The sequence below is a fragment of the Streptomyces sp. NPDC001700 genome, assembly GCF_053596435.1.
Map to the genome: position 1 here is coordinate 1 of NZ_JBSFGE010000033.1, position 57,671 is coordinate 57,671.

Genomic DNA, 57,671 nt, shown 5'->3' on the forward strand with positions numbered 1-57,671 from the left:
GTCACGACGACGGGGCCCGTCTTCCTGTCCAGCACGGCTCTCGGTGGGGTGTGGGCCTTGGTCAACGCCTGCTGGTATCTGCTGTTCACCTGGCTTGTCAACCGGGGGCGCGCCCTGGTCTCCCGGCCGGTCGTGCACCGGAGGCTGGGCGTGGCCACCGGCGTCGTACTCCTCCTGCTGGGCGTGGCGGTGGCGACGGGCGCCTGACCACACCGTGGGCCCAGCAGGTGTCACCGTCCGATGGCGTCGCTTCCCGTCTCGGCCGGCACTCGCATCCGGACGTCGTAGCCCCCGTCGGCGGCCGGGCCGGCGGTGAAGCTGCCGCGCAGGTTCTCGGCCCGTTCGCGCAGGCCGATCAGTCCGTGGTGTGCGCTGGGGAGGCGCAGGGTGGGACGGGTCGGCGGGGTGTTGGTGATGGTCACGCCCAGTGCGCCGTCGTCGTGCCACAGCCGTACGGTGGCGGTTGCGCCGGGAGCGTGTTTGCGGACGTTGGTGAGCGCTTCCTGGACGGTGCGGTAGATGGCGCGCTGCACCGGTGCGGCGATCGTGGCGGGGAGTTCGCCCTCCAGCCGCGCTTCGATCCCGCTCGTGCCGATCAGCCGCTGGAGGTCGGCGAGGGTCGGCTGCGGGGTGAGTTCGCCGGCCCGGATGCCGGAGGCGCGGAGCAGGGTGACCATGTGGCGCAGCTCGTCCAGGGTGGTCACGCTGAGTTCGCGGATGGTGCGGGCGGCGTCCTTGGTGTCGGGGTCGGTGGTGCCCACCTGAAGCGCCCCGGCCCGCACGGCGATCAGGGTGACCTGGTGGGATACGACGTCGTGCATCTCCCGTGCGAGCTGGGCGCGTTCGCGCGCGAGCACGTTCTGGGCGTGCATCCGGCGCTCGTGCTCACGGGCCTCCTCGACCTCCGTGAGCCGCAGCGACAGATCGTGCCGGGCTTGCACCAGTTGTCCCAGGAGGACGGGGGCGGCGGCTGTGGCGAGGAGGTAGACGAAGTGGACCAGCGTCCATGTCCGGCCGTCCGAGGCGTAGTCGGACAGCGGCCATGGCATGGCCGAGGCGGCGGCGGACAGCGTGGCGTACACCACCAGCAGGCGACGGTCGCGGACCCGTACGGCGAGCGTGTAGAGGGCGGCCAGCGGGGCGACCATGACCGCCAGGAACACCGCGGACGGCAACGTCGCCACGAACACCGGCAGGGGGAATCGGCGCCGGAAGGCGAGCGCGAGACAGGCCACGGCCGACCACACCGTCACCGGCCAGGACTCATCGTCGCAGGTGAGCCACACGTCGACCGCCGCCACCACGACGAGCAGCGCGTCCAGCAGCGGAGCGGGTAGCCGGCGCCGCCTCATCGGACACTCCCGGTCCCGGACGATCCGCCGCGCAGCAGCCCGGCCCGCTGGGCGAGCAGCGCCGCCTGCACCCGGCTGCTCACCCGCAACTTGGCGAGGATCGCGCTGACGTAGTCCTTCACCGTGCCCTGGCTGAGGTGAACGCGCGCGCCGATGCCGGAGTTCGACAGCCCCTCCGCGATCAGCACGAGAACCTCCCGCTCGCGGCCGGTCAGCAACTCCACGCGCCGCACCTCGGCGTCATCGGTGTCCGTCTCGGTGTCCGCGTCCTGGTGGGGGTGGAGCAGGGCGCTGGACGCCTTGGGGGAGAGCACCACCCCGCCCGCGGCGAGTGTCCGTACGAGCTGGGCCAGTTGCTCGGGTTCGGTGTCCTTGAGGATGAACCCGGCCGCTCCGCCACGGAGCGCGGTCAGGATGTACTCGTCGGAGTCGAAGGTGGTCAGCATGGCCACTACCGGGGGCTCCGGCATCGCCCGGATCCCGCGCAGCACGGTGAGGCCGTCGACGTCCGGCATCCGGATGTCCAGCAGGACGACATCGGGGCGCACCCGGAGCACGGTGTCCAGGGCCTGCGCGCCGCCTGACGTGGCGACCACGTCGATGTCCCCCGCCGCGTTGAGGATGAACTGGAAACCGGACCGGATCAGGGCCTCGTCGTCCACCACCTGTACCCGGATCACACCCGCTCCGTCCCACTGCCCGCCACCGTAGCCACTGCCGGGCCAAGACTACGGACACACGGCGCCACACCGGGCCGAACAGCGAGGAACCCGATGGCCGGCGGGGTGGCTCCAGCCACTCGGCGGGGGGTGGTCACGACGGGTGGCGGAGGCGCTCCCGACCTTCGCCGGATATGGCCGGAAGCGCCCGCTGACCAGCCTCGGCTTCATGACCCAGAACGCTTCCCCAGAACAGTCGACTGCCGCCTCCGTAGACCTCTTACCGCCCCCCGCCTCGGCCCCCGCGCCCGTACACCGTCTGATCGGCGTGGACCTCGCCCGCGGACTGGCGGTGTTCGGGATGTACGCGGCTCATGTCGGCCCCGACCCGTCCGTCGGCGGTGCCACCGGCTTCGCCATGGAGCTGGCGCACGGCCGCGCCTCCGCCCTGTTCGCCTTCCTGGCGGGCTTCTCGATCATCCTCATCATGGGCCGCCGTACCCCAAAGACCGGACGTGCGGGGCGTCAGGCCGTCGCCAAGGTCCTCATCCGCGCCGTGATCCTGCTGGCTCTGGGGACCGCACTCACCATGAGCGAGACCCCCGTCGAGGTGATCCTCGCCTTCTACGGCCTCTACTTCGTCCTCGTGCTGCCGCTCTACCGGCTGCGCGCCGCCACGCTGGCCGTCATCGCCACCGGCACGGCACTGGTCCTGCCGCAGGTGCTGTATCTGATACAGCAATCCATCGACGGCGGCACGTGGGCCGAAACCGTCACCCGCCACGACCCGCTCGCCCGGGTCAGCGATACCGGCGGTTTCATCGAGCTGTTCTTCACGGGCAGCTACCCGGCGCTGGCCTGGGTCCCGTTCGTCATCGCGGGCATGGCGGTGGCCCGCCTCGACCTCGCCTCCACGGTGGTACGCATCCGGCTGGCCATCGCGGGCGGCGCGCTCGCCGCCCTCGGCTACGGCGGCTCCTGGCTGGCCCTGCACCTGGTGCCGGGGGTCCGAACCGCGCTCGCACACTCCGCGTGGGAGCCCGGGTCGGTCATGTCGGCCTGGTGGTCCGACGCCGCCGGCTATCCGACGGGGGACACGTCGGCGTGGCTGTGGGCGGCCTCGCCGCACAGCGAGACCACCTTGTCCATCCTGGCCAACGCCGGTGTCGCCCTGACCGTTCTCGCCGGTTGCCTCACCGCCGCCGACCGGTTCCCGCGCTTCCGCAAGTGTGTCGCCCCGGTGATCGCGGTCGGCACGATGTCGTTGACCGCGTACGTCTTCCACGTCGTGGGCATCCGGATGCTGGGCATCGAGGAACTCCCCGGCTCCCCGCTGCGAGTGCTGCTCGGCTTCATCGCCTCCGTGACGGTGCTGGCCGTCGTCTGGTCCCGATTCTTCCGGCGGGGGCCGCTGGAGTATCTCCTCAACGGCGCCACCAAAGTGGCTCGTTACCTCACCTAGCAACGCCCACGTGGCCTCCGAGGACCGTTCGCCCGAGTCAGCTGACGATCACTGCGATGCCTGCGCTGCTCTGAGGAGTTCATCCGCGCCGGAACCCGTCATCAGTACGTTCACCTCGTCGATCGGGGCGATCTGGGTGAACCAGCCGTGCGGGCCGCCGGGCTTCAAGGAGGACGTGGTTCCAGGCGCCCGTCCACCCGCGCTGCCGGAAGGTGGCCCGCAGCATCAAGCGCTCCGGCGGCAGCGTCAGCGTCATCGCTGGCGAACTCGGCCGGTCCATCGACCGTACGGAGACAGAAGACGCCACCCGGGCGCGGCAAGCCGACCTCGCTGATCACCGCTCAGTTGCGGCTTCGTTGGCACGTACAGCAATTGCCGTGAACAGGCCAGATCTTGGCCGATATATGCCGTAACCTCGGGTAAACGTCACAAGAGTCATATTTGATCTATGACTTACACGTGGATCGCCCCAATTCGCGGACCTTGCCTATCGGTAGTCACCGTACAAAAGTTCCCGATGCAATAGTTCGAACATTCGATCTATCGGCCTGCTCCGTGACCTGGAGTAGGTAGAGGGGGCCATTTCACGTTGTCTGGGTTATCCAGAACAAAACGCAGACTGTCCATGGCTTTAGGCACGGTGCTGCTGACCACCAGCGGCGCGGCCGTGGCGATCGTCCCGGCGGCAGATGCCACCCCGTCGGTGACCGGCAAGGCACCTGGCCATGCTCCGGAGCCGAGCGAGGCCGATGTCCGAGAAGCCGACTTCGCATGGGCGGCCAAGCACAGCAAGGGCGGCATCCCCTGGGCGCTGACCCAGGCGAAGAGGACGGGGAAGAAGACACTCGTCCCTGACGAGACCACGGCGACGTCCGTCACCTACGCGCACGCCGACGGCACGCTCACCTCCGAGCTCACCGCCGGCCCGGCCCGCATGCAGCAAGACGGCCGGTGGGTGGACGTGGATGCCCGGTTGACGACGGCTGCGGACGGCAGCGTGAAGGCGAAAGCGCACCCGAACGGGCTGGAGCTCAGCGGCGGGGGCGGCATACCCGCGAAGTCGTTGAAGGCCGCCGAGGAGGCCACGGCCCGCGATCTGGTCACCCTCGGCGAGGGCAACGAGCAGGTCACCTTGCAGTGGAAGGGCGGCCTGCCCAAGCCCGACCTGGACGGCACCCGCGCCACCTACAGGGATGCGCTGCCCGGCGCCGATGTCATCGTCGAGGCCACCCGCACCGGCTTCGAGCAGTACGTGAAGCTGGACCAGCGCCCCGCCGGTACCTACAGCTACACGATGCCGCTGAAAGCCAAGGGTCTGAAAGCCGCTGCGCGGAAGGACGGCTCCGTTCTCTTCACCGACGCGAAGACGGGCGCCGAGCGGGCCGTGATGCCCGCTCCGGTGATGTGGGACGCGGCCGTGGACAAGACGTCGGGCAAGCACGAGAACCGGCACCCGGTGGACATGAAGGTGGTCGACAAGGGCAACGGCGACGTCGATCTCGTCGTCACCCCCGACAGGGCGTGGCTGGCCGACCCGGCCACCCGGTATCCGGTCACCGTCGACCCCTCGACGGCGAACCTGACGAACGTCTTCGATACCTACGTCCAGCAGGGCGAGGCCGGGGATCTGTCCACCGACGTCGAGCTGGACTTCGGCAACCCCGGCACGACCAACAGCGATGGCACGCCACGCACCGCCAGGTCGTTCATCACCTGGAACACCGCGGCGTTCAAGGACGCGCTCGTCACGAAAGCGGACGTCAGCCTGTGGAACTTCCACTCCGGCAACGACGATTGCAAGGCGTATGAGTGGACCATCTGGGACACCACCGCCTCCTCCACCGCCTCGCGGTGGACGAAGCAGCCGACATGGCAGCAGCAGTACCATTCGTCCACCCAGACCAAGGGCAACGCTGCCTGCACCGCCGCCCCGGACGGCTGGATCAGCGCGGACGTCACCACGCTCGTGCAGAGCTGGGCCTCTGCCCAGGACGGCAAGGGCCACATGGGTCTGCGTGCCACCACGGACGACATCAAGGCGTGGAAGCGCGTCAACTCCGCGAACGCCACGTCGAACCCGCCGAAGCTGACCGTCACCTGGAACTACCGCCCCGGAGATGGCACCGCGCAGCAGGCCGGCACGCCGTTCAAGTCCTACGCCGGTGTATGGGCCGTGAACACCACCACTCCCACGCTGCGGGACAAGTTCTCGGATGCCGACGGCGACACCGTCAACGGCACCTTCCAGGTCTATGACGCGGTGACGAACAAGCCCATCACCACCCCGGCCGGAGAGGGCCTGATCGTCTCCGAGTTCATCAAGCCCGGCGAGTGGGCAAGCGTGAAGGTGCCAGCCGGGCAACTGGTCGACGGCAAGACCTACAAGTTCCGCACGAACGCCTACGACGGCACCCACTACAACCTGAACTTCTCGCCGTGGCGGGAGTTCGTTGTGGACACCACCGCCCCCGGTGTGCCGAAGAGCGTCGCGTCGGAAACGTACCCCGAGAACCTGCCGGGCGGTGCCGTGGGCGAGCAGGGCCGGTTCGATGTGGATACCGGCGTCGATGACGCCCGCGACGTGGAGTACCGGATCGGGGCGGCCGACACCGACGACAACGGGAACAGCGGTAACACCAGTGCTGATGGGTGGCAGCGCGCCCCGACGACCAACAACGGCTTCGCCGCCAAGGCATCGTTCTACGCCGCCCCTGCCCAGGACGGCAACCTTCAGGCGGAGGTCCGGTCAGTGGACCGGGCCGACAACACGGGCGCGACGCGCGTCTACGGGTTCGCCTCGCCGAGGCGCACCGACACGGGTCGCGCCAAGAAGATCGACATCAACCTTCCCACGCCGAACATCGGCGCGACCGCGCCGGGGTATCACGATGAGCCGCAGCCCGCGTGGGATTGGGCGACCATACAGCGTGACGGCACGGTCAGGGACGGCAAGCCGAAGGTGTACCGCAGCACCGGTCCGAAGAGCAGTTCAACGGTGACATTGACGCCGCTGGCGGAGATGAAGCGCAGCCCGGAGGAAGCAGCGAGGGCGCGGCAGCAGCTGCGATTGCCCGAATACCCGGACCCGATCATCACGGGGGCGTGGTGCGACCCGACGCTGGTGAACATCAAGGCGCAGATGACGCGGACCGAGGCGTGTCTGCCGATGCAGGTGTCCTATACGCATACGGACCGGGTGTCCCAGCCGCCGAAGGTGTACGAGCAGATGTTCGACGTGCTGTACATGGTGAAGACCGATCCGGAAGGTAACAAGATCAAGACGTGGATGCAGATCGACCCGAAGGATTGGTCGATTCCCGCTCCCAAGCTGCCGTTCCCCGGCGGGGCGAACGGGATGATCCTGCTGGACGTCCAGTCGTGGTGCCAGTCCGACGGCTGCGACAAGCAGGCCCAGGACTGGGACTTCTACGGCGGTCGGTCCAGGTGGAGCGGTAACCAGGACCAGCACATCATCACCGGAGTCGCCGACTTCGAGTGGAACGGCAACGTCAACAACGCCTCCGGGAGCAAGGACAAGGACCTGTCCAAGGAGCTTCCGCTGCGGTGGTGGATGGACTGGGGTACCACCGTTCCAGGGATCCCTGATCCGGCCGATCAGGACAAGATAGTCTCGCTGCCGACGGCGGCCCGCTGCGACAAGATTATCTCCGGCAAGGCCCCAGGGTGTGTGCTCTCGTCGTACAAGCCGGGGTACACCATCAATTCCGAGGCGTTCCCGGGCGCGGCGGCTCACATCTGGCTGATCCAGAACAAGCACGCGGAGAAGCTGGGCAAGTCCCCGTTGACGCCGCTGCACTATCTGCCGTCCAAGGCGCGCAACGCTCCTGGCCAGGAGCCGGAGAACAAGCTGGACAACGGCAAGCCGGGGAACCGTAAGGCGGTGTGTGGGCGCGCGTTCCGCAAGCACAATGACACCGCCACGATTGCGACCCCCAATGGTAGGCCCGACCCGATCTCGTGTGACGAGTTTCCGTTCGCGGCGACGTATGAGTCTCCCGGATTCCCCGCCGCCAACGGTGGCCTGAACCCGGCCAAGAACATTGACTACGCCGGTCTGGAGTGCGTGCAGACGGTGGTAGCGAAGGGTGACGGAACCCGCGAGCACCTGTACAACGACACCACCTACGACGACCCCAAGTGGCCCGCGCTGTGCGGCCGTTCGTCGATGTCGAACTACATCAACACCCAGTCGATGCAGCCATTCGGCGTAAGCTTCGCCAAGCAGTTCCGGCTTCTGGACTACGACGAGTACTGGGTCGACCCGGCCAACGCCCGGTTCGCGGACTGCGACCCGTCCAAGGCCGAGATCAAGTGCAAGATGAACTGACCGGCCGCTGCGCCGTGAAGGTGCTGATGGCCCGGCCTGTGTAGTACGGCAAGCGGGGCACGCCTACCCGGTGGACATCGGGTAGGCGTGCCCCGCTTCCCTCTCGTCTACGCCAATGGAGGACACGATGACTGACATTCTGCCCGCTTGGACCGCCATCGCTGACTGGCTGGCGGTGCACGCGCCTGCCTCGCACGCCACCTTACGGCCGGGCGCTGCCGTGGCAGACGTTCGATCCGCAGAGAACGAGTTGGTCATGGGTCTGCCCGCCGACTTGGTGACGCTGCTGTTGGTGTGCGACGGAACGGTCGATGCCTCAGCCCTTGACCGCGACCCTGACGAGTACGATCCGGGCTTGTTTCTCGCCCAGCATCATCTGCTGCCGCTTGAGGAGATCGCGCAAGTCCGGGGTGGCGAAGGAAACACCGATCAGTTCTGGGGTTTCTGGGTTCCTTTCGCCGTCACCGACTACTCCCTCTCTCCGTGGGGCGGCCTGGCAATCGACGCCGAAGGCCGCCTCGCCACCTTCAGCCAGGACGCCGGTGAGCCGCCGTCGGAACCGCTCACCACCCCCGGGTACGGATGCCTCAGCGATTTCCTGGACTCCGTGGCTGAAGCCCTCACCCAGGGCACCGGCCCGTTGATGGCCGAGGCCACACCCGGCATCCACCGGGGCGCGCTCGTATGGGGGCCGTTGCCAGGTGACGGCGTTCCGTGGACGCCGGCGCACCCGGAGTAGCGCCCCGAGGCCACCCCTGGACTGGGCCGACCGCGCAATCTGGCTGGAATATTCGTCGCTGCACCTCAGGCGGCGCACAGCTACTCGTCGCCACGGCCATGTGGCAGACCGGGGTGCGCCGCGCCCGCACATTCCTCTCTCGGGTGGGCTTTTGTCGAATGTTGCCAAGCGGTGCATGATGGAAGTGCAAGCGAAGCTGGCTTTTGGAGGCACTGTGGTGGGGACCATTTGGGGACCACACGGTGTGCGCGACCCCGCACAACTCAGGCGTTACTACATGTATTTCGCCTATGGAAAGCGCCGTAATTCCGAGGAATTCGGCGTTCGCACTTGACTGGGGGTCAAGGGGTCGCAGGTTCAAATCCTGTCGTCCCGACGGTGTTTACGCAGGCCAGGGGCCCATCTCCACCACGGAGGCGGGCCCCTGAGTCATGCTGGCTGCCTTCTGGGAGCCACATGGGAGACGATCTTCGAACGTCCCTCCAACGCCGCTTCGTGCTCGCGCAGCAGCCGCTCCAGCACCGGCACCGCCGTGCGGGGTTCCACAACACGGCCACCTGTGATGACCTGCGTTTCTACGCCGCTCGCTGGTATTCGTTGATGAGGCCGCCGAGACGCTGTCGGCGCTTGATCCGCTCGTGGGAAGGATCGGCGACGGGGTGGTCGGGCTGTGGCGGGTGGAGTTGTTGTCCGCGGTGGGGTCTTCGTCCGTTGTAGCGCTGGATGTAGTCGTTGAGTACGGCGCGTAGGTGGCGTTGGCCGAAGATGAGGATCATCCCCCGGTCGGTGGCCTCTGAGCGCACGGTGCCTACGAATCTCTCTGCGTACGCATTCGCTTGGGGGCGCCGCGGAGGGATCTTTACGACTCTGATGCCCTCGCTGGCGAGGACCATGTCGAACGACCTACTGAACTGGCTGGCACGGTCGCGTATGAGGAAGTCGAACTCGGATGCGCGGTGGCCGAGCTTGAGCAGCTCGCCCTGGATGCGCTGGTATCCCCACGAGGTGTTCTCCCGGGCGAGTTGTTCGATGAGCGTGGCGATCGCCTGGTCGATTGGCGGGCGGCCGGTTCGGTTCGGGTGCGTCCACTTCTTCGTCACCAGTCGGCGGTGCCACCGCATAATCGTGTCGGGTGTGACCAGACGGTGCCGTCGCAGTCGACGCGGCAGCTGTCGGACCAGCGCGGCGAGGTACGCGCGGTCGGCCCAGGTAAAGCGCGGCTTGGGGTTCGTGCGGCGCAGCACCGCTACCTCGTGCCGCAGAACGAGCAGCTCGATGTCCTTGGAGGTGGAGGAACGGCAGAGGAGCATGCACCAGCCGAGCAGCCGGGTGAAGATCAAATAGAGTAGACGTAGCGGCACAATCCGAGTCCTTCCCAGCAAGTGTTACTCCACTCATTACCGCAGGTCATCGCGCCGGGCCGAGTTCTGGAACCCCGCACGGTTAAGCCCGTCGCACAGGACGGGGCGAGCGGGTGTGAGCAGAGGCTCCGAGTGGAGGTGAGCAGAGGCTCCGGCGTACGGGCTCGGGCAGCTGGGAAGCAGTACTCAGCTGGGGAAGCTGCGCAGGAGCAGGCGCCACGCCGCGGTCGACGAGACCGGCGTCAAGGTGGCCGTCCGGGCGTCGGCCCCGGTCACGGCCCACAGCCCGTCGGCGGTGTCGAGGACCCGCAGGGTGCCCGTGCAGGTGTTGCCCGACACATCGGGCCACCGCGTCGCCACCTCCCACCACCGCGCGCCGTCCGCGGTGGACGCGCCGACCGCCGCCAGCACCCGGAGCCCGGCCGGCGGACCGTCGTGTGGCGCGGCACCGGACAGCTCCTCGGGTGCGGCACCGAACAGGCCGTCGACCTCGGCGGCGGGCAGCGGCACCGGCACCGCGCCGGGCACCGGCCGCGGCCCGAGCCCGACGACCCGGGCCACCGCGGCCGGCACCGAAACGGGCACCAGGCAGGCCAATTCCACCAGGCCGCCCGGGGCGTCTTGCGCCTTCGAGGTGTCCGGAGGCTCCGGGCTGTCCGGGACCTCGGGGGCGTCCAGGAGCAGTGCCGCGGACTCGGCGCCCAGCCAGCCGGCGCCGTGCACACCGCTGCCGTCCACCGCGGCACCACGGACGGACACCATGCACACGGGGTCGGCGATGGCTTCCGCCAGCGGCGCGACGGCCGGGTGCGGCTGCCCGTCGGACAGCACCCCGGCGTCCACCAGCGCCCGCAGCCCCGCGCCGTCGGCCCGCTCGCCCTCCGCCCAGTCGTAAAAGGCCTCGAACAGCTCCGGGGACAGCCGCAGCCGCCCGCTGTCACGGTCGAAGTACGCAGTGGCCGTGCCGGCCGTACCGGCCCTACCGGTCACGCGGCCCCCTCCCGGAGCCGGAAGCGGCCCGCGACCGAGGCGAACAGCTCCGCCTTCGCGTCGTAGTCGAAGGTCGCGGCCGAGGCGGTCACGGTGAAGCCGCGCCGCCCGCTCGTCCACGCCCACTGTTCCGCGGTGATGGCCCCGGCCTCGGGGAGAACATGGTGGAAGAGCCGCCGCGTACCGGAGCCCGCGGGCTGCTCGTCCAGCAGCAAGTAGTCCTGGAGGTGGTCCGTCAGCGTCTGGCCCACGATCCGCTGCCACTGGCGCGCGTCCGCGACGTCCTCGGCCGTGACGACGACGTTCGCACGGAACGCCGCGCCATCGCCCGGCTCCACCGCGATCAGGGCGACCGGCGGCCCCGGTGACTCGACCTGCTCCCAGTGCGCCGGCAGCGCGATACGGAACTCCCGCTCCTCGTAGGGGCGCAGTTCGGTACTGGTCATGTGAGCTGCCCCGCCTGCTCCTTGATGAACGCGGCCACCCGCGGTGCCCTGCCCCTGGCCACGTCGAATACGTGCGCGTCGCTCGCGGTCCGCACGACCAGCCGGCGGAAGGGCGACCGCATCCAGAACCCCCGGCGCGGGCGGCCGTCCGCGCCCGCCCGCGCGGGCACCACCTCGACCCCGGTGATCTCCCCCGCGGGAACCGTCATCACGGTCGTCTTCCCGCGCAGCGAGTCCTCGCGCTTGGTGGCGGCAAAGCCGAGGCCCTGCGGGTACCAGGCCAGCGTGCCCTCGACGGTTCCCTTGCGGGCCAACGCGTGATCCTGCTCGTCGGTGTCCGGATCACGCACCCACCCGCCCTTCCACTGCACCACGGGCTCGGCCACATGCCCGAACTCCCGCCGGACCTCTTCCTGGCTGAGCACATCAGGACTCACCGCGGTGCAGGACTGCGCCAAGGTCCCCAGAGCGTCCTGCGGCTGCCTTCCCTTGCGGTCTTTCTTGTGCTCGCCCTTGCGGAACCATCGGGGGCCCCACCATTTCGGGGGGTCCTTCACGCCGATGAAAATCAGCACGAGGCAGAAAACGCTGACCAGGCCGAAAGGGAGGGCGATCACCATGGGGAGTCCGAAGACCGCAGCCGCCCCCACTCCGAAAAACGGGAATGCGAAGGCAGGGATACCGACGAGCGCGAGGGCGGGACCGCGATTGATGGCTGCCCAGGCCCGAGCCGACGGTGTCCGGCCTGCCCAGCACCAGGCGAAATATGTGATCCCCACGCCACCGGTGATGGTGAAGAGCAGTCCGCTGATGCCCCAGGATTTGCCGTACTCGGCTTCCAGATAACCACCGAGGAACATCAAAGCCATCACGACGACGGGTGACCGGGGCGAGAAGACCGAGGGGGTTCGCTGTCGTGCCATCGCGCTATCACTTTCCAATCAAGCTGTTGAACCCGTCCGCGATCTTGCTGCCGACCCCGGAACCGGCCGCGGCACCGACGAGGCCGCCGACCACCGCGCCCACCGGCGCGCCGACTCCGCCGAACGCGGCACCCACCGCGGCACCGCCCGCAGCTCCGGCTTCCGCGCCACCCCACGCGCCGAGGGTCGCCCCGGTGGCTTTGGCCCCGGTGCGGGCGACACGCTTCCCGGTCGACATGTTGGGGTCCTGGGAGTCCTGGCCCCACTGACTCAGCCCTGAAGTGACGGCAGTGAGCCCCAGGCTCGCCCGGCCGCCCCACTTGCCGACGGTCAGCCACTTGCTCCGGCTTGCGGCGGCATAGGACTTGGCCTCCCAGTTACTGCTCCACATACGCCGGAAGGTGTTCTTCCACAGTGGTTCGTTCTTCCACGGCAGAAAGCGTCCACTACCGTTCTGCCACGGCAGATAGCCGGCTCTGGGGGCAAATTTGCCGTGCCTGTAGTAGCTCGCCCACGACACACTGGCACCGAGCCCAGTCGTCCCGAAACCACCCCACCCCAGGTACTGGCGCCCCTGCTCGGCCCAATTCGTGCCGGCGCCGTCGTTCGTCGCGTTGATCTTGTCCACCGCGGTCTGGCGCGCCTCGTCATGGGCGGCGGTCTTGACGCGTACGGCCGAGGCGATGCGGTCGTTCTCCTCGACCAGGTGCGGCTTGTGCCGCCAGCCTTCTCCCAGCGGCTTGGCCTGGGCGACGAGGCTCTCGGCGTCTCGCTTCAGCTGCTGGAGCGACTTCTTGACCGGCGCGCCGGCGCGGGCGTACTCCTGCAGAGCATCGGCGGCGGTCCGGGCGGCCTCGGCGAGCTTGCTCGCCTGCTGCTTCACGGGCACTGCCTTCTCGGCGAGGAACGCACCGTGCGGCGCACCGTAGTTCAGCGCAATGCCCTCGGCCCACGAAACATCGATTTCCCCGCCGCGGCGCTCCAGCCCGGAGGCGTTATAGCGAATTTTACTGACCGCCGCCCCCAGATCATCGAAGTGGACGTCGTCCAGCGTCGGAATTTCCTCCGGGGCGACCAGCGCATCCGTCATTCACCGACCACCCGGCCCGAGCCAGCCGTTTCCCGTGGAGTTCGCCCGGTCGATCCCCAGATGTGCGTTCCCCCGCATTTCGTGATCCCCGTCGTCGAATATGCCGGTCGCCTCGGCGGCGCCGTCCACCGTGCGCGTCACCCGGGACGACATGATGCCGGTCTTCTGCTGGACGTCTCCCGAGAGCCTGGTCAGGGCGCCGGCGACGGGAGCGTCGCTCGCCAGCCCCGCTTCGTCGAGGGCGTCGAGCAGCATCCGGACGTCCGTGTCGATGTCGTCGCCCTGCCTGGTGGCCTTCCGGCCCGTCTCTTGCATCCCGGTCGGCGAAATGTCGAATTTCATGACTCGGCCCTCAGCGAATTCCGTTCGACGCACTCTCGAATAGCCGTGCGCCAACGATTCGCTCCCCCGGCATCCCGCGGCCGCCCTCGGCAGCGGCACGGACCGGCCGGCAGAGCGCGGACAGCGTCTCGCTTCTCCGGTTGAATTCGAGGCTCACCCCGTTGTCCTCTCGCTCGGGTATACGGATGCGTCCACCCGCACCGACCCCAGTGAACCCGACCGCGCGGCGCCGGAACAACCCTGGCCCGAAGGGCGCGCCTGCTATTGCCGGGGATGTCGGACACCGCCGGATGAAGTGCCCTGCGGACCCTGGACAACCGTCTCCAGCGGGTGCGGCGGCTCACCGATGCCGATCCCGGGACCGCCGTTGGCGGCGTCGTAGCCGGGGCCGCCGACCAGGGTGTCGTTGCCGGAGTGTGAGGCGTTGTCGGGGCTGTCGCCGAAGAGGTAGTCGTTCCCGGTGCCGCCCGTGATGTTGTCGTTGCCGTTCTGGCGGCTCACGCCGAAATACGTCCCCACCGACACATTGGTCGGGTCGCTCGGGTTGAAGTTGTCCGAGCCGTCACGAGGCAGACCACCTTCGCCGAGGTCGCCGCCTGCGCGGCCCCACCGGTGCCGAGAGCGGCGCCGGTGGCGGCCGCGGTGCAGGCCAGCAGCGCGGTGAGGCGCCTGATCCCGGGTCGGGTCATTCGGTGTCCTCCTCGGAAAGGTCACGTCCGCTGGAGTGGTGTATCGACGGCCACTCGGTGATCCGTTGTTGAGGCTATGCGGTGAGTTCGGTGGGTAGGTCGGGTTCGTCGGTTTGTGACTCGATCGGGTGGAGGCGGGCCTTGGCGAGGAGTTCGCGGCCCATGTAGCGGCGGGCTTCGGTCCATTCATCGTTCTGTTCGGCCAGTACGGCGCCGATCAGACGAATCGCGGCGGTCCGGTCAGGGAAGATCCCGGCGACGTCGGTGCGGCGGCGTACACGGCGCCACTCCGCTCAACGCCACCGTCACGGGATTCGCCCGTGCCAGTTCCGTCGTCGTCGCGGCGGCCACCATCATGGTCTCCGTCTTCGCCGGATTCATCTTCAACCCCCAGCCCATGATCAAACAGGCCGGCTTCGCCCCGGCCACCGGCATCCTCATCGACGCCTTCGTCATCCGCATGACCCTCATACCCGCCACCATGGCACTCGCGCAGGAGAAAGCCTGGTGGCTGCTCGCCCGGCTGGACCGCCTGCTGCCCGACCTCGACGTCGAAGGCGACAAGCTCACGCAGAAGATCCCGCTGACCCATCCCGCGCCCCACCAACCGCACGCCACCGCGCAAAAGACCGAGACCACCGACTGACCTGCCAGAAGAGGGTTTCCTGCGGGCGGGGTGGATCTGCCCATACCCAGGGCCGGTCATGGGAGTTGAGCTGGACAAACTTGCCAAGCGGTGGCCTGGTCGATTTCGGGCGGTCCGGAGAAGGACTGTCCGGTCAGGGTGGCCTTGCGGAGTACGCGCCATCACCCTTCCTGGAGGTTCAGCCAGCAGAGGTCGACCGGGATGAAGATGTCGCATGGCCAGCCCAAGTGCGCGCCTGGTCGAGCGGGTCGTCAAGAACTGCTTGCGGAGGAGCGGTTTATAAACGGGCAGGCATGCACGAAACGCCTTGACTCGCCTGGGGCCAGTTTGGGACCACACGGTATGCGCGCGCACCTGAACAGCACCCCCGTGGGTACACGGAATTCGCGGCTACTTAGTCGCGAATGTCGGCATATAGCACAGTGGTCACTTGACTGGGGGTCAAGGGGTCGCAGGTTCAAATCCTGTCGTCCCGACGGTGTTTACGCAGGCCAGGGGCCCATCTCCTTCGAGGAGATGGGCCCCTGAGTCATGCCGGGAGCCTTCTGGGAGCCAAATGGGGGATGACCTTGGAACTCTCCTCCAGCGCCTGAAGGGTGTCAATATTCCGATCAGGCTGCTGAGCTGGGCGTTTCCTGTGGACGGTGAGGCAGCCGGGGTGACGTGGTGTGGTACTCGTTGAGCAGTCCGCCGAGCGCCTGGCGGCGCCTGACCGCGACAGCGGGCAGGGGGATGATATTCGGGTCGTCGTCGGGTGCTCGTAGGCCGAGGCTGCGGTGGGCCCGTCCCGCGTTGTAGTGCTCCGCGTACTGGTTGAGGACCGCGCGCAGGTGCCGTTCGCCGGTGATGAGGAGTCGGTCGGTGCACTCGGTACGGACTGTGCGTATCCATCGTTCGGCGAATGTAGACCGGAGCGGCGCAGGACGCGCCGGATCGTGGCGGCGGCGACCCGGTGGCCGAGCCGCCGCAGCTCACCTTGAATCCTGATGTACCCCCAGGTCGGGTTCTCTCGCACCAAGCGCTGGATGAGCGCGATCGTCTCTTCCGGCAACGGTGGCCGACCGGGTCCGACCGCCGTCTGGCGCCATTTTCAGCGCATCAAACGCCGGTGCCAGATCAGCAGCGTGCCCGGGGTGACCAGCCGATAGCGGCGCAAGGCGGATGGCAGGTGCCGCGCGAGAGCGGAGAGCACGGCGCGATCAGCCCAGGAAAACCGCGGTCGCTCGACCTGTCGGCGAAGCACGGCGACCTCATGACGAAGCACGAGGATCTCAGCATTGTTCGCGGCGGTCGATCGGCCCAGCAAGAGCAAGCAGCCCAGTAGTCGACAGAAGATCAGGTAGAGCAGTCGCAGACCCACAATCATTGATCGTGTCCACACGCAGGCGATCGCAAAGCCCCAAGTCAACCACCGTGCGGCAATAAGGACACCCTTCAGGGGCAGGACGGCCGGGCGTGCGGGGTTGTGAGGGAGGCGGTGCTGGCGGACGGCGTCGCCCAGGGCGCTGGAGAGCGTGGCCAGGCACCGGTGAAGGTCACTTGGCCGCGGCCTGCGGCGAGCTGGGTGTGAACGAATCCGGCGATGTGGCGGCGGCCGAGCTCGTCCAGCTTGAGCGCACCCAGGGCGGGGATCAGGTCGCCGGTGACGTAGTCGCGATACCGGGCCAGCGTGGTCGGCTTGAGCACGTACGCCTTCGTCTCCACCCAGGCAGAGAGGGGCGACGGTCTGGTTCGGGTCGCCGTTGAACCCGCCGGCCTCGCCCTCAAGGATCCGCTGCAGCGCGGCCTGGGCGGTGTCCTGGGTGGGGAAGCCGCCGCGGCGGATGGTGATACGGCGGTGGTCGGGGGAGGGCAGGCCGACGGCGAAGGTCCAGCTTCCGTGCTCACAATCGGTTGCCAGTCGTGGGCAGCGGGTCCCGAGCTGGTGGCGGTGTGCGTCGCGGCATCCGCAGCGCCGGTAGATACGTCCACGGTCGGTGACGGAGCGCATGGTGATCGCCTCCTGGGATGGTGCGATGTGCCGATGGGCACACCACGCGATCACCTCAGGCTCCATAGGCCACTGAGCTGGGTGTTCCCCTTGGCGTGGCCACAAGTGCGGGGCGGTGGCAGTCCATGTTTCGATGATGGATGTGGCTGGATAATAGTGTGCCAAGCGATTTCCTGCGGCCTGACGGCGTCGAGTGACCCCTCCTATGGTGTGCTGTAGGTGCCAAGAAATACGTTCGTACTGGTCACGCAGTATGTCGGTACTCGTGCAGGATGCCGCCGAGGCGATCATGCCGATGGACATGGAGATCGGCGAGCTGGTCGGGGGTGGTGACAGGCTCGGGCAGTGGGTGGAGCGGTGCGGCGCTTGCGAGAGTGCGGTGGGGTCTGTGTTCGTTGTAGAACGCCTCGTACTCACGCAGTGCGCGGAGGAGGTGGGTCTGGTTCCAGATGAGGGTGCGGTCGAGGAGCTCGGTTCGGCAGGACCAGACCCAACGCTCCATGATCGCGTTCATGCGCGGAATCTGGACACCGGTCTGAATGACCTTGATGCCCTCGGCTTGCAGGACGATGTCGAAGGGTGCCGGATAGCGCATCTCTCGGTCCCGGATCAGGAAATTTGCTCTGATGCCTGTGTTTTGGAGGTCCATGGCCATGTTCCGGGCGAGCTGGGTGACCCCGTCGGTGGTGGGATGTGCGTCGCCCCGAGGACTCGCACGCGGCGGGTGGCGTGCTCGATCACCGCGAAAACGTACAGCCTGGCCCCTGTCAGGGGCTTGGTCTCGAAGAAGTCTGCGGCGAGGATGGCCTGGGCCTGGGAGCGAAGCGAGCCGCAACACCAGGGCGCGGACCCCGACGGTCACCGCGTGGAGATCTACACCTCCGAATCTCGGCGTTCTTCGCGGCGGTCGAGCGGCCCACCAGGAGGAGGCAGCTCAGTAGTCGGCAGAAGATCAGGTAGAGCAGTCGCAGACCCACGATCACTGATCATGCCCCTACTCGGGCGGTCGCAAAGCCCCAGGCCAGCCATAGTAGGGCAATAAAGACACCCTTCAGGGCTGGTTCCACCGTCCGACCCGTACGGCGCGGAAGCTCTCGGCAAGCGCCTCGACCAGCCGGTCGTGGAGGGAGGAGTGGACCAGGACCCGTTGCTGGTCAAGTGCCTCTATGGTCGGAGCACAGGATCAGACGGAGGCCGTGTTCACGTCCTCGGAATCCCCGTATGAGCGATCATGTTCGGGGCATCGTTCGACTCGACCTCATGCTTGGCGGTGACCGAACTCATCTCTGATGGCCGTGAGGTCGGGTTCGCCGAACTGGACCTGCAGTCGGTGGAATGTGCGGACTTTGGCGCTTCCAAATCTCTGCAGGTACGCGGTGTAGGAGCTGGCAGTGAGAAATTTCGGGGGCGTGGTCTTGCTGTGAAATTTGTCCGCGTACATCACCAGTTGCTCTTCCACGGTCACGGCCGAGTAGTCGGCCACAGGGAGATCCAGCCGCTGTTCACGGATGTCGTGCCTGGTGAGGCCGACTCCTGTGTGGCAGGAGCAGAAGCGGCGGAGGCGCTCTGGGAAGCCCTCCTGGCGGAGGATCTCGTGGCCGAGGACTCCGTGGCGGATGTAGTTGCTGTGATCGAGACGTCCGGCATGGTCGTAGAGCCGGTAGACACCGATGTCGTGGAGCAGTGCGCCTGCACGCACAAGGGCAGTATCAAGCTGGAGGGCAGTGCGAGCCATGAGTTGCTCTGCGATGCGGCAGATGATCTCGCAGTGCGTGTACACGAGGTCGAGAGCCTCACGCGTCGGTGCGTACTTCTCGTGCAGTGCACGCGTCTCTTGGACCGTCGGCAGGGTCACCGCGGCAGCGTAACAACCTTTCGCACAGCCGAATGAGCCGTTCACCCCACGAGTGAGGGCAACCCAAGCAGCTCACGCTGATGAGGGTGCAACCGATGCTCGTGAAGGCGAGGAAGTGCTCGGCTTTGCGCTCGTAGCGGCGGTGAAGGCGGCGGCACCCGGCGAGCCAGGACATGGTCCGTTCGATGGTCCACCGGTGGCGGCCCAATCGCTGCGAGGTCTCGATGCCCTTGCGGGCGATGCGGTGGGTGATGCCGCGTCACCAACCTCCCCGGACAACACACCTAGGTGGCGCAGGTCGTGGACGCTGGTGCGCGGAACGCCTGCCTGGCGGGCGAGGTAGTGGAAGTGGTTCAGGACGTACTCCGGGTGCAGGGGGCGTCCGTCTTCCCGGTGGAAGACGAATCCGCCGCCCGGGGGAGTGCCCGGGCCGCTGGGCGTATGGGGCTGGCTTTTGCGGTGGGTGAGGATGGCGTGGATGCGGGGTGAGGGGGCGCCCCAGTCGTTGCTCTTGCGGGTCTTCGGGCGGTCAGGGCGAGCTTGGCCGAAGGCGATGGCGCCCAGCACGAAGCGCGCCGACGCGGCGATCACGGCAACCTTGTTGACCAGCAGCATGAAGCGGAAGCCGTAGACGCAGACGATGAGGACGAGGACCGCGAACACCGCGTAGGCGGCGCCGTACGAAGCCTTTGACTCCGGTACGCCGGCGAGCCGGTGGGCCCCGCCGGTGAGGGCGTCACCCGAGGACCACACCGAGATCGGGAAGAACGTGATCGCGGTCAGCAGCGAGACCTTGGGCGGACCGGTCTCGTCGGGTATGCGTTCGACGCCATGGGGCTCGATCCCGGTGATCGACGTGGTCACCGGCTTCACCCTCCGCTCCGGCTGTGGCGCCGGCCCAAGATCAGTGCCAGGGCCCACAGTCTGCGCCCCGCCCCTGACCAGCGGCAACCGTCATTCGGTCCTGCTGGAGCCATGGGCGCGCACTGTGAAGTGACTTGCACCCTGAACACGGGAGGGCCTTATTCACCGAGCCACGCGCTTGCGGCCGAACGCGTTCTCCGGTTGGAGCGCAAGTTTTGCACGGGGTACCGCAAGAATGGTCAGCACCGCCTGGACGGACCGCTCGGAGCGCCGGTTGCCGACATGGGCCGCGATCTCGGGACGCGGGGCTGTCACTTCGTGTTAGCCTCATGCTTTTGCGTGCTCGTGACGGTTGGCGATCCTGCCCGTCCGGTTCCTCTTGTTCGTCGACTGCTCATTCCTACCGGGCCTTCCTCGGTACGTTCGCATGCGGAAGGCTCTTCATGAATCACCCTGACCTCCCCGGCACCTCGCGCAGCGATCCCGCCCCGCTCATGGCCACTGCGCCAACGGTGCCCCCGGTCGCTTCCTTCGCCAGCCTGGAACTACCAGCCGAGGTGCTGCGAACGCTCAGCGAACTCGATGTGCGCGAGCCCTTCCCGATCCAAGCGGCCACGCTGCCCAACGCTCTTGCGGGACGCGATGTCCTGGGGCGCGGGCGCACCGGATCGGGCAAGACGCTCGCTTTCGGCCTACCGCTGCTCGTACGGACGGCTGGGCGGCGCGCGGAACCGAAGCAGCCCCTGGCGCTGATCCTGGTGCCTACCCGAGAGCTGGCCCAACAGGTCACCGAGGCGCTCGCGCCGTACGCAAAGGCACTGCGGCTGCGGATGGCCACGGTCGTCGGCGGCATGTCGATCGGCCGGCAGGCCGCTGCGCTGCGCGATGGAGCCGAGGTGGTCGTCGCCACCCCCGGCCGTCTGCACGACCTCATCGAGCGCAGGGCCTGCCGCCTGGGACGGGTAGGGATCACTGTCCTCGACGAGGCCGACCAGATGTGCGACATGGGCTTCCTGCCGCACGTGACCGAGGTGCTCGACCAGGTATGCCCCGACGGTCAGCGGATGCTGTTCTCGGCCACTCTGGACCGCGACGTCGACCACCTGGTCCGCCGCTACCTCCACGATCCCGTCGTCCACTCGGTCGACACGTCCGCGGGCGCAGTCACGACGATGGACCACCATGTTCTGGTCGTCCACGGCCCCGACCGGTACGCCGTCACCACGGAGATCGCCGCCCGCGACGGCCGCGTACTGCTGTTCCTGGACACCAAGCACGCGGTCGACCAGCTCACCCGGCATCTGCGAGCCAATGGAGTGCACGCCGCGGCCCTGCACAGCGGCAAGTCCCAGCCGCTGCGTACACGGGCCCTGGCGCAGTTCAAGAACGGCCAGATCACCGTCCTGGTGGCGACCAATGTCGCGGCCCGTGGCCTGCACGTCGACGACCTCGATCTCGTGGTCAACGTCGACCCGCCCACCGACCCCAAGGACTATGTGCACCGCGCGGGCCGTACCGCCCGGGCTGGTGAGTCCGGCAGCGTCGTCACGTTGGTGCTGGCGGGCCAGCGCCGCGAGATGAGCCGACTGATGGCAGAGGCCGGCATCGAGCCGACCATCACCAAGGTGCGCTCGGGCGAGGCGGAGCTGAGCCGGATCACCGGGGCCAAGGCCCCCTCCGGCACCCCGCTCGATGGCGGGCCGGCCGCGCCCCGGCCCAAGAACACCAACGCTCCCTTCCGCGGCCTGGGCACCAGCAAGGACACCTCCCGCGGCGCCGGCGGCAAGTCCCGAAAGGCTCGCGAGGCCCGCAAGCTCGCCGAAGCCCGCAAGGCGGCCCTGGTGCGGCGCGGCGGCTGAGGGCCGTCGCCCTGATAGTCGAAAACCTCCGACCCGGGAACGGAGAACCTCCAGCCCGGCCCGAAACCACCCTCCGGTGCATACACCTACGAGATGAACGCCCTCGTGGTGTGCTCGGCATGACAAGCTGTGCTTCCCACTGCCCGAACCCAGGAGGTCGCCATGACCGCAGAGTCTGCATCCAAAGAAGGTTCGGAGCCGATCGACCCCGAGACGCCCGCTCTGGTGCCCGACAGCAACGGCCACTACGACCTGAAGCGCAAGTTCCGGGAGGCCCTGGCGCGCAAGCGCAGTGTGCAGGCGGACGCCGCTGACCTCGCTGCGAACGTCGAGGCGTCGAAGGTCCGTAGGGCGCACGGCCCGGCTGCGAGCCAGCGGTCGTTCCGGCGCAAGAGCGGTGGCTGAGGCAATGAGCGCTTTCAGCGTTGCCGCTCCAGAGTGAGCACGGCCGCGGAGATTGACGACATTCGATTCGGACCGCACCGGGACCTGCGGAAGATCCGCCACGACTTTCAGCCGCGCGACGCCGCGCTCGACCGGTGCCCGTGCTGTGGACAGCGCTCGGTTGACGGTTTGCCGGGTCGGGGTGAGATCGTGCGCGCGGCCGGGCATAGTCGGCGAGATCCACAGCAGCCGCCCGACCGGGAGCGGTCGGCGAGCAGGCCGACGACGGCTGTCGTGTAGGCGTGGGCGGTGCCGACGGAGATGCCGAACCGGCCGCGATCTGGGCGAGGGTGTCGTGGGGAAGGTCGAGTGCGGCGGAATACGGAACCAACGCGGCTCCTGCGCCCATGGGTTGAGACTTCGAACACCTCCCCCAACGGCACGGGAGCCTCGTGCGTTGCGGGCACCGATCCCGTCACCCGATCAGTGGCCACGCTCAAAGAGCTCAGTGGGGCTGGCGAATAGCAGCGCATCGCCTGGTTCCCGCCGCCTCGTTGGCGATGTCCGCCCGCCCGTTACGGGGCCCTCTTCGCAGAGGTTCGGGAAGCGCTGACGCACAGATACCCGGCGGGCGAGCCCAGACGCGGCCGACCGCCGATGCAAGCCGAGCGCGGCCGAGGTCAGGTGCTGCCGGTGCTGGCACCGCTGGCTGTACCGCGCCCCGCGCCGCCGAGCACGAGGATGGTGAGAATGGCGAGACCGCTGCCGATCCACAAAACGCTGGTGGTGGCGATGTTGTCGACCGCCAGGCCACCGAGGAGAGCGCCGAGCGCGATCGAGAGGTTGAACATCGACACGTAAAGGGAAGATGCGGCCTCGGTCGCGTCGGGGGCGGCGTGCAGGATCCAGGTCTGGAAGGTCACGGGGACGGCTCCGTAACCCAGACCCCACAGGATGAGGATCGCTCCTGCCGAGAGGTGGTTGTTGTCGGTGAGGGCGAGCAGTGCCATGGCGGCGGCGAGCATGACGGCGATGCCCAGGACGGTCTGCCGAAGGTGGTTGGCGATCAGAGCGCCGGCGATGAAGTTGCCGCAGATGCCGGCGACTCCGAAGGTGAGGAGCAGGGCGCTGATCAGGCTGCTGTCCACGCCGTCGCCCAGCAGGATCGGCCGTACGAAGGTGTAGGCCACGAAGTGGCCGGTGATGACCAGGAACGTCATGGCGATGCCCACCCGCACTGTGGCGTTGGACCGGAGGACCTTCGGCAGGTCGCCGAAGGTGATGGTCTGCTCCGGCTCGACCTTCGGCATCAGGAAGACCATGCAGACCAGAGAGATCAGACCGAGGATGCCTACGGCCGCGAACGCGGTGCGCCAGCCGCTGACGTCACCGATCAGAGTGCCGGTGGGAACGCCGAGCACCGAGGCGGTCTCGACGCCGCCGAAGATGACCGCGGTGGCGCGCGCGACGTGCCGCTCCGGCACCAGACGCAGGGCGATGCCTCCGACCAGGGACCAGAAACCGCCCACACTGAGGCCGATCAGGAAGCGGGCCACGAGCACCACGGGGAAGCTGGTGGCAAACGCGGAGGCGAGGTTGGCCGCACCCACCAGGCCGATGAGTGCGGCCAGTACCAGGCGCCGGTCGGCCTTGCCGGTGGCCACGGTCACCAGTGGCGCCGAGAAGGCAGCGACCACTCCGGGCACCGTCACCATCAATCCGGCGGTTCCTTCGGAGACGTCCAGGGCCGAGCCGATCGGGGTGAGCAGGCCCACCGGCAGCAGTTCGGAGGTCATCAGGGCGAAGATGCCCAGGGTGACCGCGAGGACGGCGAGCCATCCCTTGACGGGCGACCGGTCGGCGTCGGGGAGTATGCGCGGGGACGAGTCGAGGGCGGTCATCGCAGGAGCCCTTCAGGCGGTACGAGTTCGAGTTCTGGGGGAGAAGCGGGCGGTGGCTGCGCGCGTGGCGGCCACCGCCCGTGATGTGAGAGGGGCAGCGGGCCGATTACCCGGTTACTCGGTGCCGGGCGTCTTGCGCGTGGTGACGTTCATCCGGTTCCAGGCATTGACCGTGAAGATCACACCGATGAGCTGGGCCAGCTCCTTCTCCTCGAAATGCTTCTCCGCCTCGGCGTACACCGTGTCCGTGACACCGCCGGGGAGCAGGGTCACCTCCTCGGCCAGAGCCAGCGCGGCACGCTCCTTGAGGGTGTAGAGGCTCGACTCCTGCCAGCCGTTGAGCTGGTAGATGCGCTCCTCGCTCTCACCGGCCTTGCGGGCGTCCCCCGTGTGGTAGTCGATGCAGTACGCGCACTTGTTGAGCTGCGAGGCACGGATCTGCACCAGCTCCAGGAGGACCGGGTCGAGGCCGTCACGGACGGCGGCGTCCAGGGCCAGGACGGCCTTGAACGCCTTGGGGGAGATCTGGGCGAAATTCATGCGCTCGGGCACGTGGTGAGTGGTCATGCCAACGACCCTAGGAACCGAATCGGCCCAAGGTATGGTGCATTCCCGTGGGAGATTCATGGGGCAATTCGCGGGAGGCGGCCGCCGGGGCGGGTGCGGGGGCCGACCTTCACCTTGAGCTCAAAGGACCGGGAAGCATCCGAGTACAGCTGATGCGTGCCCTGCGGGAAGCCATCGGCTCGGGAAGGCTGGCACCGGGTACCCGGCTGCCGCCCCACCGGACCCTGTCCGTCGACCTCGGCATCGCCCGCAACACCGTCGCGGACGGGTACGCGCAGCTCGTCGAGGAAGGGTGGCTGACCGCCCGTCAGGGTTCGGGGACCCGGGTCGCCCAGCGCGCCACACCCCTGGAACCGGGCCAGTCGCGTGCTCCGGCGCGCCCGACCCGGCGCCGCCCGGCTTACGATCTGACGCCCAGTTCACCGGACGCGGCCGCGTTCCCCCGCACCGCCTGGCAGACATCCGCCCGGCGGGCCATGGCCGGCGCCCCCCATGACGCCTTCGGGGTCGGCGACCCGCGCGGCCGGCCCGAGCTGCGCCGCGCCCTGGCCGAGTATCTGGCGCGGACCAGAGGGGTGCGCACCGGGCCCGACCGCATCGTCATCTGCTCCGGATTCGCCCATGGTCTTGGTCTGCTGTGCTCCTTGCTGCGCGGCCCCGTGGCGGTGGAGTCGTACGGCCTGCCCTTCCACCGGGAGATCATCGCCGGGTCCGGCCTGACTACCCTCGCACTGTCCGTCGATGCGCACGGGGCCACGGTGGACGAACTGCACGCCACCGACGCGGGAGCCGTCCTGCTCACACCCGCCCACCAGTACCCCACCGGCGGGCCGCTGCACCGCGACCGCCGTGCGGCGGTCATCGACTGGGCCCGGGCGCGTGGCGGCGTCGTCCTCGAAGACGACTACGACGGCGAATTCCGGTACGACCGTGAGCCGGTCGGCGCGGTCCAAGGCCTCGATCCGGACCGGACCATCTATCTCGGCTCGGCTAGCAAGAGCCTCTCACCGGCGCTGCGGCTGGGCTGGATGGTCCTGCCCGGCTGGCTTGTCGACGGTGTCCTTGCCGCCAAAGGGCCGCGCGAAATGTGGTCAGGGGTCATCGAGCAGCTCACCCTCGCCGACTTCATCGCCTGCGGTTCCTACGACCGCCATCTGCGCCGGATGCGGCAGATCTATCGGCGCCGCCGGGGCCAACTCACCGCTACGCTGGCCGAGCGGGCCCCGCACATCCGGGTGAGCGGCATCGCCGCGGGACTGCACGCCGTCCTCGAACTGCCCGTCGGCACCGAACAGGCCGCACTGCGCGGCGCCAGGCGGCAGGACTTGGCCCTGGACGCGCTCGGCCCCTACCGGCATCCCGACAGCACGATGCCCGCACGTGAAGGACTGGTCATCGGATACGGCACCCCGCCCGAGCACGCCTTCACCGCCAGCCTGGAAGCCCTGTGCCTGGCACTGCCCGATCCAGTGCAGAACGGGGAACAGCCCCTCTCCCGGCGTGGCGGAAGCGCACCGGCAGAAGGCGAGCCGGGCGGGAAACGAGGCGGAGGTCAGCCAGGTGGCTCCGAGGAACGCCGCGCGCCGGGCGGATGCCTCGCTGCCCTCGGATCTGGTGGCACTGCTGGAGGTGCTGGAGGGCAAGCGGGTCTCGGAGCTGGAGTGGGTTGATGAGAGCTCGGCGTTCCAGCTGGGGAAGGTGAAGGTCGACAAGGTTCCGCCGAACCGGCTGGCGGCGCTCGCGCGGAATGGCAAGTCCCACCCTGCCGATCGGGCTGGGCTTTTGTGCATTGATGAACCCGGCTATATGGAGCTTGACCGCAGGGGCGCTGAGCTGCTGACCTCCAACGGCACCATCATCCAGACCGGCACTGAGTCCTACCGTCTCGCCCACATCAAAGCTCAGGCCGAACAGGCCCAGGCGGTGTCAGGGTGCGCCGATGAACCGTGTGTCCAGGATGGCTCATGCCAACCATCCGATTAGATCTCCCCTCGACCGCCGCCTCCCACACCTCCGTCAGCGTGGCGCACAACCGCGCCCGCATCTCCGCCGTGACGCGGTGACGACGCTCGGCGTGAGCGTGCCTTCCCGACCCGCGCTGCAACGCAGGTCTGCTCGGTGACTTCTCGATCCGGCCGGACGGGTTTCGGTCCGGGGCCGCCGGATGTCTTAGGGGTGATCAAGAATGGCGTGCCATGGGATGGATCGGGATCGCGACGGGCCACGAACTCACCGTCGAGGGGACGCGGCGGCCGGTGCTCGCCTGCCGGACGGCCGCGGGCCGCGTGTTGGCCAAGGTGCCCGCCAACGTCAGGAAGGATCCGACCGCGGTACGGCTCGCCGCCCTCTGCGGCCGGCTCGGCGAGCACGCGCGGGCGGTGCACGACCGGGTCGAGTCCTGGATGGTGCGATCGCTGCCGGTCCCGGCCGCGGTGTTCGCGGCCGTGTGGGACGACCCGGTGTGGCGCGAGACGCTCACCGACCTGGTCATCGCCCCGATCGTGGACGGCGTGCCCCACCTCGGTCGCTGCGCGCTCCTGCGCGAGGGCGCGTGGACGGGAGCGGACGCCTTCGCGATCCCGCACCCGCTGCTGCTCGGCGACGAGCTGCCCATCTGGCGGGGGCGGAACCTCACGCAGGTTGTTGAGCAGGTACGCCGCGAGGTGTGGACGCGTCCCGCGAGCATGGACCGTACGTTCGGCGTGGTCGACACCTTCGGATACCTGGAAGTCCGGTACGAGAGCGGCGCCGCGTTCGAGCGCCGTGTGCATGAGCTGGGCGGGCGCGTCAAGGGGGACAGGGCGCGGTTCACCGTGCACGCGCCCGAGCCGCTCGGCATCGAGATCGACCTGGACTGGAGCGGGCCGATGAGCCCGGCCTGCATGGCGGGGCTGAGCTTCACCGCGGGCGGCCGGGAGATCGGCGACATCGCCTGGTCCGAGGGCGTCCGCGTGCTGATGGCTCTGTACGCGGACCGCACCGTGGACGGGACGGAGCCGGTGGTGGAGGCAGCCGAGGCGTACGCCCACTACTGCGATGCCCTCCAAGGCGAGCCCGGCACCGTGGTGCCCTCCGGCATCACAGGCCCGACGCGCGACGTGCTGCTGCGCGCCGGGGCGGTGCTGCCGGGCACGCCCGCCGGCTCCGACGAGGACACGTGCGTCGCCGTCCGCTACGAGCACTCCGTCCTGGACGAGCCGGTCGTCGAACTCGTCCGGCGCGCGGCCGTCGACGGTGACAAGGCCGAGAAGTCGCTGTACGACCTGGACCCGTTGGCGGAGACCGGCCTCGGCACCGTGCACGCGGGCCCGCTCGGCTTCCTCGCATCCGTCCTGAACTGGCACCCGGCGCACCGCGCCCGCATCCTGGCCGCGCACACCGACCTGCGGGCCGCCCGCGCCCTGGCCGCCCGCAAGCCCGGCCTCGCGCGCACCGCGCTCACCCGTACCGGCGACGACCTGGAGACGCACGCGCCCGAGCTGCTGCCGCCGTTCTACGAGGAATGCGCGCGGATCCTGGCCGCCGCGGGCAGCGCCCGCTTCGCCGCCGCCTTCTTCGAGAAGGCCCGCGCCGCCGAGGACGCGCACGCGCTGCCGGTCGCCGAGGCCGCGCTCGTCGCGGCGTACCTCGCGGCGGGACCGGACGCCGCCGGAACAGCCACGCTCAAGAAGCACGGCAAGCGGCTCGCCGCCCGCCATCCCGCCCCCGGCGCGTACCGCTGGCACCGCGGCCTGCTCACCGAATGGTGCGAGGAATTCCCAGACGGCGCGGACGGCGCGCTGGCCCTGGCCGACGGCTGGGCGGCGCTGGCGAAGCCCGCCGGGCACGCGCTCGGCGGGCCCGAGGACGAACGCGCCGTACGGGCCTTGCTGGAGAGCGGCTGCATGGAGTCGGCACCGCAGGCCCTGTGGAAGTTCGTCCTTCCGTTGCTCGACCCGATGGCGCGGGCGGACGCGGGCATCGGGCGCGCGCTCCTCGCCATCCTGCCGCTGCCCGCCAAGGACACGCCCAAGGCGAAGAGCGCGGCAGTGTCGCTCCTCCTCGGCAACCTCGTGGGCGCGGGCCTGACCGCCCCGTTCACCACATCCCCCGGGCTTGCGGGGGCGGCGGCGAAGGACTGGCTCGGCCGCTTCCTGAAGCGGTACGCGGGGCTCGCACTCCCCGTCGCCGGTCTCGGCGACCTCCTGCACGACGTTGGTACGCGGCTGCGCGCGGAGGGCCTCACCTGCGACGACCATGAGGCGGTACTGGGAGTGGACGAGGACGAGGTCAACCGCTGGGAGGAGACCGCCGCCGACCTCCCGCTCCTGGACCTCCTCCTGGACCGCGGCGTCCCGCTCGCGCGGCCCCGGCTGCTGCACACGTTCAAGCTGTACGACCGGCTCGCCTCCGGAGCGGGCACCGACCTGGCCGCCGCCGCCGACCCGCACTGGGCTCCGCTCCTGCGCGACGCGATCGTGGGCAACGTGACCAACCAGCTCAACGTCACCGAGCCCGCCGTCCCGAAGCAGACCGCCCCCGAGACCGTACGGGCCCTGACCGCGACACCGGGAACGGCGCGGATTGTCGCCGCCATCCTGGCCGAGCACGCCGAGCGGGTCCCCCATCAAGGACTTCCGGACACGCATGCCGCCCTGTGCGACGCCGAACGCTTCACCATCGCCGGAGTCCCCGGCCGCCTCCTGGACAGCGTCCGGACGATCGCTACGGGTACGGACCCTGCCCGCGCCCTCGCCACCACGCTGAGCGGCGGCGTCCTCGACGAACTGGAGTTGCCCGCCTTCGTCCCCGGCCACGTCAACACCATCACCGACTACCTGGAGGAAAGCGGCACCGACCTGCTCCTGATCGAGTCAGGACGGCTCTGGGAGCACAAGTTCCGCGCCTCCGTCGTCACACCGGGTGGAGTCGGCCCGGCCCACGGTTTCGGCACGTACGAGCCCGTCTCCAGCCGGTCCCACGAACGGACCGAGGCGCGCGACCTCTACGACCGCTGCCTGATCGCCGTGAACGGCCGGGTGACCGTACTGGACCACGGTGGCCCGCACTGCCCGCACGGCAGCGCGCACCCCGCCGCTCGCCGCCTCATACCGGCCGACGGTGAACGGGTCGCCTTCCCCGGTGGCGCCGAGGCCACCGTATGGCGCGGCCAGGGCCGGATCATCGAGCTGCGGGACCCGGCCGGGCGGACCATCGGCCGCTACGTCCGCGGCTGGGGCAGGGTGCCCGAGCACGACGGTGCCGAGAACATCAGCACGGTCGAGCACCACCGCTACGCGTCCGGGACCCGCCTGGTCGCGCCTCCCGGCTGGTGGTCGGGGATGCGGCCGCGCGACCCCGAAGGCTCCAGGGCGCTGCGCGCCGTCGACGAGAAGAAGGCGCAGGCCCTGATCGACGTCGCGGACGCCGCGCTCGCCGCCGACCTCATGCGGGTGCTGGACCCCGAGAGCGGGTACCCGGAAAAGGACGCCGCCCGCGCCGAGCTGGCGGGACGCCTCCGCCCGCTCCTGCCGGAGATCACCGACGAGTCGCTCTGGACGGGCGTCACGTTCCTGGTGTGGACGGCCGTCGAATGCCGCGAGCGCGCGTTCGCCCTGCTGGAACGCCTGGCGCTGACCCCGCCGCCCCACCCGCGCCCGGCACAGGCCTCCGCGGCACCGGCAGTCCACTCCGAGAAGTCCCCCGAGCCGGACGATCCGGGGCCTGAGTCCGCGTACGAGAGGATCGTCCACTTCGCCCGCGCCGCCGTCGAAGTGCCGTACGACAAGAGGATCGCGATATTCGACGCCCCCGCCGTCAAGGGGATCGAGAACACGCTGGGCCGCCTCGGCGCCGCCGTCATGGAGGCCGCGTGGGGCAACGGCGGCGGGCACGCCCCACTGGTGGAACTGGCCGCCGTCCCCGAACTCCTCCGTACCGACGGCACCTGGCACGTCGCCCGGCTGCGCCCGGAGTACGACCTCGGGCAGATCCACTCGGGCCGCGGCCCCATCATGGCCGCCGCCGTCGCCGACTACGAGCAGGTGGGGAACGGGTACGCGGTCACGGCGCTCCTCTACACCCCGGACGGCCCCGATCCGCTCCTGTTCACCCGCAACCGCGCCGTCGAGCTGCGAACCTGCCGCGGCTGGGGCGACCCGGAGCGGCTCCGGCGGGCGCTCGACCTGATCGCCGAGAACGGCCCGCCGCCCGTGGACCGAGAGGCGACCGTACGGGCGTTCGCCGAGGCCACCGGCCTGTCACCGGCCCAGTGTCTGATCCTGCTGTCCACCTCGGCCCGCACGCTCTCCTGGCCGGACGGCTGGGCGCGGGGCCGCGTCGCCGCCTTCCGCGAGGGCGACACCGCCCGCGCCCGCGAACTCGACCTGACCGAGATCGAACTGCGCATCGCCGCGCTCTGCCTGGAGACGCTCACCACCACCGACGAGGCCTTGCGAGTCGTCGAGTCGCTCATGCCCGACGACCCCGCCGACCTCTGGCGTACGGGCCCCGACCTGGACCGGGCGGTCGCGTACTGGACGGAACGCCACCCGAGGCTCACCCCGCTCACCTCCGAGCAGTGGGTCACCCTCGCCTCCGGCGCCGAGGACGCCCTGGCGGCGCTGATGGCCCTGCTCGGCGAGCGTCCGTCCGTACCGCCGCTGGGTCACATCGCCCGCGCTGCGAGGCTCCTGGCCGACCGTCTGCCGGGGGGCCACCCCGCCCGTACGACCGCCGCCGCCCGCCTGCGTGACCTGCGCGAACACGTCACCGGCCCGGACACGACCCTGCCCATCGCCGCCGGGGTCACCTCGGTCACCGCCCTGGAGCGAGCCGCCGGAGCGACCGCGGCCCACCTCCCGGAGAGCAGGCTCGCCATCGGCGAAGCCCTCACCCTGGAACCCGCCGGAGACGGCTACCGCGTCCATCTCCGCCCGTCCCGCTGGTCCGACCTGGACGCGCTGGCCCCGGCCCTCCGCCGCGGCGGCGCCACCGATGTCGCCCGAGTCATGGACGACCTGCGCTTCCTCCGTACATCCGAGCCACTGGAAGCCGCGGCCCGGCTGGAGCCTTGCGCCGGCTGACTTCGAGGTGTTCGGCGAGCGCGGCGCCGGACCAGCCGCGGTGGGTCTGCAGCAGGGAGAGCAGCTTCAGCAGCCGCCCGGAGGTCTCCAGCATGTCTCCAGGCTGTCCGAAGATGAGGACGGGAACTGACCTAAGGGGGCCGTAGCGTCACAGCCATGGCGAACCCGACACCCGACATCCGCTCTTTCCGCATTGACATCCCGCAGGCCCAGCTCGACGAGCTGCGCGCCCGGCTGGCCGCCACCCGTTGGCCGGACGAGCTGCCCGGGGTCGGCTGGAGCCGCGGCGTACCGGTGGCTTACCTCAAGGACCTGGCCGAGTACTGGCGCACCGCCTACGACTGGCGGGCACACGAGGCGGCGCTCAACGCGTACCCCCAGTACATGACCACCATCGACAGGCAGAACATCCACTTCCTGCACGTGCGCTCGCCCGAGCCCGATGCCACGCCGCTGATGCTGCTGCACGGTTGGCCAGGCTCGGTGGTGGACTTCCTCGACGTCATCAGGCCCCTGTCCGATCCCCGCGCGCACGGCGGCGATCCGGCCGACGCCTTTCACCTCGTCATCCCCTCGCTGCCGGGCTTCGCCTTCTCCACCCCGCTGGCCGGGCCAGGCATGGGCGCGACCGCGATGGCCGGGGCGCTCACCCGGCTGATGTCCCGCCTCGGCTACGCGCGCTACGGCGTCCAGGGCTACGACACTGGCTCGTGGGTCGCCCCGGAGATGGGCAATCAGGCCCCGGACCAGGTGATCGGCATCCACGTCAACGCCCTGATCACATTCCCTGTCGGGGAGGAAGGAGAGATGGACGGCCTCAGCGAGGCCGAACAGCGACGCTGGCAGCAGTTGCAGAACTTCAACGACGGCTATCTGCAGTGCAATTCCAAACGCCCGCAGACGGTGGCCTACGCCCTCACCGATTCCCCAGTCGGCCAGCTGGCCTGGACCGTGGAGAAGTTCAAGGAACTCACCGACCCGGAAGACGGGCTGCCCGAGGACAGCGTGGACCGGGACCGCGTCCTGACCGAGGTCTCGCTGTACTGGCTGACCGGCACCGCCGCCTCGGCCGCCCAGGTGTACTACGAGGAGATCTCCGCGAACACCTGGAGCGAGCCCGCAGCTGACGACTGGAGCGCCGACACCACCACCGCGCACGACACCGGCTGGGGCGACGGCCAGGACGACTGGGCAGCCGGTCGGCGTGGGACGGTGCCCACCGCCGTACTCGTCTCCACCCACGACGTGACCATCCGCCGCTGGGCCGAACGTGACCACAACGTCGTGCGGTGGACCGAACTCGACCGTGGCGGTCACTTCCTCGCGATGGAAGTACCGGACCAACTCGTCAGCGACGTCCGCGAGTTCTTCAATGCCTGCGGACTGCGGCGGGGTCGGCCTGCGGACGAGCGGGGCACTCGCACCGGGGTCTCAATCGGCGCGTCCCGCTTCCCGGGCTTCGCGTACCCGCTCGTACCGCTCGCCCGGTGATAGGCCCGGGTGCTTCGCCGCCTCCGAGTGCGGCTCGGTCTTCATGAGGAGGCTCTGCAGCGTCAGAGCGTGTTCGCCATGCATCTGTTTGGAGAGCCCGAACGGCGACAGGTCCTCGTAGGGCATCTCGCCTTCCTTTCCCGCGATCTCGCCGCTGCCGATGGACTCGTGGTCGTAGGGCAGCACACCTCCGCTGTGCACAGGCCGCCACGAGGGTGGTTCATCTCTTGCGCTGTCGAATGCCATCAGGCCCAGGTAGGTGTGACCGGCCTTGATCCACGGGGTGCACGGAACCTGCCACAGCTCTGCACGGAAGCGGTCCGGCAGCTTCCTCGCATGGTCCCTGCTGTACAGCACCTTGTCGACGACGATCTCTGCGCTGCGTTCGCCACCATCGCGTGCCTGCCTCTCGCTGCCTTCCCTGATGTGGAAGACGGCCACGTGGTCGCCGAACGACACCCAGTCCTGCGCATCCTGTGCCGGATAGTCGGGATAGGCGGCGTCGTAGTTGGCATCGGCGCCTCGGCAGCCGTGATAGCCGTTGCTTTCGCCATCGGCCAGGTACAGACTCCCCGCCACACCCACCACCGCCGCCAGAGCCGCGCCCGCGGCCACCACCGCGCGTCGGCCTCCGGTCCAGTCGCTCCAACGCATAGCCCCTCCTCGCGCACCCAACCGGTCATCCAAGAGACGCTTCCGCGGCACCTTGGGTTGTAGGCCGCGGCTGGTCCCGGGGACCAAAGTTCGTGGGGAGTCTGGGGTGTGGAGCCAGCCGCCGGGCCGGGTGGGGGGAGTTGACTGCCCAGGTGAACGGGGCGGTCCTGCCCCGTACCACTCAAGGAGGAACACCCACCGTGTCCGTCGCTTCCGCAGCCGAGCAGACGATCGCCCCCGAGGATCTCGTGGCCCGTGCGCACGACCTCATTCCGCAGCTGCGCTCGAACGCCGAGAGCACCGAGCAGCAGCGCAATGTCGCGCCCGAGAACATGCAGGCGCTGCGTGACTCCGGGCTGTTCCGGCTCACCACCCCGCCGCGCTTCGGCGGGTACGAAGTGAACATGCGCACCCAGGTGGAGGTGCTCTCCGAGATCGGCCGCGGCTGCGCCTCCACCGGCTGGATCACCGCGAACCACGCCGCGTCCACGGACTTCGCGCTGCTGCTGCCCGAGGAAGGGCTCCAGGAGATCTTCGGGGCGAACCCCAACGCGGTGCTGCTGTCCGCCGCCAGCCTCCACGCGTCGCGCGCGGAGCGCGTCGAGGGGGGCTTGGTCGTCAACGGCCGCTTCCCCTACGCCTCGGGCTGCGAGATCTCGGACTGGGCGATGCTGGGCGCCGTACCACTGATGGAGAACGGCGAGGCGGTCGGCGCCGTCGACGTGCTCCTGCGGCCCAGCGAGATGGCCATCGAGGACACCTGGCACGTCGCCGGGCTGGAGGGCACCGGCACCCACGCGATGGTCGCCACCGATGTGTTCGTCCCGCACCACCGGGCGCTGATCCCCAACCGCGCCCCCGATGGCCGCTACGAGGAGCTGATCTCGCCGACCGTCCTGGTCAAGGGCAACCTCCACTCGCTGTCCTCGCTCGTGGGCGCCGCGCGCGGCGCGCTGGACGTCGTACGGGAGACGCTGGACAAGAACCGCCCCATCGCCTACTCCACCTACGAGCGCGCGGTGGACTCCCCGACGATCCAGGTGTGGTTCGCCGAGGCCACGCACCTGATCGAGACCGGCATGCTGCACATGTTCGCCACCGCGGACGGCATCGACCAGGCGCGGAAGGGCGAGGAGCTGGCCGGTCCCGAGCGGGCGCGGCTGCGCATGCACAGCGCCTCCGCGCTGGAATGCAGCCGCCGGGGGATGCAGAAGCTCCTCGACATCGCCGGTACCAGCGGCTTCGCCCTGAAGAACCCGGTGCAGCGCTACTGGCGCGACCTGGAGACCGGAAGCCGGCACGCCATGCTGAACCTCCCGATGATCCTGGAGGACTACAGCCGGGCGCTGCTCGGGCGGCCGGGAATCTCGATCTTCCACTGAGTGCCAGGGTGTCAGGTCTCGTAGGGGGCGTCGCGCTCCCTACGAGACGCCGCGCAGGACAGCGGTGCCGAGCGTCTGCGCGAGGTGCAGGGCGACGTGCAGGCGCAGGCGCTCCTCGCGCAGGGAGCGGCCGAGCAGGTGCTCGGCCTTCTTGACGCGGTAGGCCACCGTGTTCTTCGCGACGTGCAGCCGCTCGGCCGCCGTCGACAGGCTCCGTTCGTGGTCCAGATAGCACTTGACGGTCTCCCGCAGCGCGGAGTTGGTCTCGCCGCCTCCGGCCAGCGGCCCCAGTTCCCGGGTGACGAAGCCCGCCGTCGAGTTCAGGTCGCCGCCCAGCAGCACGGCCAGTTCGACGGACGCGTAGTCGTGGACGGAGGCGGGAGAGCCGGACGTACGTACGACCGTCTCGACGCGGCCCGCCTGTTCGTGGGAACGGCGGAACCCCGCGAGCCCCGCGCCGGGGAGTCCGGCGGCGATGTGGGCGTGCGGCGGTGCTTCCGGGGCGGCCCGCAGCCGTCCCGTCTCGGGGGGCGGGCCACTGGCCCGGCCGCCCCAGGCCCACAGCCTGCCGGGCCCGGCGGGCAGCAGCAGTACCGAGGAGTATCCGGCCCGCTCCAGCAACTGACGGGCCTCGCGCTCCAACTCGCCGACGCAGCCGTCCACATGGTGCTCGCACCACAGCACCAGCGCGAGATGGTGCAGCGTCAGGTCGTATCCGAGCCGCGTGCTCGCGTGGCCGGGGGATACCTTCGCACCGGACAGCAGCGAGCGCGCCAGTTCCGCCCGCCGTGCCCGGGAGTCGGCGAGCCAGCGCTCCCGCTCGGCGGCGAAGTGCTCGCAGAGCCAGGAGGCGATCTGCTCCATGGCGTTGAACAGCCGCGCGGACGTCTCCCGCATCACGTCGGCCTGCGCCGTCTCGGGCACCGCGCTCGCGCACCGGGTGAACAGCAGGGAGCTGACCCGGGCATGGGTGACCCGCAGATACTTCAGCGCCAGGTCGACCGGGAGCCCGAGATGCACCAACTCGCCTACCGTGGCGCCCAGTTCGGCCAATAGCGGGTCAGGTGGCGACGCCTCGCGCAGTGCGAGGACGGACCACAGCACCAGCGCCTCGACGAAGCGCTCATCCGAGGCGGGCGAGGGGCGCTCAGGGTATCGGCACTCGCGCACCACCTCGCCGCTGAGGGCGGTGGAGGTCTCCACCGCCCATCCGGTGGGCCGCCGGCCGACCCGGTCCACGGCCTCGGCGAGGAGCGGCAGACCCACCGCGGCGCGTCCCACAACCGTGTCGTCGGAAGGGCGCAGCACCCGCAACAGGGAGTGCGGAGTACGGTCGTCCGGGTCGGCCTGCCGCTGGGACATCGCGCCTCAGCCCGCGATCTGGAAGCCGTGCTCGGCCGCCGACTGAGGTATACCGCCGGTGGGCTGCCGGTCGGGCCCGTTCAGGGCGAGCAGCAGCGCCTCGGCCACCGCGCCGCCCACACCCCCCTCGACGGCGAAGCCGGGCGGCGTGGAGGTGCCGTCCGGGGTCCTTACGACGGTGTTCGCGCCGCCGAGCCCGTCGCCCGTCACGACCGGGACGCCCGGGGAGAAGGGGAGGGCGGCGGTGGCGAAGGCGGGGGCCAGCGCCACGGCGGCATGCCCGGCCGCCACGGCCGTGCGCAGCTGCCCGAGCGCCGCGGCGGGCGGTTCCGGGCGCTCGTCCTGAGGGCGCTCGTCACGCGAACCTCCGGACTCCGGGGTCAGGACCGGATAGACGACGAGGTCCACGGACGAGCCGTGCCGCGAGCGGAAGCGGACGGGCGGGAGCGGTGCGAGCGCCCCGGCCACCGCGGTCCGGCGTACGAAGGCCCGCAGCGCGTCGTCGTCGAGGTCGGCGAGGGAGGGGTCGAAGGCGCGCAGCGCGTCCGGGGTGCCGAGGTCGGCCACGTAACCGACGGTGAGGGGCGACGGCTCGTCAGGGTGGGGTACCGCGCTGTCCGTCCGGAAGTCCTTGACCTCGCGTCGGGCGGAGTCGGCGGTGCGGCCCGCCAGCGGACGCACCAGGTGCAGGGCGTCCTGGTTGCGCAGGATCTCGCACACGGTCCGCAGGCCGGCCGTGAGCTTGGCGATCTCCGCGTCCGTCACCTGCACCGACGGCTCGACGCGCAGCGTGTTCGGGGCGCTGCCGGTGGGCATGAGGCGCACCGCGTGCTCCCGCAGCAGATAGCCCGCCACCGCGAAGCCGAAGAAGCCGCCGAGGGCCTGGGTGCGGATATGGGCCGAGACGGCGTCGGACTGGTCGCGGAATTCGAATCCGAGGAGCAGGCCGGTGCCCCGTACGTCGGCGACGACATCGGGGTAGTCGGCCTGTACGCCCTCCAGGGCCGTGCGCAGCGCCGCACCGCGCTCGGCCGCCAGGCGGTAGGCCTGGCCGCCGTCGGCCTCCAGCATGTCCAGCACCTTCAGGGCGATGGAGCAGGAGAAGCTGTCCTTGGCGAACGTGGAGCTGTGCAGCAGCTCGAACTCCTGCTGGTAGCGGTCGGAGCGCACCAGCAGCACCGAGGTCTTGGCGATTCCGCCGCCAAGGCTCTTGGCCAGGGTGTAGTAGTCGCCGCGCAGCCCGATGCGGGAGCTGGCGAAGAACGCGCCGGTGCGGCCCACGCCCGTCTGGATCTCATCCACCACCAGGGGGATACCGGCCGAGCGGCAGATCTCCTGGATGCGCCGCGCCTCGGCGCGGCGCAGCTCGACGATTCCGCCTTCGCCCAGCACCGGCTCGGCGAACATCGCGGCGAAGACGGGTACGTCGCGATCGACGACCTCCACCACGCCGTCCGAGAGCGTCACATCGAGTGCGGTGACCCGTTCCGCTTCCAGGGTCTCCAGCAGCTTCTCCGGCTGTTCGGCCGGGACGAACCTGGTCTGGGCGCCCAGCCCCTGGAACGGCAGCCGGAAGCCCTGGTTGTGGGTGAGCTGCACGCTGCCGGTCAGCTTGCCGTGGAAGCCGCCGGTGAGCGCGAGGAAGAGGGAAGGGCACGCCACGGCGGCGGCGTTGTGGCGCCCCAACTCCTCGGCCAGGACGGTGATGTCGGCGCCCTGGCCGGCGCTGGAGTCGATCAGGTCGCTGGCGCGCGGGCCGAGCACCGCCGTTCCGGCGCGCAGCGCCTCGGTGGCCCGCGCCAGGTTGCCCGTCAGCTCCTCGGCGAGTGCGCCCAGGCGCGTCACCCGCTCCAGCTCGGCGTGTTTGAGGGCGGCCTCGATGGCCTCGGCGCCGCTGTTCGCGAAGATCGCCGAGTAGCTGTCGGCGGAGCCCTCGTCCTGGTCGGCGAACTCCCGGCGCAGGATGGCGTTCAGCCGGGCGGCCACCTCGTGGGCCTGGGTGCGCTGGGAGAACTGCGCGTGCACCGGGGTCAGTTCGTCCAGCAGGGCCTTGGCGTGGTCGATGATCTCCGGATGGTTGTGGCCGAAGATGAGCGAGCCGAAGCCGCCGACGAAGTCGGTCACCGCGGTGTCGTTTCCGCTGCCGGACACGTCGGGGGAGTGGACCGTGTTGCCCCGTGCGTGGGTGTACTCCACATCCAGGCACCAGGCCGAGAGCATGTCGTCCAGGAAGCGCTCGGCGTGCTTCTCGGCGTACTTCGGAGAGGGGGAGGGGTTCATGGCGTCCTCGCTGTGGTGGGGATTCGGTGCTGGGGCGGGCTCAGGCGAACTGCCGCAGCGGGTTGATCCGGTCCTCGCCGATCGACGCACGCAGCGCGGGGTTCGTGACGCCCAGCCCGCGCTCGGGCGCCAGGCACAGGACGCCGACCTTGCCGACGTGCTGGCTCTTCTGTACGAGCCGGGCGGCCTCGCCGGCGTCGGCGAGCGGGTGCAGCGTGGAGAGCGCCGGCGCGATCCGGCCGCTCGAGATCAGCCGGGTGAACTCCTGCTCCTCCTGGAGGTTGGCGCCGTGGCTGCCGACGATCTTCTTCAGCCGCATCCACAGATAGCGGTTGTCGAAGACGTGCTGGTAGCCGGTGCTGGAGCCGCAGGTCACGACCGTGCCGCCGCGCGCCGCGACGAAGACGGAGATGCCGAACACGGCCCGGCCCACGTGCTCGAAGACGATGCGCGGGTCGTCGCCGGTCTCGGTGCGGATGATCCGGCCCAGGCGCTTGCCGATCTGGATGGTCTCCTCGGGTGTGGGGTCGATGGTGTCGCCGAGCCCCAGCTCCTGACGGTTGATCACCACATCGCAGCCCATCGCGCGGGCCGCCTCCGCCTTGCGCTCGGAGCCGACGACGCCGACCGCCGTGCCGCCGCCGTTGCGGACGAGCTGGCTCGCGTAGCTGCCCAGCCCGCCTGCCGCGCCCCAGATCAGCACGACGTCGCCCTGCTTCATGCGCGCGCCCGTGTCGCTGACCAGCATCCGGTAGGCCGTACTGCCGACCAGCGGGCTGCTCGCCGACTCCTCCCAGGTCAAGTGGGCGGGCTTGGAGACGAGCTGGCTGGCGCGGGCCACCGCGTACTGGCCCAGGCCGCCGAAGTTGGTCTCGTACCCCCAGGCGCGCTGCTCGGTGCCGAGCATGCCGTCCGCGTGGGTGGCGGGCTCCTGGTCGTCCACGTGGACCGGGTGGACGAGGACGTGGTCGCCGACCTGCCAGCGGCGGACGCCGCTGCCGGTGCGTACGACGACCCCGGAGGCGTCGGAGCCGGGCACCTGGTGCGGCTGGTCGTGCCGGGCCGCCCAGCCGCCCTGCTTGGCGTACCGCTTCAGGAAGTCGAACGTGGGCAGCGGCTCGAACATCGCCGACCACACGGTGTTGTAGTTGATGGAGCTGGCCATCACCGCGATCACGACCTCGTCCGGGGCCAGCTCGGGCATGGGCACCCGGCCGACGCGCAGTGAGGAGCGCACGTCCTTGGACGTGCTGTCGCGGAACATGCCGACGTCCGACGCGAGCAGGTGTGCCGCCACGTATTCGCGGGGCAGGGGCGTGCGGCGCAGCTCGTCGGGGTCCGCGCCGGCGAGCACCGCCTCCGCGAGCGGGTCCAGGGTTTCCGGAGTTTTCTGCATGGATTCGGCTCCTTTCGGCCGTTTGCCAACGTACTGAGCGACCGGCGCCCGAAGGTCAACGCGACGGTCTCAGGCCGCTCTCGGCCTCGGGTAAACGGACGAAGACCGGGGCGTTCCCCGCCGCTGCTTAGGGTCGGCGACCGACAACTGAAGACCGGTGATCGACGACCAGGGAGTAGAGCCATGAACAAGGTCCGGAGCGCCGACGGCACGGCCGAGGAGCCGATCGCCGTCGTGGGTGTGGCCTGCCGCCTCCCCGGAGCGCCGACCCCCGACGCCTTCTGGGAGCTGCTGCGCGAGGGCCGCAGCGCGGTCGCCGCCCCGCCTCCCGGCCACCCCGGAGTGGCCGACGGCGACCAGCACCCCGGCGGCTACCTGGACCACACGGGCGTGTTCGACGCCGCGTTCTTCGGCATCTCCCCGCGCGAGGCCCGGGCCATGGATCCGCAGCAGCGGCTGATGCTGGAGCTGGCCTGGGAAGCGGTGGAGAACTCCGGGACGGTCCCCACGACGCTGCGCGACTCCCGTACCGGAGTGTTCGTGGGTGCCATGGGCGACGACTGGGTGACGCGGCAGGCGCGGGACGCGGCGGCCGACGGGCCCGGCCGGCACTCCCTCACCGGTCGGAGCCGGGGTGTCATCGCCAACCGCACGTCCTGGATTCTGGGCACCCGCGGGCCCAGCATGACGGTCGACACCGGGCAGTCCTCGTCCCTGACCGCCGTCCACCTCGCCTGCGAGAGCCTGCGCGAGGGCGAGTCCGAACTCGCCCTCGCCGGTGGCGTCAGCCTGCTGCTGGACCCCGCGAGCACGGCAGGTGTCGCCGCCTTCGGCGCACTGTCCCCGGACGGCGCCTGCCACACCTTCGACGCCCGGGCCAACGGCTACGTACGGGGGGAGGGCGGCGGCCTCGTCGTCCTCAAGCCGCTGAGCCGGGCGCTGGCGGACGGTGACCACGTGCGCTGCGTCATCCTGGGCAGCGCCGTCAACAACGACGGCGGCGGAGAGTCCCTGACCACACCCCGGGCCGAGACCCAGCGGGAGGTGGTGGAGACCGCCCTGACCAGGGCAGGTGTGACGGCCGCCGACGTCCAGTACGTCGAACTGCACGGCACCGGCACGCCCGTGGGTGACCCGGTCGAGGCCACGGCGCTGGGCGCGGCCCTCGGCACACGGCGGCCCGTGGACGACCCCCTGCTGGTGGGGTCGGCGAAGACCAACGTCGGACACCTCGAGGGCGCCGCGGGCATCACCGGTCTGCTCAAGGCAGCGCTCTCGGTCCAGCACGGCGAGCTGCCGCCCAGCCTCAATCACCGCACCGCCGACCCGGCGTTGTGCCTGGACGAGGCGAACGTACGGGTGCACACGGAGCTGGGCCGCTGGCCGCTCCCCGAGCGGCGGCTGATCGCCGGGGTGAGCGCGTTCGGGATGGGCGGCAGCAACTGCCATGTCGTGCTTGCCGAAGCCCCCACGCGCGATCAGCAGGAGGCGGGGGCGGACCCGGGGGAAACCGAGGCCGTCGGCGAACCGGATGTGGTCGGCTTCCCGCTGTCGGCCCGTAGTACGGCGGCCCTGCGCGGCCAGGCGGACGCCCTGGGCCGCCGCCTTGAGGCCCGCCCCGGGCTCGCGCTGCCCGACGTCGCCTGGTCGCTGGCGACCACCCGCAGCCACTTCGAGCACCGGGCCGTGCTGCTCGCCGCCGACCGGGACGAACTGCTGTGCCAGCTGGACGCGCTGGCAACCGGTACGCCTTCAGCGGGCGTGGTGGAAGGGGACGCGGAAGGGGAGCAGGGGGCCGATGGCGCGCTCGCGCTGCTGTTCACCGGGCAGGGCGCGCAGCGGCTCGGCTCGGGCCGCGAACTGGCCGCCGTATCACCGGAGTTCGCCACCGCGCTGGATGAGGTCTGCGCACACCTCGATCCGCTCCTGGACCGCCCGTTGCGCGAGGTCCTCTGGGCGGCCGAAGACGATGCCGAGCAGGACGGGGAGCGTCTGCTGGACCGTACCGAGTACACCCAGCCCGCGCTGTTCGCCCTGGAAGTGGCGCTGTTCAGGATGGTGCACGGCTGGGGCGTCCGGCCCGGCTTCCTGATCGGCCACTCCGTCGGCGAGCTGGCGGCGGCCCACGTCGCGGGTGTCCTGTCGCTGCCGGACGCCTGCGCGCTGGTGGCCGCGCGCGGTCGGCTGATGCAGTCGCTGCCCGCCGGAGGCGCGATGGTCGCCGTCCAGGCAGAGGAGACGGAGCTACGGGCCGAGCTGCCCGAGTACGAGGGGCGGCTGACCGTCGGGGCCGTCAACGGGCCGCACTCCACGGTCATTTCCGGTGACGAGGACGCGGTGGCCGAGCTGGCGGCGAGCTGGCGGGAACGGGGCCGCAAGGTCAAGCGGCTGCCCGTGAGCCACGCCTTCCACTCGCACCACATGGATCCCGTACTGGATGAATTCCGGTGCGTGGCCGAGGAGTTGACGTTCCACGCTCCCGCCATCCCGATCATTTCCAACCTGACCGGCGAGGTCGTGGACGGCTCGGAGATCGCCACCGCCGACTACTGGGTCCGCCACCTGCGCGGCACCGTCCGCTTCCTGGACGGAGTGCGTCGCCTGGACGCCGAAGGTGTCCGCGACTTCATCGAACTCGGACCGGACGGCGTCCTGTGCGCCGCCGCCCGCGAGTCGGTGCCTGCCGTCGGCAAGAGCTTCACGCCGGTGTTGCGCGGCGCCCGGCCCGAGGCGCAGGCCGCGCGGATGGCCGCCGCGACCCTGCACGTACGCGGCCATCGCGTCAGCGCGCGGGCGCTCGCCGGGCGCACCGGGCGCCGTGTGGAACTGCCCACTTACGCTTTCCAGGGGGAGCGGCACTGGCCGGACACTTCGGCTGCGCCGGACGCCTTCGCTGCGCCGGATGCTCCGGCTGTTCCGGAGACCCCGGACGCTCCGGTGGCGTCAGCCGGTGGGGACGGTGGCCACGCCCCCGGCACCGGCACCGACGTCAAGGCTGACCCGCGTGCCCTGCTCCACACCGTCCGGCTGCACGCCGCGGTCGTCCTCGGGCACCCGTCCGCCGATTCCGTACATCCGCGGACCGCCCTGCGCGAGCAGGGGCTCGACTCACTCGGCGTGGTGGAGCTGTGCGACCGCCTGTCCCAGGCGCTCGGCCTCAGCCTGCCCGCCGCCCTCGTCTTCGACCACCCCACCCCGCAGGCGCTCGCCGAACACCTCGGCGACGAGCTGGCCGGGCGGACGGCACCGGCCACCGCCCCCGCCGACCCGTCCGCCGATGACGAGGACCCGATCGTGATCGTGGGGGCGGCCTGCCGCTTCCCGGGCGGGGTCGGCTCTCCGGAGGACCTGTGGCGCGTGGTCGCCGAGGGCGCGGACGTCATCTCCGACTTCCCCGAGGACCGGGGCTGGGACGTCGAGAGCATCTACGACCCGGAGCTGGGCCGCCCCGGCACCACGTACGTCCGTGAAGGCGGATTCCTCCGCGGCGCCGCCGAGTTCGACGCGCCCTTCTTCGGCATCAGCCCGCGCGAGGCCCACGCCATGGACCCGCAGCAGCGGCTCCTCCTCGAAACGTCGTGGGAGTGCCTGGAGCGCGCCGGGATCGATCCCGCCCGCCTGCGCTCCACCCCCACCGGTGTCTTCGTCGGCACGACCTACCAGGAGTACGGCCCGCGCTTCGCCGACGCCCAGGGCGGCTCCGAGGGCCACCTGTTCACCGGCACCACGCCGAGCGTCGCCTCCGGCCGTATCGCCTACGCGCTCGGGCTGGAGGGCCCCGCGGCCACCGTGGACACCGCCTGCTCCGCGTCGCTGGTCTCCATCCATCTGGCCTGCCGCTCGCTGCGCGCGGGCGAATGCGAGGCGGCCCTCGCGGGCGGCGCGACCGTGATGCCCGAGCCCGGCATCTTCGCCGAACTGAGCCGACTGGGCGGCCTCGCGCCCGACGGCCGGTGCAAGCCCTTCTCGGGGGGGGCGAACGGCACGGGATGGTCCGAGGGCGTCGGCCTGGTGCTGCTGGAGCGGCTGTCGGTGGCGCGGGCCCGTGGCCACCGGGTGCTGGCCGTCGTACGCGGCTCCGCCATCAATTCCGACGGCGCGTCCAACGGCCTGACAGCGCCGAGCGGCAGCGCACAGCAGCGGGTGATCCGGGCGGCGCTGGCGAACGCCGGTCTGTCCGGCGCGGATGTGGATGTGGTCGAGGCGCACGGCACGGGGACGCGGCTGGGCGATCCGATCGAGGCGGGCGCGCTGCTGGCCACGTACGGGCAGGGGCGTGCCTCCGGACAACCGCTCCGGCTCGGCTCCGTGAAGTCGAACATCGGTCACACGCAGGCGGCGGCCGGGGCGGCCGGTGTGATCAAGGTGTTGGGTGCGCTGATGAACGGCGTGCTGCCCGCGACGCTGCACGTGGACGAGGCGTCTCCGGCCGTGGACTGGTCGAGCGGCGGTGTGGAACTGCTGACGGAGCCCCGGTCCTGGACGCGCGGCGAACGCGTTCGCCGCGCAGGAATCTCGTCCTTCGGCATCAGCGGTACGAACGCGCACGTGATCCTGGAGGAGCCCCCGGCCGAGGAAACCGACCACGAGGACTGCGCGGAACCCGACGCCGCGCCCGTCCCCTGGTTCCTCTCCGCCCGCACCCCCGAGGCGTTGCGCGCCCAGGCCGCCGGGCTCCGTGCCCATCTGGAGCGCCACCCCGCGCGGCCGTTGGACGTCGCCCACTCCCTCGCCACCACCCGAACCGCCTTCGACCACCGCGCGGCGGTCGTCGGTGCGGACGGAGAGGAACTGCTGCGTGGCCTCGCGGCGCTGGCGGCAGGTGAGGCCGACGCGTCCGTCGTCACCGGTGAGGCGGGCGCGAGCGCCGAGGGGAAGACCGTCTTCGTCTTCCCCGGGCACGGCTCCCAGTGGACGGGCATGGCCGACGAACTCATGGAGGAATCACCGGGGTTCGCCGCGCGGATGCGCGAGTGCGCGGCGGCGATCGACCCGCACGTCGACTGGTCGCTGATGGACGCCGTACGCGGCGGGCCCGGCGCGCCGTCCATGGAGCGGATCGACGTCGCCCAGCCCGCGCTGTTCGCCGTCATGGTGTCCCTGGCGCGGACGTGGACGGATGCGGGAGTGCGCCCCGACGCCGTCGTGGGCCACTCGCAGGGCGAGATCGCGGCAGCCTGCGTCGCCGGGGTGCTGTCCCTGGAGGAGGCGGCACGGGCCGTGGTCGTCCGCAGCCGGGTGTTCGCCGAGGCGCTGACCCGGCGAGGGGCGATGGCTTCGGTGGCGCTGCCCGTGGCCGACGTACGGGAGCGGATCGCCGACGGGTTCCCGGGACTTGAGGTCTCCGGCGCCAACAGCCCGCGCGCGACCACCGTCGCGGGCGAGCCCGGCGAGGTGACACGCTTCGTGGACGTGTGCAAGGCGGACGAGCTGCGGGCCCGCGTCATCGTCCCGGACGGTGCCTCGCACTGCTCCCTCATCGACGCGCTGCGCGAGCCACTGCTGAAGGCGCTCGGCGAGCTGCGTCCGCGCGAGGGCGACATCCCGCTGTGCTCCTCGGTGACGGGGGAACTGATCGACGGCCGCACGATGGACGCCGACTACTGGTTCCGCAACGCCCGCGAACCCGTCGACTTCCTCGGCGCGACCCGCACCCTGCTCGGCGCCGGGCACCGCTCCTTCCTGGAGATGAGCCCGCACCCGCTGCTGGTCACCAGCGTGCACACCACGGCGGAGGAAGCGGAGACGACGGTCACGGCCGTGGGGTCGCTGCGGCGCGGCGAGGGCGGCCTGGACCGCTTCTTGCGGTCGATCGCCGAGGCCCAGGTGCGGGGCGACGCCGTGGACCGCGCGGCCGTGATCGCCGGGGTGTGCTCCCCGTCGGCAGGCGCCCCCGCGCGGCGCGTCGAACTGCCCACGTACGCCTTTCAGCGGCAGCACTACTGGGCGCACGCGGGAACGGGTGATGTCACCTCGGCAGGCCTCGGATCCGCCGAACACCCCTTCCTCGGCGCGGTGGTCGGCCTGGCCGCCGACGACGGTGTCCTGCTCACCGGCCGCATCTCGCTGCGTACCCACCCCTGGCTCGCCGACCACGCCGTACCCGGCGCGGCACTGCTGCCGGGTGCCGCCTTCACCGAACTCGCGCTGCGCGCCGCCGACGAGGCAGGCTGTGGCGGCGTCGATGAACTCACCCTGGAACGCCCGCTGTTGCTGCCGGAAACCCAGGCAGCGCTGCTCCAGGTGTCGGTCGGCGCACCGGACGAACACGGCCACCGTCCCTTCGCGGTGCACTCCCGCCCGGACGACGGCCCTGGGCAGGGGCAGGGCGCACGGGACTGGATCCGGCACGTGACCGGCTCCCTGACCCCCCGCACCCGGCCCGAACCCGACGGCCTCACCGCGTGGCCGCCGCCCGGCGCCGAACCCGTATCCGTCGAGAACTTCTACGCGGAGCGCGCCGCGCGCGGCCAGGAGTACGGGCCCGCCTTCCAGGGACTGCGGGCTGCCTGGCGCCGGGGCGAGGAACTCTTCGCCGAGCTGGCTCTCCCCGAGCAACGCCGCGAGGAGGCACAGAAGTTCGGCCTGCACCCGGCCCTGCTGGACGCGGCGCTGCAGACCGTGCTGCTGGGCAAGGGGCAGTCGGCCGAGGGGGAGGTGCTGCTGCCCTTCGCCTTGAGCGGGGTGTCGGTCCACGCGACCGGAGCCGCCACCGCCCGGGTGCGCGTCACTCCGGTGGCCGGGCGCGACGCCGTGGCGCTCACCGTCGCGGACTCCACGGGGCGGCCCGTCGCCGAGATCGAGTCGCTGGTGTGGCGCCCGGTACCGGTGGCCGAGCTGACGGCCTCGCGGGCCGCGTCCCTGGACGCCCTCCACCGGGTGGAGTGGACCGCGCTGCCCGGGCAGCCCACGGGCGGCCCCGCTGCGGAGGCGTCGGACGCGGTCGTGCTGGACGCCGAGTCGGCCGGTTCCTGCGCCGCCGTACTGGAGCGCCTGAACGCCTGGCTCGCCGACGACGACAGCGCCCGCACCCTCGTCGTCCGCACCCGCGGCGCGGTCGCGGCCACCGCCCACGACGACCTCCCGGGCCTCGCCTACGCCGCCGTATGGGGGCTGGTGCGCACTGCCCAGACCGAGCACCCGGGTCGCTTCGTCCTGCTCGACCTGGACTCCGTACGACCTGATGTCACGGAAGAGTCCGAGGACGAGGGCGTCACCCGCACGGCGATCGCCGCCGCCGTCGCCAGCGGGGAACCCCAACTCGCCATCCGGGACGGACAATTGCTCGTCCCCCGTCTCGTCAAGGCGCACCCCGCCAAGCCGCCGGTGCTCTCCTCCGACGGCACGGTGCTCATCACCGGCGGCACTGGCGCGCTCGGTGCGCTCCTGGCCCGTCACCTCGTCACCGAACACGACGTCCGCCACCTGCTCCTGGTGAGCAGGCGCGGCGAGGAAGCCCCCGGGGCCGTGGCCGTACGCGACGAACTGCGGCAGCTGGGAGCCGAAGTGGCCGTCGCCGCGTGCGATGTCACCGACCGCGCCGCGCTCGCCCGGCTGCTGGCCGCCGTCCCGGACGCGCACCCGCTGACCGGCGTCGTGCACGCCGCCGGTGCTCTGGACGACGGCGTCATCGAGTCCCAGACGCCGGAGCGCCTTGAGCGGGTGCTGCGCCCCAAGGCCGAGGCCGCGCTCGCCCTGCATGAGCTGACCGCCGACGCCGGGCTCGACCTGTTCGTCCTGTTCTCCTCCGTCATCGGTGTCCTGGGCGGCGCCGGGCAGGCCAACTACGCCGCCGCGAACGCCTACTTGGACGCGCTCGCCCAGCACCGCAGGAGCCGTGGCCTGCCCGCCACCTCGCTCGCGTGGGGTCTGTGGGAGCAGCCCAGCGGACTGGGCGAGCTGGCCGCCGCCGACGTGGCACGCATGCGGCGCACCGGTGTCGCACCGCTGCCCACCGCCGACGGGCTGAGCCTGTTCGACGCCGCCGTGGGCGCCGAGGACGCCCTGCTCGTACCGGCCCGCCTCGACCTGGCGGCGGTCCGCCGCATCGCGGGTCCGGTACCCGCCCCGCTGCGCGGCCTCGTGCGGACGGCGGTGCGGCGCACCGCGCAGTCCGACGCGCCCGCGCCGGACTTCGCGGCCCGCCTCGCCGCGATGCCGACGGCCGAACGCGACCGGGTACTGCTCGACCTCGTACGCGGCCACGCCGCGGCTGTCCTCGGGCACGGCGACGGCGGCGCGAGCGCGATCGCCGCCGACCGGGCGTTCCAGGATTCCGGCTTCGACTCGCTGACCGCGGTGGAACTGCGCAACCGCCTGGCGACCGCCAGCGGCGTACGACTGCCCGCGACACTGCTGTTCGATCACCCGACACCGCTCGCCGTCGCCCGCTACCTGACCGGCGAACTCGTGCTGGACACCCGGGAGCCGACGCCCGTCGCGGCCCCCGCCGACCCGTCCGCCGATGACGAGGACCCGATCGTGATCGTGGGGGCGGCCTGCCGCTTCCCGGGCGGGGTCGGCTCTCCGGAGGACCTGTGGCGCGTGGTCGCCGAGGGCGCGGACGTCATGGCGGCCTTCCCTGAGGACCGGGGCTGGGACCTGGACACCCTCTACGGCTCGGACGGCAGCCCCGGCACGTCGGGCACCCGCGAGGGCGGATTCCTCTACGACGCGGGGCACTTCGACGCCGCCCTGTTCGGCATCAGCCCCAACGAGGCCGTGGCCATGGACCCGCAGCAGCGGCTCCTCCTGGAGACCGCGTGGGAGGTCTTCGAACGGACCGGGATGCCCGCGTCGGACCTGCGCGGCAGCGCCACGGGCGTGTTCACCGGCGTCGCACACCACGACTACGGGGCGGGGGCCACGCACGTTCCCGGTGGCTCCGAGGGCTATCTGCTCACCGGCGGCGCACACAGCGTCGCCTCCGGGCGGATCGCCTACACCCTCGGACTCGAAGGCCCGGCGATTTCCGTGGACACCGCGTGCTCGTCCTCGCTGACGGCCCTTCACCTCGCCAGCCGCGCACTGCGCGCCGGTGAGTGCGAGGCGGCCCTCGCGGGCGGCGTGACGGTCATGGCCACCCCCACCGTCTTCGAGGACTTCACCCGGCAGCAGGGCCTGGCGGCCGATGGCCGCTGCAAGTCCTTCGCCGGGGCAGCGGACGGCACGGGGTGGTCGGAAGGCGTCGGGCTGATGCTGCTGGAGCGGCTGTCCGTGGCGCGGGCCCGCGGCCATCGGGTGCTCGCGGTCGTACGCGGATCGGCGGTCAACTCGGACGGCGCCTCCAACGGCCTGACCGCACCGAACGGCGGTGCCCAGCAGCGGGTGATCCGGGCCGCGCTGGCGGACGCCGGGCTGTCCGGCGCGGATGTGGACGTGGTCGAGGCGCACGGCACGGGGACGCGGCTGGGCGACCCGATCGAGGCACAGGCGCTGCTGGCGACGTACGGCCGCGAGCGGGCCACGGGCGAACCGCTGTGGCTGGGCTCGGTGAAGTCGAACATCGGCCATACGCAGGCGGCTGCCGGGGTGGCAGGTGTGATCAAGATGCTGGGCGCGCTGCGGCACGAGTCCCTGCCCGCCACGCAGCACGTGGACGAGCCCTCACCCGCCGTCGATTGGGAGAGCGGCGGCGTGGAGCTGCTGACACGGGCCCGGTCCTGGCCGCGCGCCGAACGCGCCCGCCGCGCCGGAATCTCCTCCTTCGGCATCAGTGGGACCAATGCCCACGTGATCCTGGAGGAGCCCCCGGCCGAAGACCAGGAGGCCGCTGAACTCACGGACGACAGTGAATGCACGGACGGCAACGCCGCGTCGCCGTCCGCGCTTCCCCTGCCGCTCTCCGCGCGCGGCCCGCAGGCACTGAGCGCCCAGGCGGAGCGGTTGCTGACCGCGATGGAGGGTGCCGACGCGCGGGACATGCTGAACCTCGCGTACTCCCTCGCCACCACGCGCAGCGCCCTCGACCACCGTGCCACCGCGGTCGGCGACGGGCCGGACGCCCTGCGGGCGGCCGTGGCCGCGCTGGCGAGCGGCGCGGGCGAGACCTGGTCGGCGCGGGCCGGGCGCAGCGCCGCCGTGCTGTTCACCGGCCAGGGCGCGCAGCGGGCGGGCGCCGGGCGCGAACTTCATGCCGCCCACCCCGCGTTCGCCGCCGTCTTCGACGAGATCAGCGTGCTGTTCGAACCGCACCTCGGCCGCCCGCTGCACGACGTGGCCTTCGCCGCGCCGGACACCGAGGAGAGCGCGCTGCTGGACCGTACGGACTACACCCAGCCGGTGTTGTTCGCCCTGGAAGTGGCGCTGTTCCGGCTCCTTGAGTCCTGGGGCGTGGCGCCTCACTTCGTCGCCGGTCACTCCGTCGGCGAGCTGGCCGCGGCCCACGTCGCCGGAGTCCTGGACCTGCCCTCGGCCGTCACCCTGGTCGCGGCGCGCGGTCGGCTGATGAACGCCCTCCCGGCGCACGGGGCGATGGTCGCCCTGCCGGTCGCCGAGGAGGAGGTGCTGCCGCTGCTCGCGGGTCAGGAGGACCGGGTCGGCCTCGCCGCCGTCAACGGCCCCCGGTCCGTGGTGGTCTCCGGCGCCGAGGAGGACGTACTGGCGCTGGCCGCGCGCTTCGAGCGCCACCGCCGCCTGCGCACCAGCCACGCCTTCCACTCACCGCTGATGGAAGGGGCACTGGAGGAGTTCCGCGCCGTCGCCGAGGGCCTGTCCTACGCGGCCCCGCGCATCCCCGTCGTCTCCACGCTGACCGGGCGGATCGCGGACCCGGAGGAGCTGCGCGCCCCCGACTACTGGGTGCGGCACGCGCGGGGGACCGTACGGTTCGGCGACGCCGTGGCGACGCTGCGGGCCCACGGCGTGGACACCTTCTGCGAGGTGGGGCCGGACGCCACCCTGAGCACGGTCATCGAGGAGACCCTGGCGGCCGAGGAACAGGTGGGCGACCCGGGCGCACGGTCCGCGCTGCGCCGCCGCCAGCCGGAGGCCACCGGAGTGCTGTCGCTGCTCGGCTGGCTGCACGACCGGGGAGTCGGCGTCGACTGGGAGGCGTTCTTCGCGGGCACCGGAGCCCGCCGGGTACCGCTGCCCACGTACCCCTTCCAGCGCACGCGGTACTGGCTCGAAGCGGCCGGGGCGCCCACGGTCACCGGGGAGCCCGAGGCGGACGAGCCCATGCCCCGGAGCCAGCATTTCGCCGCGCGAATGGGCGAGTTGAGCGGTGCCGCGCGACGGCGGTACGCGCTGGACGCCATCCGGCAGCGGATCGCCGAGGCGCTCGGCCACGCCGACCTCACCGTCATCGAACCCGATCGGCCGTTCCAGGACCTGGGCGTCGACTCCCTCGCGGCCGTCCGGCTGCGCGCCAGCATCAGCGCGCTGACCGGCCTCGACCTGCCCGCCACGCTCGTGTACGAACACCCGACACCGGCCGGGATCGCCGACCTCGTCCTGAAGGAGACCGAACCGAGCCAGGCCGATGTGCTGGCCCAACTCGACCGCCTGGAACAGACGCTGAGCAGCGCGACAGCCCTCGGCGACGACGCGTCCGCGCGCACGTCGGTCGCCGCACGGCTGCGACGGCTGGCCTCGGGCTGGGACGAGGACACCCGCCCGGCGGAGGCCGGAACACCTCCCGGGACCCCGGACCCCGCCGCGCCCGACGACTTCGGCGACCTCGGCGACCTGTTCGCCTTCATCGACAACGACCTCGGCCGCACCACCGACTGACCGACCGAACCCGATCAGTCACCCGGTCCGCCGCCGAGCCCCCATGGAGACCCCCGCATGTCCGAGCCCGCCACCCCGGAACACCCGCAGAGCAACGAGCAGAAGCTGGCCGACTACCTGAAGTGGGTCACCCGTGACCTCACCAAGGCCAGGCGGCGCATCGCCGAACTCGAAGCGGCCGACCGCGAGCCCATCGCCGTGGTGTCCGCCGCCTGCCGCTATCCCGGCGGCGCCGACACTCCCGAGGCCCTGTGGCGGCTCGTCGCCGACGGCACCGACGCCACCTCGGACTTTCCCACCGACCGGGGCTGGGATCTGGAGGGCGTCTACGACCCGGAACCGGGCACGCCGGGCCGTACCTACACCAGGCGGGGAGCGTTCCTGCACGAAGCGCCGCTGTTCGACGCCGCGTTCTTCGGTATCTCGCCGCGCGAGGCCCTGGCCATGGACCCGCAGCAGCGCCTCCTTCTGGAGGTGGCCTGGGAGGCACTGGAGCGCGCCGGTATCCCGCCCGCGTCGCTGCGTGGCAGCGACACCGCCGTCTACGCCGGGCTGGCCGGACAGACCTACACCGACATGGACCGCGAGGACCCGGAGGCCGCCGGCTACCTGATGACCGGCACCGAGCCCGGCGTCGCCTCCGGCCGGATCGCCTACACCCTGGGCTTTGAGGGCCCCGCCGTCACGGTGGACACCGCCTGTTCGTCCTCGCTGACGGCCATCCACCTGGCCTGCCGGGCGCTGCGGCGCGGCGAGTCCCGCATGGCGCTCGCCGGGGGCGCGACCGTACTGGCCACGCCCGGCGCGTTCGTGGACTTCGCGACCCAGCGGGGGCTCGCCCCCGACGGCCGCTGCAAATCCTTCGCGGACGCGGCGGACGGCACCGGCTGGTCCGAGGGCGCGGGCCTGGTCGTCCTGGAACGCCTCTCCGACGCGCGCCGCAACGGCCACCCGGTGCTCGCGGTGATCCGTGGCACGGCGGTCAACCAGGACGGGGCGTCCAACGGCCTCACCGCCCCCAGCGGCCCGGCCCAGCAGCGCGTCATCCAGCAGGCGCTGGCCGACGCCGGGCTGACACCGGCCGACGTGGACGCGGTCGAGGGGCACGGCACGGGGACGAAGCTGGGCGACCCGATCGAGGTGCGGGCGCTGCTCGCCACCTACGGCCAGGACCGGCCCGAAGACCGTCCGCTGCTGCTCGGATCGCTCAAGTCGGCCATCGGGCACGCCTCGGCCGCGGCCGGGATCGGCGGCCTGATCAAGATGATCATGGCGCTGCGGAACGGTGTGCTGCCTGCCTCCCTGCACATCGACAAGCCCACGTCGATCGTGAACTGGTCCTCCGGCGGGGTGGAGCTGCTGACCGAGTCCCGGCCCTGGCCCCACGGCGAGCGCACGCGCCGCGCGGGGATCTCCTCCTTCGGCGTCAGCGGCACCAACGCCCACCTCATCGTGGAAGAGGTAGCGGAGCCGGTGGACGAGGAGGCGCCGCCCGAGGCGCCGTCCGAGAGCGGGCGCGCCCTGCCGTTCCTGCTCTCCGCCCGTGACCCGCGGGCGCTGCGGGCGCAGGCACGGAAACTGCGCGGCGCCGTGGAAGAGAACTCCGTTGGTCTCGGCCCCGTCGCCAAGGCGCTGGCCCTCACCCGTACGGCCATGGAACACCGCGCGGTCGTGGTGGCCGGTGACCGGGCGGCCCTGCTGGATGGCCTCGCGGCGCTCGCCGACGGCACTCCTTCGGGGGAGCCGCAGGCACACGGCGTGGCCCAGGGCGTGGCCGGGTCCGACCGCCGTACCGCCTTCCTGTTCACCGGCCAGGGCGCCCAGCGCGCCGCGATGGGCAGCCAACTCGCCGCCGCCTTCCCGCAGTTCGCCGAAGCCTATGACGATGTGTGCGCGCGCTTCGACGCCGTGCTCGGGGGCTCGCTGAAGGGCCGGTCCCTGAAGGACGTGGTGCTCGCGGGCGGTGCGACGCTGGACCGCACCGAGTTCGCCCAGCCCGCCCTCTTCGCCTTCGAGATCGCCCTCTTCAGGCTGCTGGAGTCCTGGGGAGTGCGGCCCGATGTCGTCGCGGGTCACTCCCTCGGCGAGATCGCGGCGGCCCACGCCGCGGGCGCGCTCGGCCTGGACGACGCCGTCGCGCTGGTGGCCGCCCGTGGCGCGGTCATGCGGCGGCTGCCGGAGGACGGCGCGATGGTCGCCGTATCCGCGCCCGAGGCGGACGTGCTGCCGCTGCTGTCCGGCCGCGAGCACCTCGTGGGGATCGCCGCGGTCAACGGCCCGGCCGCCACCGTCCTGACCGGTGACCGCGCCGAGGTGCTGGCCCTCGCGGAAGAGCTGACCCGGCGCGGCGTCCGTACCCGGCGGTTGACGGTCGGTGGTGCCTTTCACTCGCCCCAGCTGGACGACCTGCTGGATGAGCTGCGGCCCATCGCCGCGCAGGTCAGCGCGGCCGAACCGGCGGTTCCGCTCGTCTCCATGCTCGACGGCGCGCCGGTCGGCGCCCGCACCCTGTCCGACCCGGACCACTGGGTCCGCCACGCCCGCCGACCGGTGCGCTTCGCCGACGCCGTACGTGCCCTCGCCGAGCGCGGCGTGGACACCTTCGTCGAGGTGGGTCCGGCGGGAGTGCTCACCGCGCTCGTCGGCGAAGTCCTCGGCGACCACCCGCACCTGGCGATCGCCCCCGTCCGCCGTGAGCACCCCGAGCCGGACACGGCGCTGCGTGCCCTGGGCGAACTGCATGTCCACGGCGTCGAGGCCGACTGGGAACGGCTCTTCGCCACCGCCGTCCCCGCCGTCGGCGACGGCCACCCGGACCTGCCGACGTACGCGTTCCAGCGGCAGCGCTTCTGGCTGCCGCCCGCCCGGCGCGGCGTCACGACCGGCCCGCAGCGACACCCGCTGCTGCACACCACGACGGACATCCCCGGCGCGGCGGGTCCGGACGGCGGTGACATCACGGTGATGACGGGCGAGGTGGCGTGCGGCACCATGGCCTCCGCCGCCGTCTTCGCCGAAGTGGCCCTGCGCGCGGGCGACGAGGTGGACCACCCCCTCGTAGAGAGCCTCGATCTGCTCCGCCCGCTGGAGACGGACGAGCGGACCGCTGCCGAACTCCAAGTCGTCGTCGGCCCGGACGATGGCTTCGGCCGCCGCCCGATGCGCGTACACGCCAGGCCCGGCGGCACGGAGGCCGACTGGGTGCGGTACGCCACCGGTGTGCTGGCCCGGGCGGGTGAGCCCGTACCGGACGCGCACGCGGGCCCGCCGACGGGGACGTCCGCGACGGCCCGCCTCGACGACGGCGACGTGGCGGAAAGCGGCGCCGACCACGCCCTGCACCCCCGCCTCCTCGACCACGTCCTGTCCGAACTGCTGCCCGGCACCCCGACCGAATGGCGCGGGCTGCGCTCGTACGCGACCGGTGCCACCGAGGTGTCGGCATCCGTAGAGCCGCTGGGCGATGGAGAGTTCGCGCTCGTGGTACGTGGCGCGGGCGGCCGGGTCGTCCTCAGCGCCGATGCCGTCGTGTGCGGGGCCGCCCCGACGGGCGAGGCGTCGGCTCAGATACCGGACGCGCTCTTCAAGCGCGTATGGACACCCGTGGTGACGGACCCCCGGGACCGCGCCCCGCTGCGGTGGGGCGTCCTGGGGGAGAGGCAGGACCTCCCCGGCGCCGTCCGGTACGCCGACGCCGCTGCCGTACGGAAGGCGGTGTCGGACGGCGAGCGGCCCGACGCCGTCGTGCTCCCCGCCGTTGCCCACGCCACCTCTCCACGGGACACGGCGAACGCCGCCGCCTCGGCGCGGGACGGCCTGCTGCGGGTGCTGCCGCTGGTCCGGCAGTGGCTCGCCGAGGACGGGCTCGCCGAGGTCCCGCTCGTCGTGCTGACGCGGGGCGCGGTGGGCGAGGGGCTGGACGACCACGGACCCGAGCCGCTCGGGGCGGCGGTCCATGGCCTGCTCGGCTCCGCGCAGTCGGAGCACCCCGGCCGGATCGTCCTCGTAGACACCGAGGCCGGGTCCGGCGGCGATCTGCCGCAGGCCCTGGCGCACGCCCTGGCTACCGGCGCGCCCCAGGCCGCCGTACGCGCGGGCCGCGTCTTCGTCCCCCGCCTGACCCGAGTCCCCGCTCCTCAGCTGAACGCGCCCGACGCCTGGAACCCGGACGGCACCGTCCTGATCACCGGCGGCACCGGTGCCCTCGGCGCCCTGTTCGCCCGGCACCTGGCCGCCACCCGTGGCGCGCGCCGACTGCTGCTGCTCAGCCGCAGCGGACCCGACGCGCCCGGCGCCGCCGAGCTGATCGCCGACCTGGCGCGGGCGGGCGCGCACGCCGAGGCCGTCGCCTGCGACGCCGCCGACCGGGACGCGCTGGCCGCCGTGCTCGACCGCATCCCCGCCGCACACCCGCTGACCGCCGTCGTCCACACCGCGGGCGTACTCGACGACGGCCTGATCACCACCCTCACCCCCGAGCGCCTGGACGCCGTCTGGCGCGCCAAGGCCGAGGCCGCGTGGAACCTGCATGACGTGACGGCCGGTCACAGCCTGGCGGCCTTCGTGCTGTTCTCCTCCGTCGCCGGACTGTTCGGCGGCCCGGGACAGGCCAACTACGCGGCAGCCAACGCGTTCCTCGACGCGCTGGCCGGGCACCGGGCCGCCCTCGGACTGCCCGCGACCTCGATGGCCTGGGGCCTGTGGCAGCTGGATGCCGGGCTCGGCGGCCACCTCGGCGCGGCCGACCTGGCCCGCATCGCCCGCGAGGGCTTCGCCCCTGTCACCCCCGACGCCGGACCGGCTCTGTTCGACGCCGCGCTGCGCACCGACCTGCCCGTGGTCGCCGCCAGCCCGCTCGACCTGGACACCGTGCGGACCTCCGAACGCGTCCATCCGCTGCTGCGCACCCTGGCGCGTACGGCGGGCCGCCGCAGCGCCATGGCCCAGGGTGCGACGGCCGGCATCCCGGCCGAGGACTACGCCGCTCTGCCCGCCGAGCGCCGCGCACCGGCCGTCCTGGACCTGGTGACCTCCGGCATCGCGCTCGCCCTGGGCCATCGCGAGCCGGTCGACCCCCAATTCCCCCTGCACGACGCCGGGCTCGACTCGCTGTCCACGATCCAGCTCCGCAACCACCTGGCCGCCGCCACCGGACTGAGCGTCCCGCTCTCCCTCGTCTTCAACCACTCCGCCCCGCAGGGCATCGCCGACGCCCTCCTCGCTCAACTCGGCGCGGAGGAGGAAGAGGTGCCGGTGGACCATCCCGGCGGGGAGGGTACGGGGCCGGACTTCTCCGCCGATCTCCACCTCCCCGACGACGTCCGCCCGGCCGCCACCGTCGTACGCGAGGCCAGCGACCCGCACCGGGTGCTGCTCACCGGCGCCACCGGCTTCCTCGGCGCCTTTCTGCTGCGCGACCTGATGGCCACCACCAGTGCCGTCGTGCACTGCCTGGTGCGCGCGGCGAGCGAAGAGGAAGGGCGGGAACGGCTGCTGCGCAACCTGGAGTGGTACCGCGTGGCCGACGAGATCGACCTGAACCGCGTCGCGATCGAGACCGGCGACCTGGCCGAACCGGAACTCGGACTCACCCCCGGCCGCTTCGACGAACTGGCCCGCCGCGCCGACGTCGTCTTCCACGCGGGCGCACAGGTCCACTGGCTCAAGCCGTACGAGGTGATGCGCGAGGCCAACGTCGGCGGCACCCGCGAAGTGCTCCGGCTCGCCGCGCTGCACCGCACGGTGCCCGTGCACTACCTCTCCTCCACCGGAGTCTTCACCGGCCCGCGACCCGACGGCGCCCCGCTGCGCCCGGCCGACCCCATCGGGCCCGGCGCGGCGC

General features: G+C 71.1%; 31 protein-coding genes and 9 pseudogenes (1 of these 40 running past the window's edge). 14 read left to right on the plus strand and 26 right to left on the minus strand.

The annotated features are described in order from the left end of the window. Positions 1-207, plus strand: a pseudogene (locus tag ACWC5C_RS37445) (hypothetical protein); the annotation flags it as partial. 23 nt (positions 208-230) lie between these two features. Here the strand turns inward: ACWC5C_RS37445 and ACWC5C_RS37450 are convergent. Both ACWC5C_RS37450 and ACWC5C_RS37455 read right to left on the minus strand, forming a co-directional pair. After that, entirely contained in the window at positions 231-1,352 is a 1,122-nt protein-coding gene (locus tag ACWC5C_RS37450) for a sensor histidine kinase (RefSeq protein WP_450883035.1), read from the minus strand. Next, on the minus strand, positions 1,349-2,032 hold the full coding sequence (locus ACWC5C_RS37455; RefSeq protein WP_450883037.1) for a response regulator: 684 nt from the start codon (positions 2,030-2,032) through the stop codon (positions 1,349-1,351). Before ACWC5C_RS37455 ends, ACWC5C_RS37450 begins: the two co-directional genes overlap by 4 nt. Before the next feature lie 208 nt (positions 2,033-2,240). Between ACWC5C_RS37455 and ACWC5C_RS37460 the strand changes: the two genes are divergently transcribed. The 3 genes from ACWC5C_RS37460 to ACWC5C_RS37470 all read left to right on the plus strand — a co-directional run bounded on the left by ACWC5C_RS37460 (position 2,241) and on the right by ACWC5C_RS37470 (position 8,560). Continuing rightward, entirely contained in the window at positions 2,241-3,473 is a 1,233-nt protein-coding gene (locus ACWC5C_RS37460) for a DUF418 domain-containing protein (protein ID WP_450883039.1), read from the plus strand. A gap of 589 nt (positions 3,474-4,062) precedes the next feature. After that, positions 4,063-7,821, plus strand: a complete 3,759-nt coding sequence (locus ACWC5C_RS37465; protein ID WP_450883041.1) for a DNRLRE domain-containing protein — start codon at positions 4,063-4,065, stop codon at positions 7,819-7,821. 127 nt (positions 7,822-7,948) lie between these two features. Continuing rightward, the gene (locus tag ACWC5C_RS37470) at positions 7,949-8,560 is read left to right on the plus strand and encodes a hypothetical protein (protein ID WP_450883043.1); all 612 of its coding nucleotides are present in this window, start codon (positions 7,949-7,951) and stop codon (positions 8,558-8,560) included. Between the two features lie 575 nt (positions 8,561-9,135). On the opposite strand, the gene ACWC5C_RS37475 is transcribed toward ACWC5C_RS37470, so the two are convergent. From ACWC5C_RS37475 to ACWC5C_RS37510, 8 genes and pseudogenes are all read right to left on the minus strand, one after another. Next, positions 9,136-9,921, minus strand: coding sequence for an integrase core domain-containing protein (locus ACWC5C_RS37475; protein ID WP_450883045.1), 786 nt, complete (start codon positions 9,919-9,921; stop codon positions 9,136-9,138). 186 nt (positions 9,922-10,107) lie between these two features. Next, positions 10,108-10,911 (minus strand): hypothetical protein, encoded by an 804-nt coding sequence (locus ACWC5C_RS37480; RefSeq protein WP_450883047.1) that lies wholly within the window; start codon positions 10,909-10,911, stop codon positions 10,108-10,110. Then, positions 10,908-11,357: a hypothetical protein gene (locus ACWC5C_RS37485; RefSeq protein WP_450883049.1), complete on the minus strand. Its 450-nt coding sequence runs from the start codon at positions 11,355-11,357 to the stop codon at positions 10,908-10,910. Before ACWC5C_RS37485 ends, ACWC5C_RS37480 begins: the two co-directional genes overlap by 4 nt. Next, entirely contained in the window at positions 11,354-12,226 is an 873-nt protein-coding gene (locus tag ACWC5C_RS37490; RefSeq protein ID WP_450883051.1) for a hypothetical protein, read from the minus strand. Before ACWC5C_RS37490 ends, ACWC5C_RS37485 begins: the two co-directional genes overlap by 4 nt. A gap of 61 nt (positions 12,227-12,287) precedes the next feature. Beyond that, a complete protein-coding gene (locus ACWC5C_RS37495; RefSeq protein ID WP_450883053.1) occupies positions 12,288-13,370 on the minus strand; it encodes a hypothetical protein in 1,083 nt (360 codons plus the stop codon). Further along, positions 13,371-13,712 carry a DUF6507 family protein gene (locus tag ACWC5C_RS37500; protein ID WP_450883055.1) on the minus strand — a complete coding sequence of 114 codons (342 nt, stop codon included), beginning with the start codon at positions 13,710-13,712 and terminating at the stop codon, positions 13,371-13,373. 261 nt (positions 13,713-13,973) lie between these two features. Continuing rightward, the gene (locus ACWC5C_RS37505; protein ID WP_450883057.1) at positions 13,974-14,213 is read right to left on the minus strand and encodes a hypothetical protein; all 240 of its coding nucleotides are present in this window, start codon (positions 14,211-14,213) and stop codon (positions 13,974-13,976) included. A gap of 262 nt (positions 14,214-14,475) precedes the next feature. Continuing rightward, positions 14,476-14,685: pseudogene (locus tag ACWC5C_RS37510) on the minus strand (transposase); the annotation flags it as partial. Between ACWC5C_RS37510 and ACWC5C_RS37515 the strand changes: the two are divergent. Beyond that, the gene (locus ACWC5C_RS37515; protein WP_450883127.1) at positions 14,586-15,047 is read left to right on the plus strand and encodes an MMPL family transporter; all 462 of its coding nucleotides are present in this window, start codon (positions 14,586-14,588) and stop codon (positions 15,045-15,047) included. The pseudogene ACWC5C_RS37510 and the gene ACWC5C_RS37515 sit on opposite strands and share 100 nt — an antisense overlap. A gap of 611 nt (positions 15,048-15,658) precedes the next feature. Here the strand turns inward: ACWC5C_RS37515 and ACWC5C_RS37520 are convergent. From ACWC5C_RS37520 to ACWC5C_RS37555, 8 genes and pseudogenes are all read right to left on the minus strand, one after another. Then, the gene (locus tag ACWC5C_RS37520) at positions 15,659-15,934 is read right to left on the minus strand and encodes an integrase core domain-containing protein (RefSeq protein WP_450883129.1); all 276 of its coding nucleotides are present in this window, start codon (positions 15,932-15,934) and stop codon (positions 15,659-15,661) included. A 71-nt stretch (positions 15,935-16,005) separates the two neighbouring features. Beyond that, a pseudogene (locus tag ACWC5C_RS37525) lies at positions 16,006-16,062 on the minus strand (hypothetical protein); the annotation flags it as partial. 75 nt (positions 16,063-16,137) lie between these two features. After that, on the minus strand, positions 16,138-16,407 hold the full coding sequence (locus ACWC5C_RS37530) for an integrase (protein WP_450883059.1): 270 nt from the start codon (positions 16,405-16,407) through the stop codon (positions 16,138-16,140). Between the two features lie 74 nt (positions 16,408-16,481). Then, the gene (locus tag ACWC5C_RS37535) at positions 16,482-16,751 is read right to left on the minus strand and encodes a hypothetical protein (RefSeq protein WP_450883061.1); all 270 of its coding nucleotides are present in this window, start codon (positions 16,749-16,751) and stop codon (positions 16,482-16,484) included. Between the two features lie 530 nt (positions 16,752-17,281). Continuing rightward, positions 17,282-17,862: pseudogene (locus tag ACWC5C_RS37540) on the minus strand (integrase core domain-containing protein); the annotation flags it as partial. A 433-nt stretch (positions 17,863-18,295) separates the two neighbouring features. Further along, the gene (locus ACWC5C_RS37545; RefSeq protein ID WP_450883063.1) at positions 18,296-18,892 is read right to left on the minus strand and encodes an HDIG domain-containing metalloprotein; all 597 of its coding nucleotides are present in this window, start codon (positions 18,890-18,892) and stop codon (positions 18,296-18,298) included. A gap of 79 nt (positions 18,893-18,971) precedes the next feature. Next, positions 18,972-19,151, minus strand: a pseudogene (locus ACWC5C_RS37550) (transposase); the annotation flags it as partial. A gap of 287 nt (positions 19,152-19,438) precedes the next feature. Then, positions 19,439-19,684, minus strand: a pseudogene (locus tag ACWC5C_RS37555) (cytosine permease); the annotation flags it as partial. A 515-nt stretch (positions 19,685-20,199) separates the two neighbouring features. On the opposite strand from ACWC5C_RS37555, the gene ACWC5C_RS37560 reads away from it, so the two are divergent. Further along, entirely contained in the window at positions 20,200-21,615 is a 1,416-nt protein-coding gene (locus tag ACWC5C_RS37560; RefSeq protein ID WP_450883065.1) for a DEAD/DEAH box helicase, read from the plus strand. Positions 21,616-21,777: 162 nt separating this feature from the next. Continuing rightward, the gene (locus ACWC5C_RS37565; RefSeq protein WP_450883067.1) at positions 21,778-22,020 is read left to right on the plus strand and encodes a DUF5302 domain-containing protein; all 243 of its coding nucleotides are present in this window, start codon (positions 21,778-21,780) and stop codon (positions 22,018-22,020) included. A 14-nt stretch (positions 22,021-22,034) separates the two neighbouring features. On the opposite strand, the pseudogene ACWC5C_RS37570 reads toward ACWC5C_RS37565, so the two are convergent. The 3 genes and pseudogenes from ACWC5C_RS37570 to ACWC5C_RS37580 all read right to left on the minus strand — a co-directional run. Next, positions 22,035-22,357: pseudogene (locus ACWC5C_RS37570) on the minus strand (transposase family protein); the annotation flags it as partial. 322 nt (positions 22,358-22,679) lie between these two features. Then, on the minus strand, positions 22,680-23,900 hold the full coding sequence (locus tag ACWC5C_RS37575) for an MFS transporter (RefSeq protein WP_450883069.1): 1,221 nt from the start codon (positions 23,898-23,900) through the stop codon (positions 22,680-22,682). Positions 23,901-24,014: 114 nt separating this feature from the next. Beyond that, positions 24,015-24,467 carry a carboxymuconolactone decarboxylase family protein gene (locus ACWC5C_RS37580; protein WP_450883071.1) on the minus strand — a complete coding sequence of 151 codons (453 nt, stop codon included), beginning with the start codon at positions 24,465-24,467 and terminating at the stop codon, positions 24,015-24,017. Between the two features lie 47 nt (positions 24,468-24,514). Between ACWC5C_RS37580 and pdxR the strand changes: the two genes are divergently transcribed. From pdxR to ACWC5C_RS37595, 3 genes and pseudogenes are all read left to right on the plus strand, one after another. After that, on the plus strand, positions 24,515-26,137 hold the full coding sequence (gene pdxR / locus ACWC5C_RS37585) for a MocR-like pyridoxine biosynthesis transcription factor PdxR (protein WP_450883073.1): 1,623 nt from the start codon (positions 24,515-24,517) through the stop codon (positions 26,135-26,137). 100 nt (positions 26,138-26,237) lie between these two features. Next, positions 26,238-26,450: pseudogene (locus ACWC5C_RS37590) on the plus strand (hypothetical protein); the annotation flags it as partial. Positions 26,451-26,662: 212 nt separating this feature from the next. Further along, positions 26,663-31,531, plus strand: coding sequence for a DUF4132 domain-containing protein (locus tag ACWC5C_RS37595; RefSeq protein ID WP_450883075.1), 4,869 nt, complete (start codon positions 26,663-26,665; stop codon positions 31,529-31,531). Here the strand turns inward: ACWC5C_RS37595 and ACWC5C_RS37600 are convergent. Further along, a pseudogene (locus ACWC5C_RS37600) lies at positions 31,521-31,625 on the minus strand (HTH domain-containing protein); the annotation flags it as partial. The gene ACWC5C_RS37595 and the pseudogene ACWC5C_RS37600 overlap by 11 nt on opposite strands. Before the next feature lie 62 nt (positions 31,626-31,687). Between ACWC5C_RS37600 and ACWC5C_RS37605 the strand changes: the two are divergent. After that, positions 31,688-33,022 carry an epoxide hydrolase family protein gene (locus ACWC5C_RS37605; protein WP_450883077.1) on the plus strand — a complete coding sequence of 445 codons (1,335 nt, stop codon included), beginning with the start codon at positions 31,688-31,690 and terminating at the stop codon, positions 33,020-33,022. Here the strand turns inward: ACWC5C_RS37605 and ACWC5C_RS37610 are convergent. Continuing rightward, the gene (locus tag ACWC5C_RS37610; protein WP_450883079.1) at positions 32,963-33,676 is read right to left on the minus strand and encodes a hypothetical protein; all 714 of its coding nucleotides are present in this window, start codon (positions 33,674-33,676) and stop codon (positions 32,963-32,965) included. The two genes, ACWC5C_RS37605 and ACWC5C_RS37610, sit on opposite strands and share 60 nt — an antisense overlap. Before the next feature lie 200 nt (positions 33,677-33,876). On the opposite strand from ACWC5C_RS37610, the gene ACWC5C_RS37615 reads away from it, so the two are divergent. Further along, on the plus strand, positions 33,877-35,058 hold the full coding sequence (locus tag ACWC5C_RS37615) for an acyl-CoA dehydrogenase family protein (protein WP_450883081.1): 1,182 nt from the start codon (positions 33,877-33,879) through the stop codon (positions 35,056-35,058). Between the two features lie 39 nt (positions 35,059-35,097). On the opposite strand, the gene ACWC5C_RS37620 is transcribed toward ACWC5C_RS37615, so the two are convergent. The 3 genes from ACWC5C_RS37620 to ccrA are packed head-to-tail and all read right to left on the minus strand — an operon-like array spanning position 35,098 to position 40,096. Beyond that, the gene (locus ACWC5C_RS37620; RefSeq protein ID WP_450883083.1) at positions 35,098-36,420 is read right to left on the minus strand and encodes a PucR family transcriptional regulator; all 1,323 of its coding nucleotides are present in this window, start codon (positions 36,418-36,420) and stop codon (positions 35,098-35,100) included. Between the two features lie 6 nt (positions 36,421-36,426). Then, a complete protein-coding gene (locus ACWC5C_RS37625) occupies positions 36,427-38,700 on the minus strand; it encodes an aspartate aminotransferase family protein (RefSeq protein WP_450883085.1) in 2,274 nt (757 codons plus the stop codon). Positions 38,701-38,740: 40 nt separating this feature from the next. After that, entirely contained in the window at positions 38,741-40,096 is a 1,356-nt protein-coding gene (gene ccrA, locus ACWC5C_RS37630) for a crotonyl-CoA carboxylase/reductase (RefSeq protein ID WP_450883087.1), read from the minus strand. A 183-nt stretch (positions 40,097-40,279) separates the two neighbouring features. On the opposite strand from ccrA, the gene ACWC5C_RS37635 reads away from it, so the two are divergent. Together ACWC5C_RS37635 and ACWC5C_RS37640 are read left to right on the plus strand one after the other, a co-directional pair. Then, complete coding sequence (locus tag ACWC5C_RS37635) at positions 40,280-51,829, plus strand: SDR family NAD(P)-dependent oxidoreductase (RefSeq protein ID WP_450883089.1); 11,550 nt, start codon at positions 40,280-40,282, stop codon at positions 51,827-51,829. Between the two features lie 57 nt (positions 51,830-51,886). Beyond that, on the plus strand, positions 51,887-57,671 hold the 5' portion of the coding sequence (locus tag ACWC5C_RS37640; RefSeq protein WP_450883091.1) for a thioester reductase domain-containing protein. The gene runs 659 nt beyond the window's last position; only the first 5,785 of its 6,444 coding nucleotides appear in the window; the start codon lies at positions 51,887-51,889; its stop codon lies beyond the right edge, outside the window.

Excerpts from the sequence above, each read along its gene's own strand:
- ACWC5C_RS37620 (WP_450883083.1), bottom strand. The coding sequence starts at position 36,420 with ATGTCCCAGCGGCAGGCCGACCCGGACGACCGTACTCCGCACTCCCTG.
- ACWC5C_RS37560 (WP_450883065.1), top strand. The coding sequence starts at position 20,200 with ATGAATCACCCTGACCTCCCCGGCACCTCGCGCAGCGATCCCGCCCCG.
- ACWC5C_RS37490 (WP_450883051.1), bottom strand. The coding sequence starts at position 12,226 with ATGGCTTTGATGTTCCTCGGTGGTTATCTGGAAGCCGAGTACGGCAAA.
- ACWC5C_RS37575 (WP_450883069.1), bottom strand. The coding sequence starts at position 23,900 with ATGACCGCCCTCGACTCGTCCCCGCGCATACTCCCCGACGCCGACCGG.
- ACWC5C_RS37460 (WP_450883039.1), top strand. The coding sequence starts at position 2,241 with ATGACCCAGAACGCTTCCCCAGAACAGTCGACTGCCGCCTCCGTAGAC.
- ACWC5C_RS37495 (WP_450883053.1), bottom strand. The coding sequence starts at position 13,370 with ATGACGGATGCGCTGGTCGCCCCGGAGGAAATTCCGACGCTGGACGAC.
- ACWC5C_RS37580 (WP_450883071.1), bottom strand. The coding sequence starts at position 24,467 with ATGACCACTCACCACGTGCCCGAGCGCATGAATTTCGCCCAGATCTCC.
- ACWC5C_RS37485 (WP_450883049.1), bottom strand. The coding sequence starts at position 11,357 with ATGACCAGTACCGAACTGCGCCCCTACGAGGAGCGGGAGTTCCGTATC.
- ccrA (WP_450883087.1), bottom strand. The coding sequence starts at position 40,096 with ATGCAGAAAACTCCGGAAACCCTGGACCCGCTCGCGGAGGCGGTGCTC.
- ACWC5C_RS37625 (WP_450883085.1), bottom strand. The coding sequence starts at position 38,700 with ATGAACCCCTCCCCCTCTCCGAAGTACGCCGAGAAGCACGCCGAGCGC.
- ACWC5C_RS37595 (WP_450883075.1), top strand. The coding sequence starts at position 26,663 with ATGGGATGGATCGGGATCGCGACGGGCCACGAACTCACCGTCGAGGGG.
- ACWC5C_RS37450 (WP_450883035.1), bottom strand. The coding sequence starts at position 1,352 with ATGAGGCGGCGCCGGCTACCCGCTCCGCTGCTGGACGCGCTGCTCGTC.
- ACWC5C_RS37605 (WP_450883077.1), top strand. The coding sequence starts at position 31,688 with ATGGCGAACCCGACACCCGACATCCGCTCTTTCCGCATTGACATCCCG.
- ACWC5C_RS37635 (WP_450883089.1), top strand. The coding sequence starts at position 40,280 with ATGAACAAGGTCCGGAGCGCCGACGGCACGGCCGAGGAGCCGATCGCC.
- ACWC5C_RS37610 (WP_450883079.1), bottom strand. The coding sequence starts at position 33,676 with ATGCGTTGGAGCGACTGGACCGGAGGCCGACGCGCGGTGGTGGCCGCG.
- ACWC5C_RS37500 (WP_450883055.1), bottom strand. The coding sequence starts at position 13,712 with ATGAAATTCGACATTTCGCCGACCGGGATGCAAGAGACGGGCCGGAAG.
- ACWC5C_RS37565 (WP_450883067.1), top strand. The coding sequence starts at position 21,778 with ATGACCGCAGAGTCTGCATCCAAAGAAGGTTCGGAGCCGATCGACCCC.
- ACWC5C_RS37470 (WP_450883043.1), top strand. The coding sequence starts at position 7,949 with ATGACTGACATTCTGCCCGCTTGGACCGCCATCGCTGACTGGCTGGCG.